This window comes from Salinivibrio sp. IB282 (assembly GCF_001995685.1).
Classification (GTDB): Bacteria; Pseudomonadota; Gammaproteobacteria; order Enterobacterales; family Vibrionaceae; genus Salinivibrio; species Salinivibrio kushneri.
Window position 1 is genome coordinate 1 of sequence record NZ_MUET01000005.1, and the last position, 57,671, is coordinate 57,671.

Sequence of the window (57,671 nt, forward strand, 5' to 3'; positions counted from 1 at the left end):
TGGTTAGGCAGCGGCTCAATCACAAAGTCGGTTTTATCGTGCATGGCCTGCATCATTGAGGATGATTGCACGGGCAAGTCGATATAGCTTAAGCCACCGAGCAGAATGTCAGCCAGGGTGTTGTGGTCAATGTCTGCCAAGTAGGCGCGTACATCACTGGCGAATTGATAACCGAGGCGGTAGTGGTTGAGCTGGGTGTCGAGCAGCCACTGTTTGGCTTCGGGCACGGCCAGGGTTTCGACCAGTAAATCGTGGAGCAGATACWCGTCGACGCCTTGGTCGGTGAGGGTGCGGGCAAACATGTCATGCTCTTCGCCCGCGCGCTCAACAGCCAGCACATCATCAAACAACAAATCGTGGCAGTTAGATGGCGTCAGGTGGTTCAACGCTCGTTCAGGGCGGTGAAGCAGTACACGCTTCAGTTGCCCAACTTCAGATCCAACGTAAAACTCACTCATGGTAGGTCCTCTTTTTCCTTAATACGGGCCAGGTAATGAGACAAACAGCGTGTTGCACACACGGGCGGTGYGCTCACCGGTTAGGTGGGAATGCAGGCCGTTTGCACAGGGTGGGCGTGTCTCATCTCCTCCTTGGATGCTCGAATAATGACAACCTTCTCGGGGGAGGTCAATGTTACAAATCACTAACAATCTCGCCGGACTAGCAAGGTCACAGAAAATTCATTAACTTGGCGGTTTTCTCATCAATGACACTGTGATGGAACGTGGCATTTTTTGCCAAACCATGCCATATTGCGCCCGTATTCATTTTCTGGAGTCGCGTCTATGTCACAGGCTGAACTTATCGAACAACAACACCAAGAAACGCGGATGATCATCGAGGAGCTTCTTGCCGATGGCAGTGATCCTGATGCGCTATATACCATTGAGCATCACCTGTGTGCTGATACCTTTGAAGCGCTGGAAGATGCGGCGGTAGAAGCTTTTAAAATGGGCTTTGATGTGGCCGAAGCTGAAGAGCTTGAGCTGGAAGAGGGCGGCACTATCGTCTGCTTTGACGCGGTGATGGAAACGGCTTTGAATGCTGAGCGCATTGATGAGCAAGTCGAAAAGCTGGTGGCATTAGCCGATAAGCACCACATTGATTACGACGGCTGGGGCACTTACTTCGAGTCAGGTGAAGAGGAAGGTCCTGAGGGCGAGTAACGCGCGACCCGATTAAACGACTGAGTATAAAGCCACGAACACGTGGCTTTTTTAATGATGATGCCCCAAGTGGGGCGGTGCGGGTTTTACCGCATGGCGACGCTGCCACACCTTTTCATGGAAGAAGTACGCCAAGGTGTTGATGCTTGGCTCAACCAGCGCCAGTGCGCCACCGACTAACCAATCGCCACTGATTAAATAGCCTACCAAAAACGCGACGTTAAAGTGCACGACCGCAAAGCTGGCGGTTTTCACCGCGGGACGTGCGCGGCGGCTAAGCTGCCAGAGTTTTTCATGAAGATAAAACGCCCCGGTATTGACGGTGGGTTCGGTCATCGCAATCAGGCTGCCAATGATGATATCGCCGGTCAGCACATAGGCGACGGTAAAGGCGATAGAAAAGTGGATAGCCGCAAAACTGAGTGTCTTCTTCATGGTGTAGCTCCTTATTGGCAACACGCGTTTAATCAACACTGACAGTATGCATAGAGACTGTCGATAAATAAAAACGGTTCTCACTATCCTTTACATAGAGGCGAACTATCAACGGCGATCAGTGCTAGGGATAACAAGCGTTTAAAAACTGACCAAGTCCATTTTGCGCAGAGGTGGGGCATAAAAAAAGCCACACCGAGGGGTGTGGCTTGATAGGCTGAGTGAGCTGAGGGCTATAGCGCCGCGATCGTTGCTTTTTGCTCACCAAGCTTGGTGAGGCTCTCACGGTAACCATCGAGCTTTTCACGCTCTTTCGCCACCACGGCTTCAGGTGCTTTGGCGACAAAGCTTTCGTTACCGAGCTTGCCTTCAACACGCTTGATTTCACCTTCGACGCGAGCGATTTCTTTATCCAGACGTGCCAACTCGGCGTCTTTATCAATCAGACCTGCCATCGGGATCAAGATCTCCGAGCTGCCGACCAACGCAGAGGCACACGCAGGCAAGGTTTCGCTACCGTCAAGCACGGTGAAACTGCCGAGTTTCGCCAGCGCATTTAAGGTGGTGCGGTTGCGGGTGGCACGTTCTGCATCACGGCTATCTGCGGCTTTTAACATCACTTCAAGCGGCTGGCTTGGGGCAATGTCGTATTCTGCGCGCAGGTTACGGATGCTGACGATAAACTGCTGCACCCACTCAATGTCTTCGGAGGCTTGCGCGTTAACACGGCTGGCATCAAATTGCGGCAACGGCTGGTTCATAATGGTGTCGCCGTCGACACCGTCAACCAATGGTTTGACGCTCTGCCAAATCGCTTCCGTGATGTAGGGGATCACAGGGTGCGCGAGACGCAAAGTTTTTTCCAAAACGGTGATCAGGGTGTAACGGGTCGCACGTTGCTGTGCGTCGTCACCTTTCCACAGTACAGGCTTGGTCAGCTCCAAGTACCAGTCACAGAACTGGTGCCAGATAAACTCATACAACACGCCTGCCGCCATATCGAGGCGATAGTTGTCGAGATGGGTATTGAAGTCTTTCGCTGCTTGCTGGAACTGAGACTCGATCCACTGATCGGCCAGTGAGAATTGCATCTCGCCGCCGCTCATGCCGCAATCTTGCGCTTCGGTGTTCATCAGCACATAACGGCTGGCGTTCCATAGCTTGTTACAGAAGTTGCGATACCCTTCAAGGCGCTTCATGTCCCAGTTGATGTCACGGCCGGTTGAGGCCAGTGCCGCGAGGGTAAAGCGCAGTGCGTCGGTGCCGTGAGCTTCGATGCCATTCTCGAAGGTTTTACGGGTCGCTTTTTCAATCTTTTCTGCTAGCTTTGGCTGCATCATGTTGCCAGTGCGCTTGGCTACCAAATCATCAACACTGATGCCGTCAATCATATCGAGCGGGTCGAGCACGTTACCCTTGGATTTTGACATCTTGGCGCCATTTTCATCGCGGATAAGACCAGTCATGTAAATGGTCTTAAACGGCACTTGTGGCTTGCCGTTTTCATCTTTGATGAAGTGCATGGTCATCATGATCATGCGTGCCACCCAGAAGAAGATGATGTCAAAACCTGACACCAACACATCGGTGGGGTGGAAGGTTTTCAGTGCATCGGTGTTTTCGGGCCAGCCTAGGGTGCCGAAGGTCCAAAGCGCGGAGGAGAACCAGGTATCCAACACGTCTTCGTCTTGGCGCAGCGCGACATCGTCGCCAATCTGGTTCTCGCGACGCACTTCGTCTTCGTCACGGCCCACATAGACATTGCCTTGATCGTCGTACCAGGCAGGAATGCGGTGGCCCCACCAAAGCTGGCGTGAAATACACCAATCTTGCACATCACGCATCCACGCGAAGTACATGTTCTCGTACTGCTTAGGCACAAATTGAATATCGCCGTCTTCGACAGCTTTTACCGCCGGCTCGGCCAGTGGCGCGGTGCGCACATACCACTGATCGGTCAGCATTGGCTCAATCACCACGCCGCCGCGATCGCCATATGGCACGGTCAGATCGTGATCTTTAATTTCAGCCAATAAACCCAGTGCATCAAATTCGGCGACGATCGCTTTACGCGCGGCAAAACGCTCTAGGCCTTGGTAGTTTTCTGGCAAGGCACGATCGAAGGCATCGCTTGGCTGACCTTTATGATCAAAGACTTCTGCCTGTTCGCGAATGTCGGCGTTCAAGGTCAGGATGTTGATCATCGGTAGCTGGTGGCGCTGGCCGACTTCGTAGTCGTTAAAGTCGTGCGCGGGGGTGATCTTCACACAGCCGGTGCCTTTTTCCATGTCGGCGTGCTCATCGCCCACAATTGGGATGCGACGATTGACCACAGGCAGCAATACGTGCTTGCCAATCAGGTCTTTATAGCGCGGGTCTTCTGGGTTGACCGCAACACCGGTGTCGCCCAGCATGGTTTCTGGACGGGTGGTGGCCACCACTATGTAATCTTTGCCTTCAGCGGTTTGGGCGCCATCAGCAAGTGGATAACGGAAATGCCACATGTGGCCTTTCTTATCCTTGTTTTCCACTTCCAAGTCGGAAATCGCCGTGTGCAGCTTAGGATCCCAGTTCACCAGGCGTTTACCGCGGTAAATCAAGTCTTCTTGGTGCAGGCGAACAAACACTTCTTTCACCGCATTAGAAAAGCCTTCATCCATGGTGAAGCGTTCGCGATCCCAGTCGACAGAGGCCCCTAGGCGGCGCAATTGTTGAGTAATGGTGCCACCAGATTCGCCTTTCCATTGCCAAATTTTGTCAACAAAGGCCTCGCGACCGTAATCGTGTTTGGTTTTGCCTTCTTCGGCGGCGATCTTGCGCTCCACGACCATCTGCGTCGCGATACCGGCGTGGTCCGTTCCCACTTGCCATAGGGTATTGTTGCCCTTCATTCGTGCGGCACGGGTCAGGGTATCCATAATGGTATCCTGGAACGCGTGGCCCATATGCAGGCTACCGGTCACGTTTGGAGGTGGGATCATGATGCTGAACGCATCTTTGCTGGTATCACCATGAGGTCGGAAATAGCCTTCCTCTTCCCAGCGCTGATACAGCGCTTTTTCGATTGATTGTGGATTATATGTCTTTTCCATAGCGCTCTTGAAGATCGTCAAGGTTTGGGCGATTGGTCGATGGCCAGGGTATGAAGTTGCAGGCCTGCCAGTCGGTATGCTTTATATCGGTGACGCGCGTGCTGTTTGAGCGTCTCATCGCAAGGGACGAAGTCTACCACTTGTGCAAACGAAGGCGCAAAATTTGATGGCTCTGTCGCCAAATTGATAAGCACACTGCGATGGCCCGTATGGCGTACGCCAGGCCAGCCGATTTCCACCGGTGCGCCGCCTCGCGGCCCTTCACCGACCAAGTTATGGGGCAAAAATACATCTGGGTCACGTTGCCACAGCAGATCATCGAGTTGATGCGCTTGGGCTTGGTCTTGCGCGGCCAGGTAAATGCGTTGCCCTTGTTGATAGTAGTAAAAAGCCAGTTCGATAGCAGTTGCTACTATGATTTGTGTGTCACGTTGTTGCGTGTCACTGTCTTTGTTTTCACGCGCTTGCTGCTCGGGTGTTAGCCCCGGGCATTCGGTATCGTCGGCTGCATCAGACGGCGATAACAAATAAAAGGTGGCGGTGGGCATATACGCTCCTAAATATGAGAAACGGCCTCCGTCCCAAAAGCAGGGTGTCCGGGTCGCGCGAGCCCAACAACATAGCCGATTGCGCGCGCAGACACCAGTATTGAATAAAGCCTGAACAAAAAAGGAGGCCGGTTGGCCTCCTTCTCCTTACTCTTCCACTTCCAGGCCAGAGCGATTCAGTAAGAATTGAACCAACAACGGCACCGGGCGACCGGTCGAGCCTTTTTCTTTTCCGCCACTTCTCCAAGCGGTACCGGCGATATCTAGGTGCGCCCAGTTGTATTTCTTGGCAAAGCGCGACAAGAAACACCCGGCGGTGATGGTGCCACCACCTTTACCGCCAATGTTGGCCATATCGGCAAACGGGCTGTCGAGCTGCTCTTGGAACTCGTCAGTCATTGGCAGACGCCACGCACGGTCACCGGCTTGCTCTGAAGCATTGATGATATCGTGCGCCAGTGGGTTTTGGTTGGCAATCAAGGCACTAATGTGATGGCTCAAGGCCATGATGCACGCCCCGGTTAAGGTGGCGACGTCAATCACACATTCTGGCTCATAACGCTCAACATAGGTGAGGGCGTCACACAGTACCAAGCGGCCTTCGGCGTCGGTGTTGAGTACTTCTACTGTCTGGCCTGACATGGTGGTGAGAATATCACCCGGACGATACGCTTGACCGTCTGGCATGTTTTCACAGCCAGCCAGCACCCCGATAACGTTAATTGGTAAGTTGAGCTCGGCCAGCGCGCGCATCACTCCAAAGACCGAGGCAGCGCCACCCATGTCGTATTTCATCTCGTCCATGTTGGCGCCAGGCTTGATAGAAATGCCGCCCGAGTCAAAGGTTAGGCCTTTACCCACCAATACAATCGGTTTGGCGTCTGGGTCTGGGTTGTTCTTGTACTCCATGATTGACATCATCGACTCATTTTTTGAGCCTCGGCCAACCGCCAAGTAAGAATGCATGCCCAGTTTTTCCATTTCTTGCTCGCCGATGATACGGGTTGTGACTGTTTCATAGTCGTCGGCAAGGCGACGCGCTTGCGAGGCAAGGTACGCCGGGTTGGCCACGTTCGGTGGCATGTTACCCAAGTCTTTACAGGCGTTAATACCTGAGGCAACCGCCAAGCCGTGCGCGATAGCGCGCTCACCCAAGTTCAGTTCACGACGCGTTGGCACGTTGAACACCATTTTGCGCAGTGGGCGGCGAATTTCTGGCTTAACGCTTTTGAATTGGTTAAAGGTGTACAGGCTATCTTTGGTGCTCTCAACCGCTTGGCGGACTTTCCAGTAGGTGTCGCGCCCTTTAACGTGCAGTTCGGTTAAGAAGCAGACCGCTTCCATCGACCCGGTTTCATTCAGGGTGTTGATGGTTTTTTTAATGATTTCTTTATACTGACGCTCGCCCAGCTCACGTTCTTTACCGCAGCCGACCAACAGTACGCGCTCTGATAGGACATTCGGGACATGGTGCAGCAGGAGCACCTGGCCGGGTTTACCTTCCAGATCACCGCGGCGCAACAGGGCGCTGATATAACCATCGCTGATTTTATCAAGCTGCTCGGCCACAGGGGAGAGGCGGCGAGGCTCAAACACACCGACGACAATACAGGCACTGCGTTGCTTTTCGGGGCTACCGCTCTTTACACTGAACTCCATTTGTACTCCTAGATCCTAAAGACAATTGAGACCAAATGTTGGATAATGCCGCCTCTATGTTGTGGAACGCATCTTCATGCGCCCGGATCAGCCGGCGGTCAACAAATGGCCGAAAGATTAGAAAACAACTAATTAAACCAGAAACTATAGTTATTTGAGTAAAAAAACAAGTTTTCCATAGGTGCCTTCGCTTTGATAATTGTTCGATATTTGATCCGGGAGACGGTTAAGACACAAGTTGCAGTCTTATTTGTGTTATTTCTGGTCTTTTTCAGCCAAAAGTTCATCCGTGTGCTGGCCAATGCCACGGAAGGATCGATCCCGAGTGATCAAATTATTACCTTAGTGGGTTTATACATGCCGTCGATGGCAATGCTGATGTTACCTTTGAGCTTGTATATCGGCATTTTGATTACATTCGGGCGGCTCTATGCCGAGAGTGAGATCACCGTGATGAACGCCACCGGGATCGGCAATGAATTTCTGATCCGCGCGGCGCTTTATTTGGCGATCATTACCGGCTCGGTGGCCGTTTTCAATGCACTCTGGCTAACACCGTGGGCCAATAACCAAGAGTTAGAAGTCATGGAGCAGCTGGAAGCCAAATCAGGGCTGGAGCTGCTGGTGCAAGGCCAATTTCAAAGCGCCCCTTCCGGTGAGGCGGTCATTTTTGTCGATAATATTGAAGATGATGGCCAAACCCTCAATCAGGTATTTGTTGCCCAGCCGGTGCCGCGTGACTCCTTGTTGCCCAATGTGGTGGTGGCGGATAAAGGCTATGTCTCAGAGTTAACCGATGGCCGCCAAGTACTAGACTTGGTCGATGGCACCCGCACAGAGGGGCTGCCGACCCGGCTTAATTATGGCGTGACCACCTACGAGAACTATCAGGTGTTGATTGGTCAACGCGAAGTGCGCGAGAAAAGCCGCGATTGGGATGCGGTGCCAACGCTGCAATTGTTTGGCGAGTCGAGCTTGAAAGCTCGCGCCGAACTGCAGTGGCGTATCTCCTTGGTATTGTGTATTCCGTTGATGACCATGATCGTGGTGCCATTGTCGGCGGTGAATCCACGCCAAGGGCGGTTTGCTAAGCTATTCCCCGCTATTTTGATTTATCTGGCGTACTTTTTGTCAATCAGTGCCGCCAAATCCGCGGTTGAAGATGGCGATCTCCCCGCTCAAATTGGGCTTTGGAGTGTCAATATCGCTGCCTTGTTATTGGCTGTGGTGCTTGCCGGTTGGGATTCGCTACCGGTGCGAAAACTCAAAGCTAGCTTAAAAGGATCTGCCTGATGTTTCGCATTCTTGATTGGTATATCGGTCGCACGCTGATTGGCACCTCGTCTTTGTGCTTAGCGACCTTGGTGGGGTTGTCAGCGATCATCAAATTTGTGGAGCAGCTGCGCTCGGTGGGTGATGGCACCTACACCATGGGTAAAGCCATTTTATACGTGGTATTGAGTGTCCCCCGTGACATTGAAATGTTTTTCCCAATGGCGGTATTGCTGGGTGCCTTGATTGGTTTAGGGATGCTGGCATCCAGCTCCGAGCTGGTGGTGATGCAGGCGGCGGGCATTTCTAAGCTGCAAATCGGTATGTCGGTGCTCAAAACCGCGATCCCCTTGATGCTCATCGTGATGGTGCTGGGTCAATGGGGCGCGCCCGATGCGCAAAAAGCGGCGCGTGAGTTGCGTGCTATCGCTAAATCAGGCGGCAATGTGATGTCGGTGAGGCGCGGCGTATGGGCTAAAGACGGCAATGACTTTATTTATATTGCTCGCGCCGATGAGCAAGACAACCTGACTGGGGTGAGTATCTGGAAGTTTGACGATCAGCAAACCATGACCAATGTGGTGTTTGCCGAAAGCGCTGACTACCTCAATCAAGACAGTTGGATGCTCAAAGACGTCACCATTACCCGGATGCAAAAGCGCGAAGCGATTTCGAATGTGACGCAAGATCAATTGGTATGGAAAACCACCCTCACGCCCGACAAACTTGCGGTCGTAACGGTGAAACCCGAGGAGTTATCTTTATCGGGCTTGTACAGTTACGTCACTTATCTGAAAGCCTCGCAGCAGGATGCCTCTCGCTATGAGCTTGCGTTATGGCGTAAAGCGGTCCAGCCTTTGTCGATTGCGGTCATGATGTTGCTGGCGCTCAGTTTTGTGTTTGGCCCACTGCGGAGCGTCACCATGGGAGCGCGCGTATTGTCGGGTGTGATCTTTGGCTTTGGCTTTTACATTGCCAATGAAGTCTTTGGGCCAATGAGCTTAGTATACAAATTACCACCAGCGGTTGGAGCCATTACCCCAAGTGTGATTTTCTTAGTGATCACCTTGCTGCTGCTCCGGCGTAAGTTGTAGTGCTGTACCTGATAGAAGGGCCAAGGAAAATCCTTGGCCTTTTTGGCTTGGGACTAACGAAAGCGTTACCTCGTGTTAGTCCTTGTACTGGAAGGCTTTGATTACGCGCTCGACGCCACGGACATTGCGGGCGATATCTACCGCTTTGTCTGCCTGCGCTTGGGTGACGGCACCCATTAAAAACACTTCTCTGGCTTCAGTGATCACCTTGATGTTGACCGAACGCAATTGATCGTCAGCTACAAAAGCGGCTTTGACGCGGGTCGTGAGCCAGCCATCGGTGCTGATATCGGCAAGGCCAATCATCGGCGCGTCGCGCACTTCGTTATAGACGACGTCGACATTGTCCAATGCGCGAATGCGCTCAACCAATTGCTCGGTCAGAGCCGGATCGGTGCTTTGCCCCACTAACAGTGCTTGCCCTTGAAAAGCGGCCGCTTTCGCACGAATTTTGTTTCTAAACGGCGGTTTATTAACAATCCCAGCGGTGTTTAGGCCAATTTGTGTGTCTTGCCACTCCTCGCCAGTGGTGCGTGGGTCGGAGGAGTACACGGTAGAGCATGCTTGCAAGGCAAGCGCAAACATCAAGGTGATTATCAGGCGCATGGTTTATTCTCCGTGAGAGGGGAAGAGCACCTGATCAATAAGGTCGCACAAGCAGTGTACGGTGAGTAAGTGCCCTTCTTGGATCCGTGCGGTACGTTGTGACGGAATGCGGATCTCGACATCGCGCTGCCCGAGCAACCCGGCCATTTCGCCACCGTCTTTGCCGGTCATCGCAATAATAGTCATATCACGGGTCACCGCCGCTTCCATGGCTTTGATGATGTCTTTGCTGTTACCACTGGTGGAAATCGCCAGCAAGATATCGCCAGCTTGCCCCAAGGCACGTACTTGCTTAGAAAACACTTCATCATGGCTATAGTCATTGGCCACCGCCGTTAAGGTGGTGGTGTCTGTGGTCAGCGCTAATGCTGGCAGGCTGGGGCGCTCGGTTTCAAAGCGATTAAGCAAGCAAGACGCGAAATGCTGGGCATTGGCGGCTGAGCCACCGTTACCGCAACACAGGATTTTATTGCCATTAAGCAGGCTTTGTACCATCACTTGAGCCGATTGTGACAGATACTCAGGGATCGCTTCGGCAGCAGCAATCTGGGTTTGAATACTTTCGGTAAAGCTCTCTTTGATGCTCTCTAGCATGACTTACCCTTGAACAATGTTTTTAATCCAGTTGACCGCCTCAACACTGCCATCAAAGGTGACGGCGTCAAAGCGAAATTCTGTTTGTGTACTTTTTACCCCGTGGCACTGCATCCAGCGCTCTGCCGCGAGAATTAAACGCTTTTGCTTAGCGGCGGTAATACTGGCTGCTGCGCCGCCAAAATCTTGTCCGCGGCGAAAACGGACTTCGACGAATACCAAGCAGGTGCCGTCTTGCATCACCAGATCGATTTCCCCGCGGCGACTGTGCGCGTTTTTATCTAAAACGCGGAGCCCGTGTCGCACGAGGTACTGGCAAGCGTGTGCCTCGTAAGCCTGTCCTTTCGCCCTAGGCTGAGGACGTATCACTGCGCATCCTGCGTGGTTTGAGTGGTAATCGGCTCGATGTCTGTTTTGCCAAATCGCGCCCAGTCCAGCTGCCGATGAATAACACAGTGTTCCGCCAGTGATAATTGGCCTGTTTGGCCACTCAATTGGTAGCCAGGTTGTGCCTGCATTTGCGGTAACCCTTTCAGCAGGCCGTATGCATCCATTCCAAGCGCGTGTAAACGCGTGGTGTTATTGCTCGGCGATGGATGGCGCTGCTGGTATTGTTGATACGCTGCACTTTGGGGGCTAATCAGCAGCGGAATATCACTAAACTCGATCCCTTGCAGTTCGGCTAATTGCCCCATGCCGTCTGCGCGATTGTTACTGCGTGAGCTGGCGTACAGCTTGGGTGGCTGCACATCCGGATTAATGGCCACTTCGATAAAGGGCTTGAGCAAGGTCAGCTCGGCCGCACCGGCGACCATATACACGGCATCAATGTCCCGACGACTGCGCGCTTGTGATTGCAACGGCAAGTCGGTGAGTTGCTTCATTTGAGCGATTCGGCGTTGGCTGGCGTCCAAACCGAAAATATCACGGATGCGCGCTTGCATTTTATCGCGATCACCCAGCGGTGCTTGTTCTACCTCGGTGTCGGTCAGTGATTGCCAGCGCGTGGAAAAGGCATCGCGCATTCGCTGTCCAAAGGCAGAGTCAGGATAGAGCACCAGCGGGAATTGGTACCCTTGTTGGTGCAAGCGATCGGCCGCTTGCGCTGCCTCTTGTTCGGGCGACAAGGTAAAGTAGCATACTCCTTGCTGGTAGTGATCATCCGTGGGTTCATTCAGTGCCAACAAAGGCACTTGCCCGGCAATGGCGTTGCTGACGGCGGCTACCTTGTGTTTTTGCAAAGGCCCGACGACAAAATCAACGCCGTCATCAGTGATGCGCTGAGTGAGCGTGTTAACGTCTAACGCGTTGGTGTCATAAAAACGGACCTCAGGGCGTTGTTCGCTATCAGCATCCAGCATGGCCTCGACAAAACCATCGCGAATCGCATCCCCTTGCTCGGAGAATTTGTCAGTCAATGGCAACATCACGCCAACACGAGTCGGTTGGGTGATAGTCAAGGCTTTAATGTCGGCTAAGTTATCTGGGAGATACTGGTTGGCGGGATGCGCAGGGTGCGACGTTAAATAGGCATCTAACTGGCTTTGCATCTCAGCAACATCGCCGGTGTAACGCCGGGCAATATCAAGTAACGCAATCCAGCCGGCGAGAATGTCATCATCGCTGTTTTGCAGCTGTTTGATTTCAGTTTGGCTCAGTAACTGTAAATCTTGCCACAAGGTATTCCATGCCTGCTGCGCGTCATCGGCGTTGGCATAATTTGCTAATTGGTATTGGTTTTTCACCGCACCGAGCGCATTGTCTTGCTGGCGGGCAATCTTGGCCTTTTGCTGGTAAAAACGCACATACTGGCTGTCTGTAAGCTGCCAGCCGGGAGAAAGCGCCAGTACCTGATCGGCTTGGGTGAGTTGGCCGGTTTGTGCGAAAAGCCGCGCACGAGCCAAGGTCCACTCAATACGTTGCTCGGTGTTGAGTTGGCGCTCTGACAAGCGCTGCAATAGCACGTCGGCTTGGTTTAGCTGTTGCTCGTTGATGAGTGCTTTGATCGCCAGTAGATACCAGTCGTTTTGCTTCTCACCTTGGCTGGTTTCTGCCTGCAACAGATAAAATGTCGAATTCTCCGTTGCCGGCTGACTGATGACATCACGCGCCGTTGGCGTAGACGTCGGTGCACTACATGCAGCCAGCGCTAACGCTAGGGCTACAGGGGTGATAAGTCGTGTTACACTTTGACGCTTCTGGGTAAGTTTAACCATGAACATGTTTCAACCGTGACAACGTTGCCCCTATCTTAATCGCCGAAGGGTTGTTAAACAAATGACTGATGCAAATCTATCCGACCATGCTCACCCCACGCTATATATTGTGCCAACACCGATAGGCAACTTGGCGGATATTACCCAGCGTGCACTCGATGTGTTAGCCAGCGTGGATCTGGTTGCTGCCGAAGACACGCGTCACACCGCACGATTGCTCTCGCATTTTTCTATCAATGCGAAGACCTTTGCCTTACATGAGCATAACGAGCAGCAAAAAGCGGCGGCATTATTAGCGCGCTTGCAACAAGGCCAGTCAGTTGCATTAGTCTCGGACGCGGGAACGCCGTTGATTAGCGACCCTGGCTACCATCTGGTCACGCAATGCCGTGAAGCGGGTGTGCGCGTGGTGCCTTTGCCAGGCGCTTGCGCGGTGGTGACCGCATTAAGTGCTTCTGGTTTGCCTTCAGACCGCTTTAGTTTTGAAGGGTTCCTACCGCCTAAGACAAAAGCACGTCAGGATACGTTCCGCACTTTGGCTGATGATCCTCGTACCTTGATTTTCTATGAATCGCCGCACCGGATTCGCGACAGTTTAGCGGATATGCGTGAAGTGTTGGGTGAGGATCGGCGCGTGGTATTGGCGCGTGAGCTGACCAAAACCTTTGAAACCATTCATGGGGCACCGTTAGGCGAACTGATTGCGTGGTTAAATGAGGATGCCAACCGGCTACGCGGTGAAATGGTGCTATTGGTAGCGGGTTATCGTGCCGATAAAAGCGCGTTGCCGTCGGCGGCGTGTCATGCCCTCGGTTTATTGGCCGCTGAGCTACCCCTGAAAAAGGCAGCGGCATTAGTCGCGGAATTGTATTCGGTTAAAAAGAACGCACTCTATAAGTGGGGCTTGGAGAATCTGTAGCTAAGCGTGATTTACACTGGCTTGCGTGGTGATTCTTCTATATACTCCCCCGCTCGAGTTGGCCGGGTAACCGCTGCTTTATTGATGTCCCACGGGAGACTGATGAAGGGGAGGAAAGTCCGGGCTCCTCAGGGCAGGGTGCCAGGTAACGCCTGGGAGGCGCGAGCCTACGACCAGTGCAGCAGAGAGTAGACCGCCGATGGCTCTTCGGAGCACAGGTAAGGGTGAAAGGGTGCGGTAAGAGCGCACCGCGCGGCTGGCAACAGTGCGTGGCACGGTAAACTCCACCCGGAGCAAGACCAAATAGGTCCCTATTGGCGCGGCCCGCGTTTGGGGACGGGTAGGTTGCTGGAGCCTGTGAGCGATTGCAGGCCTAGACGAATGGTTACCGCCGTTTTTACGGTACAGAACCCGGCTTACAGGCCAACTCACCTCATTATCGGGCGAGCCTTTTGGGCTCGCCCTCTCTTTTTCAGCGTTTGAATCAGACGATTTGGTTATAACCTGATGTGATCGGTTGGCTTAGCGACTGATTAACCCGCTGAAATATCTTGTTTAATCTCCCTAAGTGTGATCTTTGTCACTGTCATGGCTTGCTTGACTTTCTTTTTACCTGCTACGTACACTTCTGGGTGGGAAAATGTGGTGTAAAGTGGATAATCTTGGTGAAAAAGGGAAAATAGCGCCATGCTACGCGGCGTCAGTGCCATATCGGTCGACAAGAAAGGGCGACTCGCCCTACCCACTCGCTATCGCGATGGCTTAATTACCCATTGTGACGGCCAGTTTGTGTGCACGATCGATCACCAGCTCCCCTGTTTGGCCTTGTATCCCGTCCCGGAGTGGGAAGTGATAGAAGACAAGCTTGCACAGCTGTCGAGCTTTCAGCCGGCAGAACGACGCTTGCAGCGCTTGCTACTCGGCCATGCCTTTGATTGTGAGATGGATGGCCAAGGCCGGCTATTGCTGTCCGCGGCGCTGCGCCAGTATGCGGGGCTTGAGGGCAAAGCGATGCTGGTGGGCCAACTCAACAAGTTTGAGATTTGGGATGAGCAAACATGGCAGGCACAAATTCGCCAGGATATGGACACACAGGCGGAATCAACCCCGATGATCAGTGAGCGGTTAGCTGACCTCTCTCTGTAAATAATGAAGTGAACTTATGTCAGAACAGTATACCCATGTTTCCGTCCTATTGAACGAATCGGTAGACGGCCTCGCGATAAAGCCAGACGGCATTTATGTCGATGGTACCTTTGGTCGCGGCGGTCACTCTCGCCATATCTTATCGCAGCTGGGTGAAAACGGGCGTTTGTACGCCATTGATCGCGACCCTCGCGCGATTGAAGAAGCCAGCACCATTGACGATCCTCGCTTTCAAATCATTCATGGTCCTTTTTCTGACATCGAGGCCTATCTGCGCGACCGGGGCTTGAGTGAAAAAGTCGATGGCATCTTGCTCGATCTGGGCGTGTCGTCTCCACAGCTGGACGATCCTAGCCGTGGATTCAGCTTTATGCATGACGGCCCTTTAGATATGCGCATGGATCCCAGTAGCGGCCAGTCAGCGGCGCAGTGGTTAGAAACTGCCAGCCCAGACGACATTGCTTGGGTGTTAAAAGTGTTTGGTGAAGAGCGTTTTGCTCGCCGGATTGCCAACGCGATTGTGCGTCATCGTGAGGACGAAGAAGCGACACCGCTTACTACCACTAACCAGCTGGCGAAGCTGATTGATCATGCGGTGCCGTTTAGAGAAAAGAAAAAACACCCAGCGACGCGCAGTTTTCAAGCGATCCGCATTTATATCAACAGTGAATTGGATGAGATTGAGCAAGCACTGCAAGGGGCGTTGGCAAGCCTCGCCCCCGGTGGCCGTTTGTCTGTGATCAGCTTTCACTCGTTAGAAGATCGCATGGTGAAGCGCTTTATTCGCAAACAAAGCAAAGGCCCAGACGTGCCCAAAGGCGTGCCTTTGACTGAAGCGCAGATCGCGGAGCTTGGCTCGGCGGCGATGAAGCCCATTGGTAAGGCAATTAAACCGTCAGCTGATGAGGTGGCGCAAAACGCACGTGCGCGTAGTTCGGTATTACGCATCGCGGAGAAACTAGGGTAAATCATGGAGCCGCGCCCCAGCCTTGCCAAACAGATTCGTCAGGACGTGCTGGCCATCGGTAAGTTGCCGTTGGGGTTGTTGGTGGCGGTATTGCTATCAGCGATCGCTGTGGTGTCGATGACGCAATCGACCCGTAGTTTGATAGCCAAACAAGATGCGCTGCTTGAGCAGCGCGAAACCCTTGAAGTGGAGTGGCGAAATCAATTGCTGGAAGAAAACGCGTTATCAGAACACAGCCATGTGGAGGCCGTCGCGCGTGAGGATTTTGGCATGATTCGACCAACCAGTGATAACGAAGTGATCGTCAAACGATCTTTGAGTAATAGCCGGTGAAAAAACGTTCTAGCAAGCCTGCCAATCGCCGTACACCGAAAGCGCCACCTGTGCTGATCCAGTGGCGCTTTGGCCTTATTTGCGCGTTTATCGCCTTGGCCTTGGTCGCACTGGTGGCACGTGCGGCGTATATCCAAGTGATTGAGCCCGATAGGCTGCGTCATGAGGGGGACTTGCGCTCAGTACGGGTTGAACAAGTGCATTCCGCGCGTGGGATGATTGAAGACCGCCAAGGTGAGCCGTTGGCGGTCAGTGTCCCCGTGCAAGCGGTGTGGGCCGATCCGGTGACCGTATTTAAACACCAGGGGCTCAACAACGTTGAACGCTGGTACGYGCTGGCTGATGTACTGGGCCTAGACCGCCAGGCGCTGATTGACAAAATTCAAGCGAATCGCAAGCGGCGTTTTGTTTATCTGCAGCGCCAAGTACGCCCCGCAATGGCTGCGTATGTAAACAAGCTCGACTTGCCCGGTGTCGGTCTTAAAGCCGAGTCCCGCCGTTTTTATCCTARTGCTGAGGTAAGTGCCCACTTAGTGGGGATGACAGGCATTGACGGCCATGGCTTGGAAGGGATTGAACGCCGGTTTGATGACTGGCTTGCTGGAGAGCATGGCAAGCGCACTGTGCGCAAAGACAGATTTGGCCGTGTGGTCGAGCACATTGCCACCGAAGACAAAAAAGAAGGCCAGTCACTCACGCTCAGTATCGACCAGCGTTTGCAAGCCATCGCTTATCGTGCGATTAAGCAAGCGGTGGCTGATTATCGCGCCACGTCTGGCTCGTTGGTGATGGTGGATGTCAAAACCGGCGAAGTGATGGCCATGGTTAACGCTCCCTCTTATAACCCTAACAATCGCAGCTCGCTGAAAAGCTTTAATATGCGTAACCGCGCGATTACTGATGTGTTTGAACCGGGCTCAACCATGAAGCCTTTTGTGGTACTCACCGCCTTAGAAAACGGTGTTGCCGATATGGACACCGTAATAGATACCAGTAATGGCATCATGCAAATCGGGGGCAGTCGCGTGCGGGATGTCTCCAAAGTGGGTAAAGCCAATCTCGCACGGATCCTCAAAAAATCGAGCAACATCGGTGTCAGTAAGCTGTCGTTGGCGATGCCCGTGGAGACCCTGTTGGGCGAATACGGTAGCTTTGGCCTCGGGGCAAGTACTGGCGTCGAGTTGGTGGGTGAATCGGTTGGGCACTTCCCCTCACGCCGCCGCTGGTCAGACTTTGAACGAGCGACGCTGGCCTTTGGTTATGGCTTGTCAGTGACGCCGGCGCAACTGGCGCGTGCCTATGCCACGCTCGGCTCGCTGGGCATCAATCGACCGCTGAGTATTTTAAAGCGCGAGGGAGTGACTGAAGGGAAACAAGTCGCCTCGCGTGCAAATGTGTATAAAGTGCTGCRAATGCTAGAGGGCGTGACCCAAGAAGGCGGGAGCGCACGCCGTGCTGCGGTGGACGGTTACCGAGTCGGGGCGAAAACTGGTACCGCGAAAGTGGCAGTAGCGGGCGGTTATGGCGATGAGTATATCGGTTATACCGCGGGCCTGGCACCGATTAGTGATCCCAGACTGGCGATGGTGGTGGTGATCAACGAGCCACAAGGTGACAAGTATTATGGTGGCCAGGTGGCGGCGCCGGTGTTTTCTGATGTGATGAAAAGCGCGCTCCAGATCTTAAACATTGCACCGGATGCGGGCACAGGCCCTGAGTTGCAAGTGGCTAAGTATGCAAGTGAAGTGAACCAGAATGAATGATTTAAACCAATGGCTGAGTCCGTGGCTGGCCGATGCGCCGAGCGTCCCAGTCAAGCAGATGACACTCGACAGTCGCTGCGTCGGTGATGGAGATGTGTTTGTAGCGGTGCAAGGCCATCAGGTCGATGGTCGCCAGTTTATTCAGGCTGCGATTGAGGCAGGCGCGGTGGCCGTGGTGCAACAAGGTGAAAACGACCAGATAGCCTGGCGCGATCAGGTGCCAGTGATCAGCTTGCGCGCGTTACCTCATGCGCTCTCTGCGATGGCGGCGCGCTTTTATCAGGATCCTCAGCAACACCTCGGGTTGATTGGTGTCACCGGAACCAATGGCAAAACCACAGTGTCGCAACTGATTGCTCAGTGGCTTGATGCACTCGATCAACGCACGGCGGTGATGGGCACCACTGGCAATGGCTTTATTGGCCAATTAGAAGCGGCGGAAAACACTACGGGCGATGCCATTGGTATTCAAGCCCAGCTTGCGGCGTTTGCGCAGCAAGGTGCACGCCATGTCGCGATGGAAGTGTCATCGCACGGTTTGGTGCAAGGGCGCGTGGCCAGCCTTGCCTTTGATRCCGCGGTATTTACCAATTTAAGTCATGATCACCTTGACTACCACGGCACCCTCGACGCCTACGCCGAGGCGAAAAAGCAACTGTTTGCGTTAGGCTCGCCACTAAAAGTCATCAATGCGGATGATAGTGTTGGTCGCTCCTGGCTACAGCAATGGCCAGAGGCTATCGCGGTCGCCATGGACGCAGCTTCACTGCAAGCCCACACAGGCCGATTTGTGCGCGCGACCTCGGTCGCCTATGCCAGCGACGGTGTGCGGGTGCAGATCGACTCATCCTGGGGACAAGGCGAGATCCATGCCGCATTAGTGGGAGATTTTAATGTCAGCAATTTGCTAGTGAGCTTGGCGACCTTATTGGGGCTGGGCTACCCATTAGCGCCGTTATTAGCGGTGGCCCCGCAGTTGCAAGCTGTCACAGGGCGGATGGAGGTTTTTCTCGCTGCTGACAAACCGACCGTCGTGGTTGATTATGCTCACACGCCCGATGCGCTGGAGAAAGCGCTGCTTGCGTTGCGACGTCATTGTAAAGGCGCGCTGTGGTGCATCTTTGGCTGCGGCGGCGACCGGGATACACGCAAGCGGCCGTTAATGGCCCGTTTGGCGGAGCAGAACGCCGATCATGTGGTATTGACCAATGATAACCCTCGCAGCGAAGCGCCTGAAGCCATTACCCAAGACATGCTTACGGGGATGCTGGCGCCAGAGCGCGCGTGGGTGAAGCATGATCGTGCCGACGCGGTGACTCAGGTCATTCAACAAGCGAACGCTGATGACATTGTCCTGATTGCAGGCAAGGGTCATGAAGATTACCAAATTTTGGCGCACGGCAAGGTGCATTATTCCGACCGAGAGACGGTGGCGGCACAACTCAAGGAGTTATCATGATTCGGACCTCACTCGATACCCTCGCGCACGCGGTGAACGCGACGATATTGCACCGAGAGCTTGTGCCTGAAAATGACCAGATTGAGGCGATCACCACAGATACCCGCGAACTTGGCGAAGGGGCGATGTTTGTTGCCTTAAAAGGGGACCGCTTTGATGGCCATGACTTTGCAGAGCAAGCCAAAGCGGCCGGTGCGGCGGCGATAGTGGTCGATCGTCCGCTGGATGTTGCGATGCCCCAATTGCGGGTGGAGGACACGCGTATCGCGCTTGGCCAGCTGGGCGCGTGGGTAAAAAGCCAATGTCAGGTACCCACCATTGCCATCACCGGCAGCTGTGGCAAAACCACGGTAAAGCAAATGCTGGCAGCTATTCTGGCACAAAAAGGCCCGACCTTAGCCACTGCAGGTAATTTTAATAACGATATTGGTGTGCCGCTGACCCTGTTTCGGCTGACCTCTGAGCACCAGTATGCAGTGATCGAACTGGGGGCGAACCATATTGGCGAAATTGCCTACACCACGTCGTTGGTGAAACCGGATATCGCTATGGTAACCAACCTTGCCGCGGCGCACCTTGAGGGGTTTGGCTCAATGGAAGGGGTGGCGATTGCCAAAGGTGAGATCTACCAAGGTTTGCCAGAAGGTGGCATTGCATTGGTGAATCAACATAGCCACGGCGACGAAAAGTGGCAAGCGGTGCTGGCCGACAAGCAGGTGATCCCCGTCACTGACACCGAAGCGGCGCCACTGAAGTTGATAGATAGCACGCTCACCGATGCCGGCTGTTATCAAATCACCTTAAATGATGGCCAGATGCAAAAAACGGTCACCTTGCCATTACCCGGGGTGCACAATATCACTAATGCACTGATGGCCGGCTGCGCGGCGATGCAGCTGCCGAGCGTGGGGTTAGACGATGTGGTGAGCGGCTTAGCAGCGATGGAAAATGCCGCGGGGCGCACCCAGGTCACTGAGCCTCGACCAGGCTTGAGGTTGATTGATGACACCTATAACGCCAGTGTGCCGGCAATGAAATCCGCGATTGATGTGCTGGCCAGCTACCCAGGTGAGCGTTGGCTCATTGTGGGCGATATGGCTGAGCTAGGGCAATACAGTGAACAAATGCACCGTGAAGTGGGAGAGCATGCTGAAAAAGCACAGTTAGACCGCGTGTTCACGACCGGAAACGATAGCCGTGTGATCAGCGAATGCTGTGGCGGTGACCATTTTGATAGTAAAGAGGCGCTCATTGCGCACGTAGTAGCCATGATAAACACACAGACACCTGACACAATTTTAATTAAAGGCGCTCGCGGGATGGCGATGGAAGCCGTTGTTGCCGCCATCAAGGAGGCTTGCTAATGCTTTTATGGTTAGCGGAGGCGCTACAAAACCTTTTACCCTCGATGCGGTTGTTTGAATACCTGACGTTCCGAGCGATTGTGAGTGCATTAACCGCACTATTGTTCTCGCTATGGGCCGGGCCGCGTTTGATTAAACGCCTACAATCGATGCAAATTGGCCAAGTGGTGCGCGAAGAAGGCCCTGAATCTCACTTTAGCAAGCGTGGTACGCCGACCATGGGCGGGGTGCTGATTGTTGCTGCCATCAGTTTAACCGTCTTTTTATGGGCGGACTTGGCTAACCCTTATGTGTGGGCGGTGATGGTTGTCCTGCTCGGCTATGGCGCGGTGGGCTTTGTCGATGATTATCGCAAAGTGGTGCGCAAAAATACCGATGGCTTGGTCGCGCGCTGGAAGTATTTCTGGCAATCCGCCATTGCGTTAGGGGTGGCGTTTGCCCTGTATGCGCACGGCAAGGACACCGCAGCCACTCAGTTGGTGGTGCCGTTTTTCAAAGACGTGATGCCGCAGCTTGGCCTGTTTTATGTGGTCTTTACCTACTTTGTGATTGTCGGCACCAGCAATGCGGTGAACCTGACGGATGGCCTCGATGGGTTAGCGATTTTGCCCACCGTGATGGTCGCCGGTGGGTTTGCCTTTATTGCGTGGGCAACCGGGAACGTCAACTTTGCCAGCTACCTGCATATTCCGTATATCCAATACAGCAGTGAGCTGGTAGTGGTATGTGCTGCGATTGTCGGGGCTGGGCTGGGCTTTTTGTGGTTTAACACCTACCCGGCGCAAGTATTTATGGGGGATGTGGGCTCGCTGGCATTAGGCGGCGCGCTCGGCACCATCGCGGTATTGGTGCGTCAAGAGCTGCTACTGATCATCATGGGCGGGGTGTTCGTGATGGAAACAGTGTCGGTGATCTTACAGGTCGGTTCTTATAAATTGCGTGGTCAGCGCATTTTCCGCATGGCACCGATTCATCACCACTATGAGCTAAAAGGCTGGCCGGAGCCGCGAGTGATCGTGCGCTTTTGGATCATTTCGTTGATGCTGGTGCTGATTGCGCTGGCCACACTCAAGGTACGCTAATCATGCCAGCCGCGAGCCAGTATTCATTAACCGAGTTTCGCCATATCGTCGTGATGGGCTTGGGCGTGACTGGCCTATCGGTGGTGCGTTTTATTGCGCGCCATCACCCTAAGGCATGTATCCGCGTGATGGACTCGCGCACGCAGCCGCCGGGGCAAGACCAACTGCCAGATAACGTCGAGTTGCACACTGGCAGTTGGCAGGCGCAGTGGTTAGCCGATGCCGATTTGGTCGTTACTAACCCAGGGATATCGCTGCATACGCCAGCGTTGGCGCCAGTCCATGCAGCAGGAACGCCTATTGTGGGAGACATTGAGCTATTTGCCTGGTACTGCGATAAGCCGGTAGTGGCGATCACTGGCTCCAACGGCAAAAGCACCGTCACAGCGCTGGTAGGCGAAATGGCGAAAGCGAGCGGGATTGACGTCGGAGTGGGTGGCAATATCGGTGTCGCGGCGTTGGATTTGCTCGACCGCGGTCACGAGCTGTATGTGTTAGAGCTGTCTAGCTTTCAACTCGAAACTACCGACTCGCTGGTTCTAGATGGCGCGGCCTTTTTGAACTTCTCTGAAGATCATATGGATAGATACGACAGCTTGGCCGATTATCGTGCCGCCAAGTGCCGTATTTTCACCCATGCGACTACCCTGATCGCCAATGCCGATGATCCGCAAACGCACGATGATCTGCAAACGAACACCGCCTCCTCCATGCGTCTATTTGGTTTTCATCAAGGTGACTATTGCCTTATCACCGACCAAGGTGAGGCATGGTTAGCGGCACACGGCCAGCCACTGCTTCCCGTCTCTTCACTGGGACTGGTGGGCCGTCACAACGTGGCGAATGGGCTGGCGGCCATGGCGCTGGCTGACAGTGTCGGCATTAGTCAGCAAGGGCAAAAAGCAGCACTCAGTACGTACGCTGGCCTCCCGCACCGTTGTCAAAAAGTCGCCAAGCATCAGGGCGTGCTGTGGGTCAATGATTCAAAGGCTACCAATGTGGCCAGCACCCTAGCGGCACTCGATGGCCTAGATATTGAAGGGCGGTTACACCTGTTGGTCGGGGGCGATGGTAAAGGCGCCGACTTTAGTCTGTTGCAACCTGTTTTGGCGACGCTGGACGTGTCGCTTTACTGCTTTGGCAAAGATAAAACGCAGCTGGCGGCGCTCGATAACACGGCGCAGTGTGTGGAAACGCTGCACCAAGCGGTCGATGCAGCGGCTTACCAAGCCTGTGCCGGCGACATGGTGCTGTTATCACCCGCTTGTTCAAGCTTGGATCAGTTCACTAATTTTGCTGCCCGTGGGGATGCTTTTATCGCCGAGGTAGAATCGATGATCGCGAGGCAGACATGACTGTAAGCCGACTTCCTCAATTCTGCTGGCAGTGGCTTCGGACGCCGTCTCCGGGCGTGTTGTATGACCGCCAATTGGTCTGGACATCGCTGCTGTTAATGGTTATTGGGTTAGTCATGGTGACCTCGGCCTCCTTGCCTGTGGGGCTTAGGCTGGCGGATGCGCCTTTTTTGTTTGCCAAACGTCATGCCTTTTATCTGGGGGTCGCCATCGCCGCCGCCGTGCTAGTGATGTACATCCCCGTGCATTGGTGGCAGCGCTATAGCGGCTATATGTTATTGCTCTCGTCGCTATTGTTACTGGCGGTGCTTGCCGTGGGTCGGTCTGTCAATGGTGCCGCACGCTGGATCTCTGTGGCTGGGATCAATATTCAGCCAGCGGAGAKCGCCAAGTTATCCCTATTTGTCTTTTTAGCCGGGTATCTGGTGCGCCGCCATGGTGAGGTGCGTGAACATTTTCGTGGCTTTGCTAAGCCCTTGGCGGTGCTGTTGTTCTTCGCAAGCTTATTGTTGGCGCAACCTGATTTAGGCTCGGTGGTGGTGATGTTTGTCACCACCGTGGGGATGTTATTTATCGCAGGGGCCAAGCTGTGGCAGTTTATTGCACTGCTGATCACCGGGTTGACCTTGGTCGGAGGCTTGATTGTCGCTGAGCCTTACCGGGTACGCCGCGTCACCGCCTTTTTAGACCCCTGGCAAGACCCGTTTGGCAGTGGCTATCAGCTGACTCAATCCTTAATGGCATTTGGGCGCGGGGATTGGTTTGGACAAGGGCTCGGTAATTCCATTCAAAAACTGGAATATTTGCCAGAAGCGCATACCGATTTCGTGTTTGCGGTGATTGCTGAAGAGCTTGGCTTGGTGGGTGTCAGCGTCATTTTGTGTTTGATTTTCTACTTGGTGTTTAAAGCCTTATTTATTGGTAAGCGTTGCCTTGAGCAAAACCAACTCTTTGGCGGTTTTCTTGCCTTCGGGATTGGGATCTGGTTTGCGTTCCAAACCATGGTCAACGTAGGCGCTGCCGCTGGCATGCTCCCGACCAAAGGCTTGACTTTGCCATTGATCAGTTATGGGGGCTCCAGTCTGGTCATCATGGCGGTGGCAGTGGCACTGCTATTGCGCATTGATCACGAGTACCGCTTAGCCACGTCGCAAGCGCACCAAAGAAACCCTTATCAAGGTAAAGAACAGAATAATGAGTAAAAAACGATTATTAGTGATGGCAGGGGGCACTGGTGGCCATGTTTTTCCAGGGCTCGCGGTCGCTAAGTATTTAGAAAATCAAGGCTGGGAGATCTGCTGGTTAGGGACGGCGGATCGCATGGAGGCCGATTTGGTGCCTAAATATGGTATCGAGATCGCATTTATTCGCGTTAAAGGCTTGATTGGATCGGGGCTGATGCGCAAGCTACGAGCCCCTTGGATGATTGTCAGTGCGATTTGGCAAGCGCGGCAAGTGATCAAGCGCTTTAAACCCGACGCTGTATTAGGCATGGGGGGCTATGTCAGTGGCCCAGGTGGGATTGCCGCGTGGTTAAGTGGCGTGCCCGTGATCTTGCATGAACAAAATGCGGTGGCAGGCCTAACCAATCGCTGGCTGGCGAAAGTCGCCAAACAAGTGTTACAAGCGTTTCCAGGCGCATTCGATGGCAAGACAGTGGTCGGTAACCCAGTACGTCGAGATGTGTGTGATATCGCTGCCCCCGAGCAACGGTTTAGTGAGCGAGAAGGCGCCTTGCGCGTTTTAGTCATGGGAGGCAGTCAGGGCGCGAGGATCCTTAATCAAACGGTTCCAGAGGCGATTGCGCTCACCGAGCAAGCGGTCACGGTTCGCCACCAAGCAGGCAAGCACAACGCTGAGCCGACACGCGATGCGTACCAACAAGCCGGTGTCAGTGACGTCGAAGTCAGTGAGTTTATTGATGATGTCGCCGAGGCTTATGCTTGGGCGGATGTGGTGATTTGCCGCAGCGGAGCATTGACGGTGTCTGAGCTGGCGGCGGCTGGCGTTGGGGCGATTTTCGTCCCCTTTATGCATGCCGATAGGCAACAAGCACTCAACGGTGATTACTTAGTCGCCCGTGGTGCGGCTTTAATGATTGAACAGCCATCACTGACAGCGAGCACATTGGCTGAGACAATCAACCAGCTTGACCGCCCACGCTTGTTAGCGATGGCAAGGGCGGCTAGAGAGGCGGCCATCATTGATGCAGATGCCCGTGTCGCGGACGTTATCGTCACGCACGCCAACAAATAGAGAATAGAGAATGGGTAAATTGGATAATCAGCAGCTGGAAAAAATTCGCACCATGATCCCGGAAATGCGCCGGGTTAAGCGGATCCACTTTGTGGGGATCGGCGGTGCAGGCATGTGTGGTATTGCTGAAGTGCTGATTAATGAAGGTTACCAAATAACCGGCTCGGATCTTGCACAGAATATCGTCACAGAGCGATTGGCATCCATGGGGGCGCAGATTTTTATCGGGCATCAAGCGAGCCATGTCGAACAAGCCAGTGTTGTGGTGGTGTCGACAGCCATTAAACAGGATAACCCGGAAGTGGAAGCGGCAAAAGCGGCGCGCATTCCTGTGGTGCGTCGGGCAGAAATGCTTGCCGAATTAATGCGCTATCGGCACGGCATTGCCGTTGCCGGTACCCACGGCAAAACCACGACGACCGCGATGGTCACACAAATTTTCTCTGAGGCAGGGTTAGATCCCACCTTCGTCAATGGGGGATTGGTAAAAAGTGCAGGCACCAATGCGCGGTTAGGCAGCAGTCGTTATTTGATTGCCGAAGCGGATGAAAGTGATGCCTCTTTTTTACACCTGCAGCCAATGGTGGCGATTGTCACCAACATAGAAGCAGACCATATGGATACCTATGGTGGTAGCTTCGCAAAGTTGCAACAGACGTTTATCGACTTTCTCCATAATCTGCCGTTCTACGGGGTGGCGGTGGTGTGTATCGATGACCCGATCGTTCGTGAGCTGATCCCGTCGATTGGACGCCAAGTGATCACCTACGGGTTCTCGCACGATGCCGATATATGTTTACATGATTACCAACAGCATGGGCAGTGTGGTGTATTTAAAGTGACACGTCCTCATCGGGAAACGCTAACCATTCGTTTGAATACACCCGGCCAACATAATGCGCTCAACGCGGCAGCGGCGATTGCGGTTGCCACGGAAGATGGTGTCGATGATGACGCAATCTTACGTGCTTTGGCCAATTTTGCTGGCACAGGGCGGCGTTTTGATCAACTCGGTGAGTTTGCCGTGGATGAGGGGACCGCCCTGCTGGTGGACGATTATGGACATCACCCCAGTGAAGTGGACGTCACCATTAAAGCGGCACGCGCAGGCTGGCAAGAGCACCGTTTAGTGATGATTTTTCAGCCACACCGTTACAGCCGCACGCGCGATCTTTATGATGACTTTGCCAATGTGTTGGAAAAAGTGGATGTGTTGCTGATGTTGGATGTGTACTCAGCGGGAGAAACGCCGATTGCAGGGGCTGATGGTAGAAGTTTGTGTCGGAGCATTCGCGCGCGCGGTAAGCTAGATCCTATTTTTGTGCCTAATGCAGAGGCCTTACCCTCGGCACTGGCTAACGTGCTGCAACCTAATGACTTGGTTTTAACACAAGGCGCGGGTGATATTGGTAAAATAGCAAAAAATTTAGCGGCAAAGCAGCTAGACAAGGCTAAAATGGCGCAATAAAACGTCGCTGACGAGATAAAAAGAGCGGTCAATATCGGTGGTTACCAGAATAAACATCGGTTTTTATCGTCTTTGTGGGAAAATGGCGCGCAATCGATCTCAACTTAGTGATGAAAGTGCACGTCTAGGTTGGAGAGCATCACGCGGGATCGCTATAATCAGTCGGTTTTTTCGCAGTGAGTGTCAAGTCATATCGACACAAGGCGATAAGATAGGTATGAGCATGGTCAATGCCCTGACACGCGTACAAACAGTGATAAAACTGGATCGGCAAACAGGCGCATCACTCGCATTCCTGGTTGGGGTTATCACTCTGATGTTGCTGGGGGTGATACGTGTGATTGATTGGATGAGTGATGAGCAGCAGCTCCCCTTATCGCAGCTGGTGATGGAAGGTGACCAGACACATGTGACCGCGGCACAAGTGCGCAAAGCGGTGTTATCAGGCGGCGAGCTAAAAAGCTTTATGCTGCAGGATGTGAATCGCATCCAAGCGAACATTGAGGCGCTCCCGTGGGTGAAACAGGTCGCGGTAAGAAAACAGTGGCCCGATACCTTAAAGGTACATATCACCGAATACCGGGCGAGTGCGATTTGGAATGGGCAAAAATTGCTAACGCCAGACGGGGCGGTGTTCAATGGTGCCCCGCAAGATGTCGCTGATAAAAAGCTGGTGTCGCTACACGGTAATACCGGCACCTCGGAAGAAGTATTGCACACGAGTCGAGAGCTCGAACGTCAATTACAGCGAATTGGCTTATCGATTCAGGCGTTATCACTCAACAAGCGGCGCTCATGGCGTATTGTGACACGAGATGGCGTACGGATTGAGTTAGGGCGAAAGGCGCGACAAGAAAGGCTCGCGCGACTGGTCCATTTATATCCGCGGATAAAGGCACAAAATAAAGCCATTGCGTATGTCGATTTACGTTATGACACCGGGGCAGCGGTAGGCTGGAAAACAGAGGCAGACGACGCGAATCGCCGAAATTAAGAGATGGTTGAATGAATAAAACGACAGACAAGTCACTGATAGTTGGGCTCGATATAGGGACGTCCAAAGTGTCTACCCTGGTCAGTGAAGTGCTGCCAGATGGCACCATCAATGTGCTGGGGGTGGGCAGTAGTCCCTCTCGCGGAATGGATAAAGGTGGCGTTAACGACTTAGAGTCTGTGGTTAAATCTGTTCAGCGTGCGGTGAATGAAGCCGAGATGATGGCAGATTGCCAAATCAGCTCTGTCTATCTTTCTTTGTCAGGGAAGCATATTCACTGCCAAACTGAGAGAGGGATGGGGACAATATCGGATGAAGATGTTACCCAAGACGACATAGACAATGTGATTCACACTGCGAAGTCGGTCAAAATCAGTGATGAGCAGCGCGTGCTGCATGTGATCCCACAAGAATACAAAATTGATTATCAAGAAGGGATCAAAAACCCGCTCGGTTTATCCGGGGTGAGGATGGAAGCAAGTGTGCACCTCATCACATGTCACAATGACACCGCAAAAAATATTGAGAAAGCAGTCGAACGTTGTGGTCTTAGCGTTGATCAACTGATTTTCTCCGGGCTTTCAGCAAGCCATGCCGTGATCACACCGGATGAGCGAGAGTTGGGTGTCTGTGTCGTCGATATCGGCGGCGGCACTATGGATCTGGCTGTGTGGACAGGCGGTGCCCTTCGCCATGCCGAGGTGATCCCGTATGCGGGCAATGTGATTACCAGTGATATTGCCTATGCCTTTGGCACACCACTGGCTGATGCAGAAGACATTAAAGTGAAATATGGCTGTGCATTGAGTGAGCGGGTGAACAAGGACGCCAAAGTGAATGTCCCAAGTGTGGGAGGACGCCCATCAAGGACATTGCAGCGACAAACCTTGTCAGAGGTGATTGAGCCGCGTTGCTCAGAGCTTTTAGGACTGGTGAACCAAAAACTGGTCGCTATCCAAGAAAAGCTGCGTAGCGATGGTGTTAAACATCAAATGGCAGCGGGAATTGTGCTCACCGGGGGCGCATCACAAATGCACGGCTTGGTAGAATGCGCAGAGCGCGTCTTCCAAAACCAAGTGAGAGTGGGACAACCGGTGAATGTCACCGGATTGACCGACTATGTGCAAGCACCTTGTTATGCAACCGCGGTTGGGCTTTTACACTACGGTAAAGAAAGCTTGCTGACAGAAACGAGTGAACCAGAACAAAAGCGGGCTGTGGCTAGCTGGATAAACAAGCTGAGTAGCTGGTTTAAGAAAGAATTTTAACCCTGATGCGAACAGGAAGGACGGAGAGAACTCATGTTTGAACCGATGATGGAAATGTCTGACGATGCGGTGATTAAGGTCGTCGGCATTGGCGGTGGCGGTGGTAACGCCGTTGAACATATGGTGCGTGAGTCAATCGAAGGGGTTGACTTCATTAGCATTAATACGGATGCCCAAGCACTGCGTAAAAGCAGCGTAGGCACGGTTATTCAAATTGGTGGTGATATCACTAAAGGCCTAGGTGCGGGGGCAAACCCACAAGTAGGTCGAGATTCTGCCCTTGAAGATCGCGATGCGATTAAAGCTGAGCTCGAAGGTGCCGATATGGTATTTATCGCAGCCGGAATGGGCGGTGGTACAGGAACCGGCGGAGCCCCCATTATCGCGGAAATCGCGAAAGAAATGGGAATCCTGACCGTTGCTGTGGTCACTAAACCATTCAGCTTTGAGGGTAAAAAGCGACTCGCGTTTGCAGAGCAAGGTATCGAAGAGCTGTCAAAACATGTCGACTCGCTGATTACGATCCCGAACGAAAAACTGCTTAAAGTGCTAGGTCGTGGGATTACATTGCTCGATGCCTTTGCCAAAGCAAACGACGTGCTACGCAACGCCGTGCAAGGGATCGCCGAGTTAATCACGCGCCCAGGTCACATCAACGTCGACTTTGCGGATGTCCGCACTGTGATGTCAGAGATGGGACACGCGATGATGGGCAGCGGCGTGGCAACCGGCGAAGATCGCGCGGAAGAGGCAGCAGAAATGGCCATTTCTAGCCCGCTTCTTGAGGACATCGACTTAGCTGGTGCGCGTGGTGTGCTGGTGAATATTACCGCAGGCTTTGATATGCGTCTTGATGAATTCGAGACTGTGGGTAACACCGTCAAAGCGTTTGCATCAGACAATGCGACTGTGGTGATCGGTACATCGATGGACCCAGAGATGAGCGACGAGCTGCGTGTGACTGTGGTGGCCACCGGAATTGGTAATGAGCGTAAGCCAGATATCACCTTGGTGACCAACTCACAGTCTGGGCAAGCACAGGCAGAGCCGAAAAAGGCACAGCCTTTGCAAGAGAAACCTCAGGCGGCAAGTGCAAACCCTGCGGCGAAAGAGCAGCCTGCTGCATCGTCTTCGAATGCAGCACCAAAATCGCAGACCGAGCATGATTATCTCGATATTCCTGCGTTTTTGCGTAAACAAGCTGACTAATCGCAATTGCTTGGTTTGTAGCCAGTGATGTGCTACCATCACGCTCCCCTTGTCTAAGGTGACAGGGTAATGAGTGACGCAGAGCACACTTTTTTGAGAAAAAGTTGAGATAAGCCGATGATTAGACAGCGAACATTGAAAAGTATGGTCCAAACGACTGGTGTGGGTCTCCACTCCGGGCGTAAGGTTACGCTTACTCTGCGTCCGGCTCCTGCCAATACCGGTGTGATTTACCGCCGCACAGACATGGAGCCACCGGTAGATTTTCCGGCTAACCCTGAGGATGTGCGCGACACCATGTTGTGCACCGCCTTAGTCAATGACGCGGGTGTTCGCATCTCAACCGTTGAGCATCTCAGTGCAGCGATTGCAGGCATGGGGATCGATAACATTATTATCGAAGTGGACGCGCCAGAAATTCCAATTATGGATGGCAGTTCAAGCCCGTTCATCTTTTTGCTGCAGTCTGCGGGTATCGACGTCCAAAACACGCCAAAACGGTTCATTCGCATTAAAAAGCCTGTTCGCATTGAAGACGATGACAAATGGGCGGAGTTGCTGCCATACAACGGCTTCCGCCTTGATTTTGCTATCGAATTCGACCACCCTGCGATTGAATCTGAGCAACAAAACCTGGTGCTAGATTTTTCAAGCCAGTCTTTTATTAAAGACTTGAGCCGTGCTCGTACCTTCGGTTTTATGCGTGACATCGAGTACCTGCAGTCACAAAATTTGTGTCTGGGCGGTAGCTTTGACTGTGCCATCGTGCTGGACGATTATCGTATCTTGAATGAAGAAGGCCTGCGCTTTGACAACGAACTGGTCAAGCATAAGGTGTTGGACGCTATCGGTGACCTTTACATGTGTGGCCACAGTATCCTCGGTGAGATGCGCGCGTACAAATCGGGCCATGCACTGAACAACAAACTGTTGCGCGCGGTCTTGGCCGATCAAGAAGCGTGGGAGTGGGTCACGTTTGAAGAAACAGAGACTTCTCCAGTGGCATTTGCCGAACCGGGGATGGTCTTGGCCTAAGCCCTGTCTGATACGGTAGGCGTTTGCACGGTAACAGCGCAATGCACCATACTGAGGCAGAATAAACCGCTAATACCCAGAGATTGATAGATAGAAAGCCAGAGCTCACTCTGGCTTTTTTTGATCCTCGGCGAGTTTAGCCAACGCCTCGAACCGTGCTTTTAGCTTGGGCGAAGCGCCTTCACCCAGCGCACGCAGTAATTCACCCGAGGCTTGGCTAAGGTGGCGGGGCGGCGCTGCCTCTTTGTCTTCTCGGTCGGCAGCGGCGAGGGCTGGGTTAATCTTCACTTCAATGGTGGTAAGGCTTGCCAAGCCTTTGTTACGCAATACCGACAATAAATGCTGTCGCTCGTAGTTCAGTCGCATCGCCCAGGCGGCACTGCCTGCTTCTACCACCAATACGCCATCACGATAATTGGCGACGCGACAGGCTTTTGATGTCTCACCGGGTAACAAGGCTAAGATCAGCTTGTTTAGCTTGGCAAGCTCAACCGCTCGCTGAGCAATATTATTGGGGTCGCTCTCCAAAAGATGGAGGGTAGAGCGGGGACGGTGGTCTCTCATCGCGCAATAACTGCCTTTTTTGTCATCAATTCGGCGCCTGAACGGGCGCACAGCGTCTAATTTTCGCTAATTGATCCCTTGAGTATTGGATTTGTCATAGGATGTGAAAGTAATTTACCTTATCATAGATGCTCCACCTCGGCATGTAGCCTACCGCGTTGATATACCGGTATGTCCTGAGGTGATCACCAGAGAGTGAAAAAACTATTCACAGGTAAGTGTCGCATGGGTAAGGCGATGGTGGCGTATTTTTTCCGTGCCATCTACCACATTTACATTCAGTCACGTGGAAATCGTTGTGAAGTGGCGTCATCGCCCTTGAATTCTGTCCGATTTGGCTCCACTTAAGGTAGATGCGTTTTGGCATCTTGTGTTGAATCGATGAGCTTAAGCCAACCCGCGTTTGAACTGAAACACGCCAGCATAGAGGCAGTGTAGCGGCCGCCCATGTGGGAAAACCATTAAAAAGAGTACCGGCAACGCCATGTTATCGAAAGTCCTGACTAAAGTTATCGGAAGCCGTAATGACCGCACCTTGCGTCGGCTGAGAAAAGTTGTTGATGAAATCAACAAACTCGAACCCCATTTTGAAGCATTGAATGATGATGTGCTGAGAGCGAAAACCGTTGAATTCCGCAAGCGCCTTGATCAAGGTGCCGAGCTTGATGATCTCCTTCCTGAAGCCTTTGCCACTGTACGAGAAGCCTCTAAGCGTGTATTTGGCCTGCGCCACTTTGACGTGCAAATGGTTGGCGGTATCGTGCTCCACAATGGTCAGATTGCGGAAATGCGCACCGGTGAAGGTAAAACCCTGACCGCGACGCTACCTTCTTATTTGAACGCCTTGACCGGAAAGGCGGTTCACATCGTGACGGTGAATGATTATTTGGCGGAACGTGATGCCGAAACCAACCGTCCGTTGTTTGAGTTTTTAGGAATGACGGTGGGCGTCAATGTCCCCAACATGCCGCCGGAGGCGAAAAAAGCCGCTTACGCGTGTGATGTACTTTACGGTACCAACAATGAGTTCGGCTTTGACTATTTGCGTGACAACATGGCGTTTCGCGCAGAAGATCGTGTGCAACGCGATCGCTATTTTTCGATTGTCGATGAGGTTGACTCGATCCTCATTGATGAGGCACGTACGCCACTGATTATTTCTGGGCCAGCGGAAGACAGCTCTGAGATGTATCAGCGTATCAATGCCTTGATCCCAAGCTTGAAACAGCAAGAGCAAGAAGATACCGAAGACTATCAAGGTGATGGCCACTTCACGGTTGATGAAAAAGCCAAGCAAGTGTACATGACCGAAAATGGTCAAGAATTCGTTGAAGACTTGCTCAAGAAAAACGGCTTGATGGAAGACGGCGATACCTTGTACTCACCGGCGAATATCAGCCTGATCCATCATATTAATGCCGCATTACGCGCCCACGTCTTGTTTGAGCGCGACGTTGACTACATTGTCAAAGACGATGAAGTGATCATCGTGGACGAGCACACCGGACGCACCATGCCGGGACGTCGTTGGTCGGAAGGTTTACACCAGGCGGTGGAAGCCAAAGAAGGGGTGAAAATTCAAAACGAGAACCAAACACTGGCCTCGATCACCTTCCAAAACTTCTTCCGTTTGTATGACAAGCTCTCAGGCATGACCGGAACCGCGGACACCGAGGCGTTTGAGTTTCAGTCTATCTATGGCCTAGACACCGTGGTTATCCCGACTAACCGGCCAATGGTGCGTAAAGATCACGCCGATCAGGTCTACATGACCGAAAAAGAAAAGTTTGCCGCGATTGCTGAAGACATCAAAACGCGCGCCGAAGCCGGCCAACCGGTATTGGTCGGAACGGTATCGATTGAAAAATCTGAATTACTGTCCAGTGCACTGCAAAAAGACGGCATCAAGCACCAGGTGCTTAACGCTAAATTCCATGCCCATGAAGCGGATATTGTTGAGCAAGCCGGTTACCCAGGCACGGTGACAATCGCCACCAATATGGCCGGTCGCGGTACTGACATTGTGCTGGGTGGCAGCTGGAAACAAGTGCTGGGTGATGTCGAAGACCCGACGGAAGCGCAAGTAGAAGCGGCAAAAGAGAAATGGCAGCAGCTTCATGACCAGGTCGTTGAAGCGGGTGGTCTGCATATCATTGGTACTGAGCGTCATGAATCCCGTCGTATTGATAACCAGCTACGGGGTCGTGCCGGTCGTCAAGGTGATCCAGGTTCAACCCGCTTTTATTTGTCGATGGAAGATTCTTTGATGCGGATCTTCGCCTCAGAAAAAGTCTCTAACATGATGAAACGATTAGGGATGGCGGAAGGCGAAGCCATTGAGCACCCCTGGGTCAACAAAGCCATTGAAAACGCGCAGCGCAAAGTGGAAGGGCGTAACTTTGACATTCGTAAGCAACTGCTTGAATTTGATGATGTTGCCAACGATCAGCGTAAAGTGGTGTACGAGCTACGTGATGCGCTCCTAGTTTCTGAAGATATCAGCGAAATGATCGAGCACAACCGCGAGGATGTGGTTAATAACATTGTTAACCAATACATTCCGCCTCAGTCGCTGGAAGAAATGTGGGATGTGCCAGGGCTGGAAAAACGGCTTAAAGCGGACTTTGATCTCGAATTACCGATTCAGCAATGGCTGGATGAGGACGACAAGCTGTATGAAGAGTTACTGCGCGAGCGCATTCTGACGGCCTTGATCGAGGTTTATAAAGGCAAAGAAGAGGCGGTAGGGGCAGAAACCCTGCGTAACTTTGAAAAAGCGGTGATGCTGCAAACCTTGGATACGCTTTGGAAAGAGCACCTCGCGGCGATGGATCATCTCCGTCAAGGTATTCACTTACGTGGCTACGCACAAAAGAACCCAAAACAAGAGTACAAGCGCGAATCGTTTGAGCTGTTTGAGGGCATGCTGGAAGCGCTAAAAACCGATGTGGTGACAACGCTCAGCCGTGTCCGCGTACAACAGCCGGACGACGTTGAGCGTATGGAAGCTGAGCGCAAAGCCCGTGCTGAGCAGGCCGCGCAAAAGCAGCAAGTTAACCATGCGCAAGCTGATAATCAGTTTGACGATAGCGACAGCGCCGAACAGAGTGGTAGCGGTAACGAGACCGTGGTGCGCGATGGACGTAAAGTCGGCCGTAATGAGCCTTGTCCTTGTGGATCAGGGAAGAAATTTAAGCAATGTCACGGTAGAATCTAAGCCCTGACCATGCGTTATCAAAAAGGCCGTTTATCGGCCTTTTTTTATTATCAGGAGAGACTATGAAACGGGTAAGTATTGCCGCTGGCATTATTGTTAATCCGACACAAGACAAAGTCTTTATCACTCGCCGTCATGCTCACGCCCATCAAGGGGGAAAGTGGGAATTTCCGGGCGGAAAAATTGAAGGGAGTGAAACCCCGCAACGCGCATTGCTGCGAGAGTTAAACGAAGAAGTTGGGATTACGGCAAAAGCGGTCAGCCCCTTTATATCGTTAGACTTTGACTTTCCCGACAAAGCATTAAGTTTGGATTTTTTCTTGGTCTCTGACTTTGAGGGCGAGCCCCAAGGCTGTGAAGGACAAGAGGGCGTTTGGGCACCGATTGCCGAATTGGATCATTATCCGTTTCCCGACGCCAACGATGCGGTATTAGAAAAAATTCGCGCTCGATTCTGAGCGCGAGAAAAACATCGTAGAACAGGGAATAGGGCAGGACGTTTACTCGTGCTGCCCTTCTGACCAGAGGTCATCATCCGAAAGGTCAGGGGCCCCGGGGATGGCTTTTTCTTCACTGGCCCATTCGCCCAAATCAATCAACTGACAGCGTTTGCTGCAAAATGGACGATGCGGGCTAACTTCTCCCCAAACCACAGGCTGTTGGCATGTTGGACATTTGACAACGGTAGGGGCATCACTCACGTGGATCTCCTTAACAAACACTGATATGAACAGACATATTGTCGGCGACCTCGTGATCGTCGTCAAATGGCATAAAGCGGATCGCGAAGCGGTTTTTATGCCCAGATACTAACGGATAAACCCCGAGATCAGGGGATATCTTAAGCCGAATTAAGCAGGCGCCATCCGCTTCTTGTTGGTAGAAACCTTGTTGAATCGTCGCGGTACCGCCATGTGCGCTTTCACGTGTGAGTTGCAGCCAGAACGCCAAAGCGTGACGTAATGGTGCCAGGGTTTCCATCCAGGTCTGAATCGCACTTTGCCGTGCGGCCAGTGGTTGATGGAGCCAGTAGTGGAAATTGGGGAGATCAAAGCTACAGCTCCCCCCTGGAATCGAAAAGCGCTGCTTAATACTGGTTAAAAAACGGTCTTCTTTTAACGCTTGGCCGAAGCGTTTGGCCTGTAATACCGCGCGCTGGTGCGCGGCGAGTTGATCGAGCAACTGGTTGAGCTGTGCCTGATCAACCTGGGGCACATCAGTCCAGGCTTTGAGTTTTTTCTTGAGTTTGTCCAAATCCTTGGCGAGATCCGCTTTTACTTGCACTTGATCTAAAATCTCCAGTAGATCAAACAGGCTGCGGAAAAATTGAATATGATGACAGGGTGCGGAAAGCCCGCTCACTTCGTCCAGTTGAGAGAGCAGGTACTCCAGGCGCAAGTAAATTCGCACCTGTTCATTGAGTGGGTGTTCATACAAAGTGAGGCTGGTCATAAGCGTTTAGCTGTCCTGTCCGACTATGGGTCGGCGTTTGCCTGGGTTGCCAAGGTTAAATACGTGTGATGTAAGGCATCAACTTGTCGATCAAGTTCCGCTTCGGTTTGCGTATTATCGATCACATCATCGGCGACGGCGAGGCGTTGTGAGCGACTGGCTTGTGCGGTCAAAATCGCGTGAACTTGTTGTTCACTCACGTGGTCACGGGCGAGCGTGCGCGCGATTTGTGTTTGCTCGTCCACATCGACGACCAACACTCGTTGCGCCAATGACGTTAGGTTATTCTCTACTAACAAGGGCACCACAAGCAAACAATACGCTGAACTGGCCTGCGCACAGGCTTGGATCATGCGTTGGCGGATCATGGGGTGAAGCAGGTTATCGAGCCATTGCTTGTCGTCTGGATGACTAAACACCCGCTCACGAAGCCAGGCACGATCTAGGCTGCCATCTGGATTTAATGCTGGTGTGCCAAAACGCGCGACAATCGCGGCCAGACCGTCACTACCGGGCGCAACCGCCTCACGAGCGATCACATCAGCATCAATGATATCAATGCCCTTGGCGGCAAAACGATTGGCAACCGTGGTTTTACCACTGCCAATCCCTCCGGTTAACCCGACCACAACGGTCATTAGCGCACTCCTAGAATGTGTGAAAGATACCAGTGTAACAGGCTATCGCCCCAAAGCAGACTTAGCCAACCTGCGACGGCAATAAAGGGGCCAAAGGCAAACGCGTGCTGCAGGCTCTTTTGTTGTTGGCGAAGCAATAATCCCCCAACGATAGCGCCACTGAGTGAGGCGAATAAAATCAGTAGCGGCAAAGCTTGCCAACTGACCCAAGCGCCCAGTGCCGCAAACAGTTTAAAATCACCATAGCCCATGCCTTCTTTGCCAGTGGTAAGTTTAAAGGCCCAAAAGAGGCTCCAAAGGCTGACATAACCGACCATAGCACCAATGACACTTTCACTGAGGGTGATAGGACTGATGCCGCAGAGAGCGAGGCCGATTCCGGCCCACATTAAGGGTAAGGTGAGTTGGTCGGGCAGCAACAGGGTTTCCCAATCAATGAGGGTCAGCGCCAGCAAGGTGAGACTGGCCGCCATCACCGCGATGGCCCATGCCGGTGAGGAAATAAGCCATGCCGGTAACACACAGACAATAGCACTGGTGACCTCGACCAGTGGGTAGCGTGGACTGATCGCCGTGCCACACTGACGGCAGCGGCCTTTTAACATCAGCCAACTGAGCAAAGGAATATTATCGTACCACGCAATCGGCTGCTGGCACTTTGGGCAGTGTGAGGCGGGAAAACACAAATCAAAGCGCCGCGCATCAGGCGCGTCAATGTCAGCATCGGGAAACGTCGCCAAGCATTCTTGACGCCAACGGCGTTCCATCATAATGGGCACGCGTGCGATGACCACATTTAAAAAGCTACCGATAATCAGGCCAAATAAGCCAGCAAAAAAAATGAATAACGGTGATGAGAATATCAACATGGGACCTTCTGGGCATTAACCTTGTGCGCATCATAGCGCCTTGCGGTGTCAGACTCTATCTTGGCTAGCCAAGAACAGACATCAGATTGAAAATGGGTAAGTACATGGCCACCACTAAGCCGCCAATCAATAGCCCGAGTACTAAAATTAACAGGGGCTCGATGATTTTACCGAGGTTGTCTACGGTGTTGTCGACTTCGGCTTCATAGATTTGTGCGATGCGGTTGAGCATATTATCGAGCGACCCCGACTCTTCGCCAATCATCACCATTTGCGTCACCATCACGGGGAAGCTGTTACTGTCACGCAAGGCTTGATAAAGCGGAATACCAGTGGCCGTGTGCTGATACACCGCCTTGAGTGCGTGGACATAATACGCGTTGGTCATGGATTTCGCCGCGGCTTGTAAGCCAGAGAGTAACGGAATACCGGCACTAAACGTGGTGGCTAGGGTGCGAGAAAACTTGGCGATGCAGGCTTTGCTCACCACTTCACCAATGACGGGCAGCCGGAGTAGCCAGCGATGATAGTGATATTGGTAGGTCGCGTTTTTACGCTGTAGCAACTGGTGCGCGGCGGCAAGACCCGCCACGACCAGCGTGATGGTCAATGCGTGCTGGCTCACGATGTCGGATAAGGCGAGCACTTGTTGGGTCAGCCAAGGCAAATCGGCCCCGAAGGAATCAAAAATACGTTTAAACTTCGGGATCACGAACACCAGCAGATAGGCACTGACGCCCAAGGCCACGCTGACCACGATGCTGGGATAAATCATGGCTTTGATGACTTTACTGCGAAGTAACGCCTGCTTTTCACGGTATAGGGTTAAGCGAGCAWAAATCTCCGGCAGTTGCCCGGTTTGCTCACCCGTTGCGACCAAATCGCAATAAAAGCGATCAAACAAGGGGCTCGCGTGCGCTAGCGCCTCACTCAAATTGGTTCCCGCCTCCAGTTGTTGGCGAATATGACGCACCAGCAAGCGCATTTCGGCTTTGACTTGATTGAGCGCCATGAGGTTCAGGGCTTGTACGATAGGGATCCCAGACTCAAGCAAGGTGGTGAGATCACGTGAAAACTGGGTGATATCCGCTGCCTTGGCTTTATGACGACGCTGCTGAAAGCTCGATAGCCGGCGGCGTATGAGGCGGCTGGGGACGATAGATTGGTTCGCTAGCTCTTGGCGTGCGTCTCGCTCTGTGTAGGCGAACACCTGCCCTTTTTTTTCACCACGGGCAGCGGCTTGACGCCAATGAAAGATAAACAGGGTGGATTTGGCCATGCAGACTCCTTASGCAAGCTGAATAACGCGGGTAAGCTCTTGGATGCTGGTGATCCCTTGGTTGAGTTTGGCAACCCCAGACTCGGCCAATCGCCACATACCTTCTTCGGTGGCCAGTTGAGTGAGTTCCACCGCGCTGGCATTTCGGTAAATGGCGCTGGTTATCTTTTCTGTCACGGGGAGCACTTCGTACACCCCAGTCCGTCCTTGATAACCCTGATAGCACTGGTAACAGCCGTGAGGATTGGCTTGGTAGAGCGTGCTTGGGGTTAAGCTTGGATAGAGGTTGGCTAAGTACTGAAGGCGTGGGTCATCAGACGGGTGCGGCTGTTTACAAACAGGGCATAAACGGCGTACCAAACGCTGAGCCACCACCAAAGTTAGAGAGCTGGCAAGGTTGTAGGGGGCAATGCCCATATGGGACAAACGGGTGATGCTTTCGGCCGCCGAATTGGTATGCAGCGTTGATAACACCAGGTGACCGGTTTGCGCGGCCTTGATCCCGATCTCAGCGGTGTCGAGATCGCGTATTTCTCCCACCATCACCACATCGGGATCTTGGCGCAAAAAGGCACGGAGTGCGGTGGCGAAATCTAAACCGATGCTAGGATTAACATTGACTTGATTGATGCCTTCTAGCTGGATCTCAACCGGATCTTCGACGGTGGCAATATTACGCTGCGGCTGATTAAGATACCTGAGCCCACTATACAAAGAGACGGTTTTGCCGCTTCCCGTTGGGCCGGTAAACAAAACCATCCCTTGCGGCCTATCCAATGCGTCTTGATAGTGCTGGCGCTGCCACTCGGTTAAGCCTAAATCATGTAGCGTCAGTTGCTGCTGGCCATTATTCAACAAGCGAACCACCACCTTCTCGCCCCAAACGGTCGGTAAGGTGGATACGCGCATATCGACGGTGTGATCGGCAGTGAGGGTCAGCTTAATGCGCCCGTCTTGTGGTAAACGTCGTTCGGCAATATTGAGTTGGGCCAGGATTTTGAGTCGAGTCGACAGCCGCCGCGAGACCCCCGCAGGAGGGTGGGCATAGGTGTGCAATAAACCGTCTTGGCGAAAGCGAATTTGGTAGTGATGTTCAAAGGGCTCGAAGTGCACGTCGGAGGCGTTTTTACGCACCGCATCCACCAATATCTGTTGAATGTAACGACTGATCGGCGCCTGATCGCTTTGTAGCTCAGCGCTGTCTTCTTGTGGGCTATCGGTGACGGTCAGGGCGGCTAAGTCTTGATCACTGATGGTGATGCCATCGCCGGTGCCATCGATATCTGCGCCGTATAAGTGGCGCAGCGCGGCATCCAAGTCCGGCTGACTGAGTACCACTAAACGGACATTGAGCCCAGTAGAAAAGCGAAAGTCGGCGACCGCCTCCGTGTTATCTGGGTCACTGACGCCGAGCAGTAGCTCTTGGCCTTGCTGGGCCAGCGGCAACACCTGATGACGCTGAATCAAATCGCGCCTATCTAGGGCATAACAGGTGTCTTTAAACGGGTACTGATGGCTTTCCGAAAAAGGCAGGTGATGCTGACTCGCGAGGGTGTGGGCGAGCGCGGTGGGGTCAACCCCGGCATCGAGTAAACGGGAGACGCTAAGCGGTGTGCCATCGCCAATGCCCAACGCATGGTGCTGGGCATCGGTCAATAAACCGGCTTGATACAACTGAGCGGTTGGGATCATCGGCTGTCCTTACTTCGTCTCAATCATCGTGCTTTCGCATTAAGAGCCGTTTTGGCAGCCTTTGATTTCGCTTGGTTCTAACGTTATACCCTTACCGAGACTGTAGCTGCATTGCCAAGCATATTTGCGTTTCTCAAAGGTTATTTTGGTGCCTGTAACGGCGCTATCAGCCGAAAACGTCACTTCAAGCCCTATCTTCGAGTCATCGTTGCCGCTCCCTGCTAGCTCAGTGACAGTAGCGAGTTCCCCAAGCTTTGCCTTTTTGCTCTTTTTGCCACCACCTGCTAATTCGTTAACAAAGTCTTCTACCGATCCACCTTCTTCATCAAGATATAGGTCAAGCCGAGTGAGAAGAGCACGGCCTGATGCTAACCCTGAGTTAAATTCAGCGATTTTTTGTTTATTAACATAAGCGGGGACGGCGATGGCAGACAGTGCTGCGATAATGCCGACGACGATCAGTAACTCAATCAAGCTAAACCCTTGTTGCTTTTGCATCCTATTTATCTCCTTTCCATCATGGTGGGCCGCCTACTCGGTGGCCGCGAGTGCAGCGACTTTACGCTTGTGAGCGTGGCGCAAAAAAGAGGGGAGAGATGAGTTTGAGACTGAAGGATAAAAGCTGGATGTAACAGTATTTTTTTCTAAGGTAGTGTTCGACTCACCACAAAATTTTTGTCACGAAAGAGTGATAAAAAGGCCGCCCATCGTGGGCGGCCTGGTCGACGCTGAGTGAGCGTACGTGTTAGTGAAAACGCATGGATAAATCGAGCGCAGTCACGTGCTTGGTAAGCGCGCCCACCGAAATATAATCCACGCCCGTGGATGCGTATTCCGCCAGAGTATCCAAGGTGACGTTTCCCGAGACTTCTAGCGCCACTTTATTTTGGTTTAACGCCACCGCTTCACGCATCATCGGCACGCTAAAGTTATCCAGCATCACAATGTCGGCGCCGGCCTCAATGGCTTGTTTTAGCTCATCCAGATTTTCTGTCTCTACTTCCACCGGTTTATCTGGATTCAGACGACGAGCCTCTTGCACCGCATTGGCAATCCCGCCACAGGCGAGAATATGATTCTCTTTGATCAAATACGCATCAAACACACCAATACGATGATTGTGTCCGCCGCCACAAGCGACAGCATATTTGAGTGCACTGCGCAGTCCCGGGATGGTCTTACGCGTGTCGAGCAATTTGGTGTGGGTGCCGTTGAGCGCTGCCACATAGGTTGCCGTTTTACTGGCGCAGCCTGACAAGGTCTGGATAAAGTTCATCGCATTGCGTTCACCGGTCAACAAAACACGCGAGGGACCTTGTAAGGTACACAGCGATTGATTAGCGGTGATGGCGTCGCCATCGGCAACATGCCACGTCAAGGTGACGTCGCCACCGAGTTGATGAAAAACTTCATCCGCATAGGCACGGCCACAGAAAACGCCATCTTCTCGGGTGATCAGTGTCGCGGTGGATACCGAATCGGCCGGGATCAGGCTAGCGGTGATGTCTTTGCTGGGGTCGATGTCGCCACCCAGATCTTCTCGCAGTGCGTCGGTCACCGCGCGGGTCACGTCGGCGCGGAGGTGAGAGGTGAGATAGGCCAGGCGGCGCTCGCTGTCATGGACAGCATGAAAAGGGGTCGATGTCATCATGGCTTACCGCGGTCATCAAAAAAGTGGTCGAATGATAACGCTGGTGATAACGAAATGCAGCTTTTCTCTCTCGTTTCCCTGCGTTCGTCTACCTTTTTGATCATAGTCTGTCTTTTAAATTGTCTACACTTTGGGCAGGAACAGTCAAAGAGGGGATGCGATGAAGCGAGGGTTAGCCCTGGTGGCCATGATAGCGATTGCGTTTATTGGGTTCCGTACGTGGCAGCAACTCAGGCAGCCTGTGTCCGAACCATTATCATCACTGGCTATTGCGGTTTCGCTCACCCCCCTGTCTGCCCCGATTATTGTGGCTAAAGAGCAGGGACTATTTAAAAAGCATGGTATTGCGATGACGCTTAAGCCTGTCCATGGCGGGGTAAAGAGTTTTCAAACCTTAATGTCAGGAGAGGTGGACTTAGCGACTACCTCAGAGACGGTGGTGATGTTTAACAGTTTTGAGCGCGATGATTTTAATGTGCTAACCAGCTTTGTCGAGTCAGATAACGATGTCAAACTCTGGTCTATTGACCGTGAGATTAGCGGCTCGTTGGCGCACGCGCTCGACAATGCACGCGTGGGCATTGTTGCGTCGAGTGCCAGTGAGTATTTCTTTGACTCCTTGCTGCAATTGCACGACATTCCGAGAGAGCGGGTGGAAAAAGTTGGCTATCCTCCCGAAGCACTGCCCAAAGCGCTTCTCGACGAGAAGGTGGATGTGATAGCCATATGGGAGCCCTACGGCTATCAGCTCCTCAAGCAGTCCAACCAGCCGGTGCATTCGCTTGATAGTAAAGGTCTGCACAGCCTCTCTTTTCTGTTAGTCAGTGATCGCTTGTTAGTCAACAAGCAGCACCAGGACATGCAACAGGTTGTCAGTGCGCTAGATGACGCGGTGAACTTTATTCATCAACATCCAGAGCGGGCTAAAGTACAGGTCTCCGCGTATCTTGACATGTCAGACGATAAACTCAGCTGGCTATGGCAAGATTACTTATTCCGCCTTTCATTGAATGATTCGTTACTACTGCGGTTAAAAAACCAAGCGCGATGGGCGCAAGAAGCGGGTTTAGTGGAAGGGAGCACGCCGTCATTCCGCCATATACTCAACCCGGGCCCCTTGGTTGAGGCCACRCAAAAAGTGAGTTTATTAGAATGAAGATCGGTCAGCAGCTCAGTATAGTTGTGTATGCCTGTACGGCGCTCACCTTTATTACGCTGTTAATTACGGTTGAACTTTTTTATAAACAAAATCAAATTCAGTCACGGTTAGACAGCATCATGGCGGTACACTCTCAGATTGATAGCCTGCGTGGCCGTCTATGGTTGTATCGTCAATATCCCAGTGCGCAAACGCGCCAAGATGTGAATCAGTCGACCCATGCATTGCGTGCGCAGTTAGACAGCGATGAACTTGCGTTACCGCCGCAGTCCGCGCAGTCAATCCGGCTCGCGGCAAATAGTATTGACCGCCTATTGTCAGTAACAGCGGGGCAGTTAAGCGTTGCCCCTTCCGTGGATGAAGGGCGTTTGATGCTGTTCTCACGTTTTAATGTGTTGCTACAGGCGATGAGTGAAACGGCCTTTTCGGTACGGCAGCAGGTGATGTATCAATCGGGGCAGCAACAGAAAACCCTGCTGGTGGTACATGGCGGCGTACTGGTGGTGTTAGCCTTGTTGGTAACTATGTTTGTGACCAGCTTGCGGCGGCGGTTAACGCACCGTCTAAAAGCATTGCATTCGACGATTACACAAATAAAGCAAGGTGATTTAACCACTGAGTTAACCTTGACTGATAAAGATGAGCTGACTGAATTGGCTGATCATGTCAACGAGATGAAACGTGCGCTAAGCCACACCATGGTGGACAAAAAGCAGTTGAGCGAAGAAGTCGCACGGCAAACGCAACAGCTTCGTGAGCAGCAGCATCAACTCAAATTCCTGGCTGAGCGCGATGAGTTGACGGGCCTCTTTAACCGACGTGCGTTTCAATCACATGTGGAGGTGGCGGTGATGCGGGCCAATCGCGCCCAAACCAATGCGGCGTTATTATTCATTGATTTAAATGATTTTAAGCAAGTCAATGACACCTACGGACATGGGGTCGGTGATGAGCTTCTCAAAGTGGTCGGTCATCGCTTGAAACAATGCGTGCGTCGCTCTGATTTGGTTGGCCGCTTGGGGGGAGATGAGTTCATTGTCTGGCTGGACTTATTAGCGAATAAATCGGCGTTGAATGAAGTGATCACCCGTATCCAAGAAGAAATACACGCGCCAATACAGGTTGCCGATACCTCCTTGTCACTGACCATTAGCATCGGCGTAAGTTGCTTCCCCACGGATGGGCTCGAGCTACAGCAAATGATGAATCAAGCCGATGCCGCCATGTATTACGCCAAAAATCACCCTGAAGCGCGTTGTTGCTTGTATTCCAATCTTCCGACTGACCAGATAAAGTAGCGATTTTGCTCACGTGGATCGGATATGTCTTTTTCACAGATTGACAATCATTGGTTAGTAGGCGCGCGCGCTTGTCTGTCTCCTCATCATAACCAACGCCCAGATAGCAAGGATATCTCCTTGCTGGTGATCCACAACATCAGTCTGCCGCCCGGTCAGTTCGACGGTCCCTATATTGAGCAGTTTTTTCAGGGGCATCTCGACCCCTCGGCACATCCTTACTTTGCCGAGATCGCATCGCTTCGCGTCTCCGCCCACCTACTGATCCGACGAGATGGAAGTGTGATCCAGTTTGTACCATTCAGTGCGCGTGCATGGCATGCTGGCGCTTCGTGTTTTGACGGTCGGCAGCAATGTAACGATTTTTCTATCGGTATTGAGCTAGAGGGCACAGACACACATCCATACACCGATCAGCAGTACCAATCGTTAGCGGCGATCACGCAGACGCTGATGCAGTCCTACCCAGCCATTACTCGTGATCGAATCACAGGACACCAACATATTGCCCCAGGCCGTAAAACGGATCCTGGGGTAGCGTTTGACTGGAAAAAGTTACACGCACTGATTTAGATGCCTATTGCATTGACTGAATTAAATGGTCTGACCAATTTAAAGAGGGCGGGGTATTCATGGCTGTCAGGCTAAAAATACACAGGTTTCCATGATGTCAATCAAAGTTCAGGTGGACAGAATACCCGCTGTCTGGTAACTTTAGGGATCAATAAAGTAATTGGTCTTACCAATTTACAATCAGTCAGTTTCTGCAGCTAAGCGCCAAGCTTGGGAGGGCAGATGGTCAATAAATACAATGGCATATCAGCGAATTCGTCAACCTAAACTCTCGGATGTAATTGAAAAAGAGCTCGAGGGCTTAATTCTGGAAGGGACCTTGTCTCCAGGCCAGAAGTTACCGCCTGAACGAGAGTTAGCGACGCAATTTGATGTGTCTCGCCCGTCAGTGCGCGAAGCGATTCAACGGCTTGAAGTCAAAAAGCTACTGACGCGCAAGCAAGGTGGCGGCACCTTTGTCAGTGAACGCCTTTGGCAACGCTTCTCTGAGCCATTGCTAGAGTTATTGGCGGACCATCCAGAAACCCAGCTTGATTTATTGGAGTCACGGCATGCTTTAGAGGGGATTTCTTCTTATTTTGCCGCATTACGGGGAACAGAAGAGGATTTTTCCCGCATTGAAGACTGTCATGACGCCATTCGTCAAGCACAACAAAATGGGGACTTAGAGGCAGAAGCCTCGGCTGTGATGCAGTATCTCGTTGCCGTAACGGAAGCGGCGCATAATGTGGTGTTACTTCACATCATGCGCAGTCTCGCGCCGTTACTGGAACAGAATATTTTGCAAAATTTTGAGCTACTTTATCGCCGTCAAGAGACGGTGGAAAACGTCAGCCGACACCGAGCTGAGATAGTGGATGCGATTACCGCTGGTGAACCAGAAAAAGCCAGACAAGCGTCGCATGCACACTTGGCTTACATTGAGGAAACTCTGTTGGATCTTGGTCGAGAAGAAAGCCGTCGCGAACGGTCTCTACGTCGAATTCAACAACGCAAGGACGAGTTGGAGTCGCCTTATTCGCACCGATAGAAACGCGAAGGGCACTGCAGCTGCGACAACGTTTGTTTTGTACGAGTCAATCAACGAAAGGATAGATCGCCATGTCTGAAGTCATGAAACATGACGTGGACGCACTTGAAACACAAGAGTGGTTGCAAGCTCTTGAGTCAGTCGTTCGTGAAGAAGGTGTAGAACGTGCCCAGTTCCTTCTGGAGCAAGTATTAGGGCAAGCACGTTTGGACGGTGTTGACATGCCAACGGGCGTGACCACCAACTATGTAAATACCATTCCTGCTGATCAAGAACCTGCTTACCCAGGTGATGTGAATCTGGAACGCCGTATCCGTTCTATCATTCGTTGGAACGCAATCATGATCGTGTTGCGTGCGTCCAAGAAAGATTTAGAGCTGGGTGGCCACATGGCATCATTCCAGTCTTCGGCGGCATTTTATGAAACCTGCTTTAACCACTTCTTCCGTGCGCCTAACGAGAAAGATGGTGGCGACCTGGTGTATTATCAAGGTCATATTTCTCCAGGTATCTATTCACGTGCCTTTGTTGAAGGCCGCTTGAGCGAAGAGCAGCTCGACAACTTCCGTCAGGAAGTCGATGGCAAAGGGGTGTCTTCATATCCGCACCCGAAACTGATGCCTGAGTTCTGGCAGTTCCCTACCGTATCTATGGGTCTGGCTCCGCTTGCGTCTATCTATCAAGCGCGTTTCCTCAAATACCTCAACGGTCGTGGTCTAAAAGACACCTCTGAGCAGCGTGTTTATGCGTTCCTCGGTGACGGTGAGATGGATGAGCCAGAGTCACGCGGTGCGCTGTCATTCGCAGCCCGTGAAAAACTGGATAACCTCTGCTTCTTGATTAACTGTAACCTGCAGCGCCTTGATGGTCCTGTAATGGGTAACGGTAAAATCGTTCAAGAGCTGGAAGGCCTCTTTAAAGGCGCCGGCTGGAACGTGATCAAAGTGGTTTGGGGCTCTGGCTGGGACAAATTGTTGGCCAAAGACACCTCAGGTAAATTGCTGCAGTTGATGAATGAAACCATTGACGGTGATTACCAGACGTTCAAATCGAAAGATGGCGCTTACGTACGCGAACACTTCTTCGGCAAGTATCCAGAAACAGCCGCCTTGGTTGCAGACATGACTGACGAAGAGATCTTTGCACTTAAGCGTGGTGGCCACGAGCCATCTAAATTATTTGCTGCCTTCAAAGCAGCACAAGAGTGCAATGACCGTCCAACCGTGATCTTGGCGAAAACCGTTAAAGGTTATGGCATGGGTGAAGCGGCTGAAGGGAAAAACATCGCGCACCAAGTGAAGAAAATGGACATGACCCATGTTCACGCGATGCGTGATCGTCTTGGCCTACAAGACTTGTTGTCTGACGACGATGTACAAAACCTGAAGTACCTGAAGTTGGAAGAAGGCTCTGCCGAGTACGAATACCTGCACGCACGTCGTAAGGCACTGCACGGTTATACCCCACAGCGTCTGCCGAAATTTACGCAAGAACTGACATTGCCAAAACTGGAGGATTTCTCGGCGTTACTGTCTGAGCAGAAACGTGATATCTCCACCACCATGGCATTTGTACGTTCTTTGAATGTATTGCTGAAAGACAAGAGCATTGGCAAGAACATTGTGCCAATCATTGCCGACGAAGCGCGTACATTCGGTATGGAAGGCTTGTTCCGTCAAGTAGGTATCTACAACCCGCAGGGTCAGACTTATACCCCAGAAGATCGCGGTGTGGTGTCTTACTACAAAGAAGAAGAAGGCGGCCAAGTACTGCAAGAAGGGATCAACGAGCTAGGCGCGATGTCATCGTGGGTAGCGGCGGCGACCTCTTACAGCACTAATGATCTGCCCATGATCCCATTCTACATCTACTACTCCATGTTCGGCTTCCAACGTGTTGGCGACATGGCGTGGATGGCGGGTGACCAGCAAGCGCGTGGTTTCCTATTGGGTGCGACTGCCGGTCGTACTACCTTGAACGGTGAAGGTCTACAACACGAAGACGGTCACAGCCATATTTTGGCAAGCACGGTACCTAACTGTGTTTCTTACGACCCAACCTTCGCGTACGAAGTGGCGGTGATCATGCAAGACGGTATCCGTCGCATGTACGGTCCTGACCAAGAAAACATCTATTACTATCTGACGCTGATGAACGAAAACTATCATCAGCCAGCCATGCCTGAGGGCGCGGAAGAAGGTATCCGTAAAGGTATCTACAAGTTGGAAACCTACACGGGCGATAAAGCGAAAGTCCAGCTAATGGGCTCTGGCACCATCATGACCGAAGTGCGTAAAGCGGCGAAACTGCTTAGCGATGAGTTCGGTGTGGCGTCTGACGTTTACAGCGTGACCTCGTTCAACGAGCTGGCACGTGACGGTCAAGATGTCGATCGTTTCAACATGCTGAACCCAGATGCAGAAAGCAAAGTGCCTTATATCCAAACCGTGATGGGCACAGAGCCAGCGATTGCTGCGACTGACTACATGAAGAACTATGCTGACCAAGTTCGTGCGTTTGTCCCAGCTGAATCTTACAAAGTACTGGGCACTGACGGCTTTGGCCGTTCAGACAGCCGTGAAAACCTTCGTCGTCACTTTGAAGTGAACGCAGGCTATGTGGTTGTAGCGGCACTTAATGAGCTGGCTAAGCGTGGCGATGTTGACAAGAAAGTGGTCGCAGAAGCGATCAAGAAATTCGACATCGATACCAACAAAGTAAACCCGCTGTTCGCGTAAGAGGCTGAAATAATGTCAATCGAGATTAATGTACCTGACATCGGTGCGGATGAAGTAGAAGTGACTGAGATCCTTGTCAGCGTGGGTGACAAGGTTGAAGAAGAGCAGTCGTTAATCACCGTTGAGGGTGATAAAGCATCCATGGAAGTCCCTGCATCACAAGCGGGTGTGGTCAAGGAAATTAAAATTGCCGAGGGTGACAAAGTCACCACCGGCTCTTTGATGATGATCTTTGAAGCGGAAGGTGCCGCATCAAGCGCTCCTGCGGAAGAGGCGGCTCCCGCCGCCCCTGCTGCAGCACCAGCGGCTGCATTAGAAATCAAAGAAGTGCACGTGCCTGATATCGGCGGTGACGAAGTTGAAGTGACCGACATCATGGTGGCGGTAGGCGACAGCGTCGACGAAGAGCAATCATTGATCACCGTTGAAGGCGACAAAGCGTCAATGGAAGTGCCGGCACCGTTTGCGGGCACTGTTAAAGAGATCAAAATTGCTTCAGGTGACAAGGTCTCAACTGGCTCTTTGATCATGATGTTTGAAGTCGGCAGCAGTGCCCCTGCCGAGGCACCTGCCCAAGCTGCACCTGCGGCCCCTGCTGCGTCAGAATCAAAAGACGTCAACGTTCCTGACATTGGCGGTGATGAAGTCGAAGTGACTGACATCATGGTCGCTGTAGGCGATACGGTTGAAGAAGAGCAATCTTTGATCACCGTTGAAGGCGACAAAGCGTCAATGGAAGTGCCGGCACCGTTTGCGGGTACAGTGAAAGAAATCAAAATCGCCGCGGGCGATAAAGTGTCTACCGGCTCGCACATCATGGTGTTCGAGGTGGCGGGTAGTGCACCTGCGGCACCAGCAGCGGCACCTGCACCTGCTGCAGAGGCAAAATCTGCACCCGCACCAAAAGCGGAAGCACCTGCAGCAGCTAAAGCCGACGCCGGTAAAGACGAGTTTGTTGAAAACAAAGAATACGCCCATGCGTCACCTGTTGTTCGTCGTCTCGCGCGTGAATTCGGTGTTAACTTGGCGAAAGTCAAAGGCACCGGTCGTAAAGGACGTGTACTGAAAGAAGACGTTCAGAGCTTTGTCAAAGAGGCGCTTAAGCGTCTTGAATCTGGCGCAGCGTCTGGCTCTGGCGACGGCAGTGCACTTGGCCTGCTCCCTTGGCCGAAAGTGGACTTCAGCAAATTCGGTGAAACAGAAGAAAAACCACTGTCTCGCATCAAGAAGATCTCGGGGGCGAACCTGGCACGTAACTGGGTGATGATCCCGCACGTGACGCAGTGGGATAACGCCGATATCACTGAAGTGGARGCGTTCCGTAAAGAGCAAAACGCGATCGAGAAGAAGAAAGAGTCAGGCATGAAGATCACCCCATTGGTGTTCATCATGAAAGCGGCTGCTAAAGCGCTGGAAGCTTTCCCTTCATTCAACGCGTCACTGTCTGAAGACGGTGAAAGCCTGATCATGAAGAAGTATGTCAACATCGGTATCGCGGTTGACACGCCAAATGGTCTGGTCGTGCCTGTCTTTAAAGACGTGAACAAGAAAGGCATTCACGAGCTATCTGAAGAGCTGATGGTGGTATCGAAGAAAGCCCGTGGCGGTAAGCTAACGGCCTCTGATATGCAAGGTGGTTGCTTTACCATCTCTAGCCTAGGTGGCCTTGGCGGTACAGCGTTTACGCCAATCGTTAATGCGCCAGAAGTGTCTATCTTGGGTGTGTCTAAGTCAGAAATGAAGCCAGTATGGAACGGTAAGGACTTTGAACCTCGCCTGATGCTGCCGCTGTCACTGTCTTACGACCACCGTGTGATTGACGGTGCCGAGGGTGCGCGCTTTATTAGCTACCTCAACGGCCTACTGTCTGATATTCGCCGTTTGGTACTCTAATCGCAATACCAACAACCCGACTGGCCGGTCAAAGGTCGGTCGGGAATTGTTGTGCAGCTCACAGGCTATGGGTTTTTATTTTTCAGCCCATTAACATGGCTGTAAACTGTGGCTCCCAGATACCCACAACAATAAAAAAATTACCGCTCTTAGCCTGTCAGGGAATAAGACTATAACGAGGTCAGAATGAGTAAAGAAATCAAAGCGCAAGTCGTCGTCCTTGGCGCTGGTCCTGCTGGATACTCCGCCGCTTTCCGCTGTGCCGACCTAGGTTTGGAAACCGTATTGGTTGAACGTTACAACAACCTTGGCGGTGTGTGTCTAAACGTCGGCTGTATCCCATCTAAAGCCCTACTTCACGTTGCCAAAGTGATTGAAGAAGCCAAAGCCATGGCCGAGCACGGCGTGGTATTTGGTGAGCCACAAACCGATATCGACAAGATCCGATCTTGGAAAGATAAGGTCATTGGCCAACTGACGGGTGGCTTAGGCGGTATGGCCAAGCAGCGTAAAGTGACAGTCGTCAATGGCACAGGCCGTTTCACTGGCGCCAACACCCTGTTAGTCGAAGGGGAAGAAAGCACTACCATCAACTTTGATAATGCCATCATCGCGGCCGGCTCTCGTCCTATCGAGCTGCCATTTATCCCGCATGATGACCCACGCATTTGGGACTCCACCGACGCCCTTGAGCTCAAAGAAGTGCCTGAAAAAATGCTGCTAATGGGTGGCGGTATCATCGGCCTAGAGATGGGCACCGTCTACCATGCACTCGGCTCACAGGTTGATGTGGTCGAAATGTGCGATCAGGTGATCCCTGCGGCAGATAAAGACGTGATCAAAGTCTTTACTAAGCGCATCAGCAAGAAGATGAACCTCATGCTGGAAACCAAGGTGACCGCGGTAGAAGCCAAAGAAGACGGCATCTACGTCACCATGGAAGGCAAAAAAGCCCCAGCAGAGCCTGTTCGCTATGACGCTGTTTTGGTTGCCATCGGCCGTAGCCCGAATGGCAAACTGCTTGATGCGGGCCAAGCTGGCGTTGAAGTTGACGATCGCGGCTTTATCAATGTTGATAAGCAGATGCGCACCAACGTGCCGCACATCTATGCGATCGGTGACATCGTGGGTCAGCCTATGTTGGCGCACAAAGGTGTACACGAAGGCCATGTCGCGGCAGAGGTTATCTCAGGTAAGAAGCATTACTTCGATCCAAAAGTGATCCCATCGATTGCGTACACTGAGCCAGAAGTGGCGTGGGTCGGTAAAACTGAGAAAGAGTGTAAAGAAGAAGGCATTAACTACGAAGTAGCAACCTTCCCATGGGCGGCTTCAGGTCGTGCGATTGCGTCTGATTGTTCGGACGGTTTGACCAAGATGATCTTCGATAAAGATACGCACCGTGTGATCGGTGGTGCTGTCGTGGGTACCAACGGCGGTGAGCTGCTGGGTGAAATTGGTCTTGCTATCGAGATGGGTTGTGATGCCGAAGATGTCGCGCTGACGGTTCATGCTCACCCAACCTTGCACGAATCGGTTGGTTTGGCTGCAGAAGTGTTTGAAGGCTCAATCACAGATATGCCTAACCCGAAAGCGAAGAAAAAGAAATAAACCACGCGTTTATATTTTTCTGACTCAGCCCCGCTATGCGGGGCTTTTTTTATATCTGTGAACCCGTGTGGATCGTGAACAAAAAAAGCGGGCCAAGGCCCGCTTCGTGCGTCAGTCGGTAGAACCGCAATGGTTTAGAGCTTAAAGCTTCCTACCAAGGTATCAAGACGTTGGGAAAGATCGCGCAGTGACTCACTCGCTTCTGCCATGGTGYTGGCAGTATCAGCGGTTTGCTGTGAGCTGTGGTTAATCTCTTCGATATTTTGGTTAATATCGTTGACCACGGTGGACTGCTCTTCAGTCGCGGTGGCCACCTGAGTGTTCATGTCCGAGATTTGTACAATCTGCTCGTTGATTGCATTGAGCGATTGTGACGCCTCATCGGAAGCATTGACCCCTTCGGCGGTCATGGTGCGGCTTTGTTCCATGGCATCTACCGCGTTGCGCGCTTCTTGCTGCAGGCGGTCAATCATAGTCTGGATTTCGTCGGTGGAGTCAGAGGTGCGACTGGCCAAGCTGCGTACTTCATCGGCGACAACTGCAAAGCCACGTCCTTGCTCGCCAGCTCGCGCTGCTTCAATCGCCGCATTCAGCGCCAGCAAGTTGGTTTGCTCAGAGATACCGCGGATCACATCCAAAATACCGCCAATCGAATCGGTGTTTTCAGCCAAGGCGCTGATCACTTTCGACATATTCTCCATGTCATCAGCCAGGCGAGCGATGGTATCTCGTGCTTGGGTCACCACACCTTGACCACTCGCTGCATCATCAGAGGCTTGGTTGGCGGCACTGGCAGCACTGGCGGCATTGCCTGCAATCTCATTAACGGTCGCCCCCATTTCATTGATGGCGGTCACCACTTGCACGGTGCGATCTCGCTGATACTCGCTTTGTGATTGGGTGGCGCCAGCTTGTGATGACACTTGCTCGGCCGCACTACGCAACTCACCACCGGTGCGGGCAACGTCTGAGACTAAACGATGGATTTTCTCCACAAAGCTATTAAAGCCAGAGGCAAGTTGACCAATCTCATCTTGGCTGTTGATATCCACGCGTTGGCGCAGATCCCCTTCACCTTCACCAATTTCACGGAACACATTGGCCACGTATTGGATCGGCTTGGTAATGGTTGCGGCAAGCCAGACGGCAACGACGATAAAAATGAGACCGACGACGACCGATACCATCAGGATCTGATTGCGCGTTTCATTGAGAGGCGCGTAAACCTCTTCGGCAGGGACATCGGCGATAACAAACCAATCCATGGAGGGCACATAACTGGATGCGAGCAGGACTTCTTCACCATTAATACGGGTGTCGAAGAGGTTAAAATCGCCTTTTTGCAGCAAGCTGCGCGCTTGCCCACCATAAATATCGCTTAAGGTTTGCTCACCCATTAGATTGGTGTCGCGGTGCAGTTGCACTAGGCCGTCAGCGTTGACCAAGAAGACAAAACCCGATTGTTCAATTTTAAATTGATTCAAAAAGCGGGTCATGTCCTCCAACGAGCGTGAAAAACCGGCTAATCCTTTACCGTTAAGCTGTTGAAAGTTGACGAACAGTTTGAGCTCGCCATTATCCTCTTGGAATACCTGGGCCATGGTGGCATTGCCACTGTCGAGGAAGTTGTAAAACCAACTGTCTTTTTCACGCGTTAACACCCGTAAAAATCCGTTCTGATTCCAATACTGCCCGGTGTTGCGGTTGGCAATGGAGGCATCATTCAAATCGTATTGCTCACGTAATACGTTGAGCTGTTTGATCACGCGGGTTTCTTCTGCAGACGTAATATCTTGGTTGATGATATCTAGCATCACCGGGTTAGAAGCCAGCTGACGTGCGGCCGATTGTAGCTGGTTTACCTCACTATCAATGGTATCTCTAAACTGGGTGAGGGTGGTGGGAAGCTCGTTTTCTAACAGGCGCTTTTCCATGATGTCGCGTGCTTGGCTTAAGCTCATATAACTGATGATGGCGGTGGARGCGATCACCGCGGAGACAAATGCCAACACGAGTTTTTGTTTGATCGTGAGTTGCTTTAGCTTCATGCCCTTCTCTCTATTGGGTCTATTAACAGACGATAGGTTAGCGTGACAAAAATGTGATGATGTTTATGGCACTAACATCTAAGTTAGCAGATATGTGTGAATGATTGGTTATATATCGACCATGAAACAATAAAATTGAAGCTTTTGCTTAGGGTTATTGATAAAAATGACACTTTACTCGCGCTTTCAACATAAAGCGGTAAAAGTGTGTCGTCGTTTGCGGGAGATAGGGCGCAAAGCAATGGTAGTCGGATCACTGCGCGATGGCGAAAAGCGGTGTAGAATCAGTGACAACCGCGATAGGCTCTGGGTAACTTATACCTAGAGGTGTGGATTAGCGTACCGCGTCACTACGACCTAAGTATTATGTTTCACAAAACGAGTAGATTTTAATTTTAGGTTAAAAATGCTATCCTCACGCAGCGGTTACGTGCTCGAACCCTCGTCTTGCTGGAAAATTTTAATAAACTTCGCCGGATAAGCGTGATACGAGTACTAACACTTTCCAAGGATGTTGGATCACACGATCTGACCGAGAAAAGAGGAAATAGTCGTGCTTGAAGCCTACCGTAAACACGTCGAAGAACGTGCCGCTCAGGGTATTGTGCCTAAACCGCTTAACGCTGAGCAAACCGCCAGTTTGATAGAACTGCTGAAAAACCCGCCCGCTGGCGAAGAAGAAACCCTCGTTTATTTACTGGAAAACCGAATCCCACCCGGTGTGGATGAAGCCGCTTATGTGAAAGCTGGCTTTCTTGCCGCCCTAGCTAAAGGCGAGGCGCAATCACCCTTGATTAGCCCCGAGCGTGCCACTGAATTACTTGGCACCATGCAAGGGGGGTATAACATCGAACCACTGATCACCTTACTTGATGATGACAAGCTTGCGCCCATTGCGGCGAAAGTGCTGTCTCATACCTTATTGATGTTCGATGCGTTTTACGACGTTGAAGACAAAATGAAAGCAGGCAATGCCTACGCTAAGCAGGTGATGGCGTCGTGGGCGAACGCTGAGTGGTACCTGGAAAAACCACAAATTCCTGAAAAAGTGACACTGACTGTGTTCAAAGTCTCGGGTGAAACCAACACCGATGACTTGTCACCCGCGCCAGATGCTTGGTCACGTCCAGATATTCCCTTACATGCTCTTGCGATGCTGAAAAACGAGCGCGAGGGTATTCAGCCGGATAAACCGGGAGAGATTGGCCCGATCGAGCAAATGAAAAAGCTGGAAGAAAAAGGTCATCCACTGGTTTATGTCGGTGATGTGGTCGGTACTGGCTCGTCTCGTAAGTCGGCAACTAACTCGGTGTTGTGGTTTATGGGGCACGATATTCCTAACGTCCCTAACAAGCGCTCAGGTGGTTTTTGTTTAGGTGGCAAAATCGCGCCTATTTTCTTTAATACCATGGAAGATGCGGGCGCTCTGCCGATTGAACTTGATGTGAGCAAGCTCAACATGGGCGATGTGATTGACCTGTATCCGGCCGACGGCAAAGTGTGCAAGCACGGCACCGATGATGTCCTATCTACCTTCCAACTAAAAACGGACATTCTGTACGATGAAGTGCGTGCGGGCGGACGTATCCCCTTGATCATTGGCCGAGGGCTGACCGATAAAGCCCGCGAAAGCTTAGGGCTTGAGCCCTCTGAGGTGTTCCGTCGCCCACGTCCGGTGGCTGATTCCACCAAAGGCTTTACCTTGGCACAAAAAATGGTGGGCAAAGCGTGTGGCGTTGAGGGCGTGCGCCCGAACACCTATTGTGAGCCAAAAATGACCACCGTGGGCTCGAAAGATACCACCGGGCCAATGACTCGCGACGAGCTGAAAGATTTGGCCTGCCTTGGCTTTACCGCTGATTTGACCATGCAGTCGTTCTGCCATACCTCGGCTTATCCAAAGCCGGTGGATGTGGAAACCCACCATACGTTGCCAGACTTTATTATGAACCGTGGTGGTGTGGCGCTGCGTCCCGGTGACGGTGTGATCCACTCATGGCTCAACCGTATGCTGCTGCCTGATACCGTAGGTACTGGTGGCGATTCACATACTCGCTTCCCCCTCGGGATCTCTTTCCCGGCAGGCTCTGGCTTGGTCGCGTTTGCCGCGGCAACTGGGGTCATGCCTTTGGATATGCCAGAGTCCGTATTGGTACGCTTTAAAGGCGAAATGCAACCCGGGGTGACGTTGCGTGACCTGGTTCATGCTATCCCTTACTTTGGCATTCAAAAAGGGCTGCTGACGGTGGAGAAATCGGGCAAGATTAACGAGTTCTCTGGCCGTATTTTGGAGATCGAAGGGGTTGAGCACCTGACGGTTGAGCAGGCGTTTGAGCTGTCAGATGCATCAGCGGAGCGTTCAGCGGCTGGTTGTACCGTTAAGTTGTCGCAAGACTCTGTGGCTGAGTATTTAGAGTCGAACATTGTGATGCTTAAGTGGATGATCTCTGAGGGCTATGGCGATCGCCGTACCATCGAGCGCCGCATTCAAGCTATGCAACAGTGGCTGGAAAACCCAAGCTTGATGGAAGCAGATAAAGATGCCGAGTATGCGCATGTGCTTGAAATCGATCTGGCTGACATCAAAGAGCCAATTCTATGCGCGCCGAATGATCCCGATGATGCGCGTAGTTTGTCAGATGTGGCAGGCGACAGTGTT

General features: G+C 52.3%; 48 protein-coding genes and 1 other RNA gene (1 of these 49 running past the window's edge). 30 read left to right on the forward strand and 19 right to left on the reverse strand.

Annotated features, from left to right (window positions below):
* Window positions 1–458, reverse strand: a 458-nt coding sequence (locus BZG14_RS02050) for an arginine deiminase family protein (RefSeq protein ID WP_241824606.1), incomplete at its 3' end; no start/stop codon positions are given.
* Between the two features lie 327 nt (window positions 459–785).
* Here BZG14_RS02050 and rraB point away from each other — a divergent pair.
* Window positions 786–1,166, forward strand: a complete 381-nt coding sequence (gene rraB / locus BZG14_RS02055; protein ID WP_077484202.1) for a ribonuclease E inhibitor RraB — start codon at window positions 786–788, stop codon at window positions 1,164–1,166.
* 51 nt (window positions 1,167–1,217) lie between these two features.
* Here rraB and BZG14_RS02060 read toward each other — a convergent pair whose 3' ends face one another.
* From BZG14_RS02060 to pepA, 4 genes are all read right to left on the reverse strand, one after another.
* On the reverse strand, window positions 1,218–1,601 hold the full coding sequence (locus tag BZG14_RS02060) for a DUF2061 domain-containing protein (RefSeq protein WP_077456443.1): 384 nt from the start codon (window positions 1,599–1,601) through the stop codon (window positions 1,218–1,220).
* 233 nt (window positions 1,602–1,834) lie between these two features.
* Window positions 1,835–4,693: a valine--tRNA ligase gene (locus tag BZG14_RS02065; RefSeq protein ID WP_077607849.1), complete on the reverse strand. Its 2,859-nt coding sequence runs from the start codon at window positions 4,691–4,693 to the stop codon at window positions 1,835–1,837.
* A gap of 17 nt (window positions 4,694–4,710) precedes the next feature.
* Complete coding sequence (locus tag BZG14_RS02070) at window positions 4,711–5,241, reverse strand: DNA polymerase III subunit chi (protein ID WP_077599666.1); 531 nt, start codon at window positions 5,239–5,241, stop codon at window positions 4,711–4,713.
* A gap of 147 nt (window positions 5,242–5,388) precedes the next feature.
* On the reverse strand, window positions 5,389–6,900 hold the full coding sequence (gene pepA / locus BZG14_RS02075) for a leucyl aminopeptidase (protein WP_077484210.1): 1,512 nt from the start codon (window positions 6,898–6,900) through the stop codon (window positions 5,389–5,391).
* 192 nt (window positions 6,901–7,092) lie between these two features.
* Here pepA and lptF point away from each other — a divergent pair, with 192 nt between their 5' ends.
* Together lptF and lptG are read left to right on the forward strand one after the other, a co-directional pair.
* A complete protein-coding gene (gene lptF, locus BZG14_RS02080; RefSeq protein ID WP_077607850.1) occupies window positions 7,093–8,193 on the forward strand; it encodes an LPS export ABC transporter permease LptF in 1,101 nt (366 codons plus the stop codon).
* Window positions 8,193–9,266 (forward strand): LPS export ABC transporter permease LptG, encoded by a 1,074-nt coding sequence (lptG, locus tag BZG14_RS02085; protein ID WP_077607851.1) that lies wholly within the window; start codon window positions 8,193–8,195, stop codon window positions 9,264–9,266. Before lptF ends, lptG begins: the two co-directional genes overlap by 1 nt.
* A gap of 75 nt (window positions 9,267–9,341) precedes the next feature.
* On the opposite strand, the gene BZG14_RS02090 is transcribed toward lptG, so the two are convergent.
* From BZG14_RS02090 to BZG14_RS02105, 4 genes are read right to left on the reverse strand one after another with little or no spacing between them, the layout of a single operon-like run.
* Window positions 9,342–9,872, reverse strand: coding sequence for a BON domain-containing protein (locus BZG14_RS02090; protein ID WP_077456451.1), 531 nt, complete (start codon window positions 9,870–9,872; stop codon window positions 9,342–9,344).
* Window positions 9,873–9,875: 3 nt separating this feature from the next.
* Window positions 9,876–10,466, reverse strand: coding sequence for a phosphoheptose isomerase (locus tag BZG14_RS02095; RefSeq protein WP_046073955.1), 591 nt, complete (start codon window positions 10,464–10,466; stop codon window positions 9,876–9,878).
* A gap of 3 nt (window positions 10,467–10,469) precedes the next feature.
* Complete coding sequence (locus BZG14_RS02100; RefSeq protein WP_069363343.1) at window positions 10,470–10,835, reverse strand: YraN family protein; 366 nt, start codon at window positions 10,833–10,835, stop codon at window positions 10,470–10,472.
* The gene (locus BZG14_RS02105) at window positions 10,832–12,682 is read right to left on the reverse strand and encodes a penicillin-binding protein activator (protein WP_158011719.1); all 1,851 of its coding nucleotides are present in this window, start codon (window positions 12,680–12,682) and stop codon (window positions 10,832–10,834) included. The genes BZG14_RS02100 and BZG14_RS02105 overlap by 4 nt, the downstream gene beginning before the upstream one ends.
* 61 nt (window positions 12,683–12,743) lie before the next feature.
* Here BZG14_RS02105 and rsmI point away from each other — a divergent pair, with 61 nt between their 5' ends.
* From rsmI to lpxC, 17 genes are all read left to right on the forward strand, one after another.
* On the forward strand, window positions 12,744–13,601 hold the full coding sequence (gene rsmI / locus BZG14_RS02110) for a 16S rRNA (cytidine(1402)-2'-O)-methyltransferase (protein ID WP_077484222.1): 858 nt from the start codon (window positions 12,744–12,746) through the stop codon (window positions 13,599–13,601).
* 54 nt (window positions 13,602–13,655) lie between these two features.
* An RNA gene (gene rnpB, locus BZG14_RS02115) (RNase P RNA component class A) lies at window positions 13,656–14,036 on the forward strand.
* 252 nt (window positions 14,037–14,288) lie between these two features.
* Window positions 14,289–14,747 (forward strand): division/cell wall cluster transcriptional repressor MraZ, encoded by a 459-nt coding sequence (gene mraZ / locus BZG14_RS02120; RefSeq protein WP_069363346.1) that lies wholly within the window; start codon window positions 14,289–14,291, stop codon window positions 14,745–14,747.
* 16 nt (window positions 14,748–14,763) lie between these two features.
* On the forward strand, window positions 14,764–15,714 hold the full coding sequence (gene rsmH / locus BZG14_RS02125; RefSeq protein ID WP_077607853.1) for a 16S rRNA (cytosine(1402)-N(4))-methyltransferase RsmH: 951 nt from the start codon (window positions 14,764–14,766) through the stop codon (window positions 15,712–15,714).
* 3 nt (window positions 15,715–15,717) lie between these two features.
* Window positions 15,718–16,047 (forward strand): cell division protein FtsL, encoded by a 330-nt coding sequence (gene ftsL / locus BZG14_RS02130; RefSeq protein ID WP_069363348.1) that lies wholly within the window; start codon window positions 15,718–15,720, stop codon window positions 16,045–16,047.
* The gene (locus tag BZG14_RS02135) at window positions 16,044–17,810 is read left to right on the forward strand and encodes a penicillin-binding transpeptidase domain-containing protein (RefSeq protein ID WP_077607854.1); all 1,767 of its coding nucleotides are present in this window, start codon (window positions 16,044–16,046) and stop codon (window positions 17,808–17,810) included. Before ftsL ends, BZG14_RS02135 begins: the two co-directional genes overlap by 4 nt.
* The gene (gene murE, locus BZG14_RS02140; protein ID WP_077607855.1) at window positions 17,803–19,269 is read left to right on the forward strand and encodes a UDP-N-acetylmuramoyl-L-alanyl-D-glutamate--2,6-diaminopimelate ligase; all 1,467 of its coding nucleotides are present in this window, start codon (window positions 17,803–17,805) and stop codon (window positions 19,267–19,269) included. Before BZG14_RS02135 ends, murE begins: the two co-directional genes overlap by 8 nt.
* A complete protein-coding gene (locus tag BZG14_RS02145) occupies window positions 19,266–20,633 on the forward strand; it encodes a UDP-N-acetylmuramoyl-tripeptide--D-alanyl-D-alanine ligase (protein ID WP_077607856.1) in 1,368 nt (455 codons plus the stop codon). Before murE ends, BZG14_RS02145 begins: the two co-directional genes overlap by 4 nt.
* Complete coding sequence (gene mraY / locus BZG14_RS02150; protein WP_046073965.1) at window positions 20,633–21,715, forward strand: phospho-N-acetylmuramoyl-pentapeptide-transferase; 1,083 nt, start codon at window positions 20,633–20,635, stop codon at window positions 21,713–21,715. The genes BZG14_RS02145 and mraY overlap by 1 nt, the downstream gene beginning before the upstream one ends.
* Before the next feature lie 2 nt (window positions 21,716–21,717).
* Window positions 21,718–23,070 carry a UDP-N-acetylmuramoyl-L-alanine--D-glutamate ligase gene (gene murD, locus BZG14_RS02155; RefSeq protein ID WP_077607857.1) on the forward strand — a complete coding sequence of 451 codons (1,353 nt, stop codon included), beginning with the start codon at window positions 21,718–21,720 and terminating at the stop codon, window positions 23,068–23,070.
* Window positions 23,067–24,272, forward strand: a complete 1,206-nt coding sequence (ftsW, locus tag BZG14_RS02160; RefSeq protein ID WP_077607858.1) for a cell division protein FtsW — start codon at window positions 23,067–23,069, stop codon at window positions 24,270–24,272. The genes murD and ftsW overlap by 4 nt, the downstream gene beginning before the upstream one ends.
* The gene (gene murG / locus BZG14_RS02165; protein ID WP_407719280.1) at window positions 24,262–25,326 is read left to right on the forward strand and encodes an undecaprenyldiphospho-muramoylpentapeptide beta-N-acetylglucosaminyltransferase; all 1,065 of its coding nucleotides are present in this window, start codon (window positions 24,262–24,264) and stop codon (window positions 25,324–25,326) included. The genes ftsW and murG overlap by 11 nt, the downstream gene beginning before the upstream one ends.
* A 10-nt stretch (window positions 25,327–25,336) precedes the next feature.
* Window positions 25,337–26,794, forward strand: a complete 1,458-nt coding sequence (gene murC, locus BZG14_RS02170; RefSeq protein WP_077607859.1) for a UDP-N-acetylmuramate--L-alanine ligase — start codon at window positions 25,337–25,339, stop codon at window positions 26,792–26,794.
* 217 nt (window positions 26,795–27,011) lie between these two features.
* Window positions 27,012–27,788, forward strand: coding sequence for a cell division protein FtsQ/DivIB (locus BZG14_RS02175; RefSeq protein WP_077484242.1), 777 nt, complete (start codon window positions 27,012–27,014; stop codon window positions 27,786–27,788).
* Between the two features lie 11 nt (window positions 27,789–27,799).
* A complete protein-coding gene (gene ftsA, locus BZG14_RS02180) occupies window positions 27,800–29,056 on the forward strand; it encodes a cell division protein FtsA (protein WP_077607860.1) in 1,257 nt (418 codons plus the stop codon).
* A 33-nt stretch (window positions 29,057–29,089) separates the two neighbouring features.
* On the forward strand, window positions 29,090–30,265 hold the full coding sequence (gene ftsZ / locus BZG14_RS02185) for a cell division protein FtsZ (RefSeq protein ID WP_046073972.1): 1,176 nt from the start codon (window positions 29,090–29,092) through the stop codon (window positions 30,263–30,265).
* Between the two features lie 117 nt (window positions 30,266–30,382).
* On the forward strand, window positions 30,383–31,300 hold the full coding sequence (lpxC, locus tag BZG14_RS02190) for a UDP-3-O-acyl-N-acetylglucosamine deacetylase (protein ID WP_069363357.1): 918 nt from the start codon (window positions 30,383–30,385) through the stop codon (window positions 31,298–31,300).
* A 105-nt stretch (window positions 31,301–31,405) separates the two neighbouring features.
* Here lpxC and BZG14_RS02195 read toward each other — a convergent pair whose 3' ends face one another.
* The gene (locus tag BZG14_RS02195) at window positions 31,406–31,864 is read right to left on the reverse strand and encodes a DUF721 domain-containing protein (protein WP_069363358.1); all 459 of its coding nucleotides are present in this window, start codon (window positions 31,862–31,864) and stop codon (window positions 31,406–31,408) included.
* Window positions 31,865–32,348: 484 nt separating this feature from the next.
* On the opposite strand from BZG14_RS02195, the gene secA reads away from it, so the two are divergent.
* Together secA and mutT are read left to right on the forward strand one after the other, a co-directional pair.
* Window positions 32,349–35,081 (forward strand): preprotein translocase subunit SecA, encoded by a 2,733-nt coding sequence (gene secA / locus BZG14_RS02200; RefSeq protein ID WP_077607861.1) that lies wholly within the window; start codon window positions 32,349–32,351, stop codon window positions 35,079–35,081.
* Between the two features lie 62 nt (window positions 35,082–35,143).
* On the forward strand, window positions 35,144–35,539 hold the full coding sequence (mutT, locus tag BZG14_RS02205; RefSeq protein ID WP_069363360.1) for an 8-oxo-dGTP diphosphatase MutT: 396 nt from the start codon (window positions 35,144–35,146) through the stop codon (window positions 35,537–35,539).
* Window positions 35,540–35,581: 42 nt separating this feature from the next.
* On the opposite strand, the gene yacG is transcribed toward mutT, so the two are convergent.
* The 8 genes from yacG to nadC all read right to left on the reverse strand — a co-directional run bounded on the left by yacG (window position 35,582) and on the right by nadC (window position 42,659).
* Window positions 35,582–35,782 carry a DNA gyrase inhibitor YacG gene (yacG, locus tag BZG14_RS02210; protein WP_069363361.1) on the reverse strand — a complete coding sequence of 67 codons (201 nt, stop codon included), beginning with the start codon at window positions 35,780–35,782 and terminating at the stop codon, window positions 35,582–35,584.
* A 10-nt stretch (window positions 35,783–35,792) separates the two neighbouring features.
* Window positions 35,793–36,533: a cell division protein ZapD gene (gene zapD, locus BZG14_RS02215; protein ID WP_077456479.1), complete on the reverse strand. Its 741-nt coding sequence runs from the start codon at window positions 36,531–36,533 to the stop codon at window positions 35,793–35,795.
* A gap of 23 nt (window positions 36,534–36,556) precedes the next feature.
* Window positions 36,557–37,171, reverse strand: a complete 615-nt coding sequence (gene coaE / locus BZG14_RS02220) for a dephospho-CoA kinase (protein WP_077607862.1) — start codon at window positions 37,169–37,171, stop codon at window positions 36,557–36,559.
* Window positions 37,171–38,040 (reverse strand): prepilin peptidase, encoded by an 870-nt coding sequence (locus tag BZG14_RS02225; RefSeq protein ID WP_077607863.1) that lies wholly within the window; start codon window positions 38,038–38,040, stop codon window positions 37,171–37,173. Before BZG14_RS02225 ends, coaE begins: the two co-directional genes overlap by 1 nt.
* Before the next feature lie 64 nt (window positions 38,041–38,104).
* Complete coding sequence (locus tag BZG14_RS02230) at window positions 38,105–39,319, reverse strand: type II secretion system F family protein (protein ID WP_077607864.1); 1,215 nt, start codon at window positions 39,317–39,319, stop codon at window positions 38,105–38,107.
* Between the two features lie 9 nt (window positions 39,320–39,328).
* Entirely contained in the window at window positions 39,329–41,011 is a 1,683-nt protein-coding gene (gene pilB / locus BZG14_RS02235; protein WP_077607865.1) for a type IV-A pilus assembly ATPase PilB, read from the reverse strand.
* A gap of 39 nt (window positions 41,012–41,050) precedes the next feature.
* Entirely contained in the window at window positions 41,051–41,509 is a 459-nt protein-coding gene (locus tag BZG14_RS15975) for a pilin (RefSeq protein WP_077607866.1), read from the reverse strand.
* A 247-nt stretch (window positions 41,510–41,756) separates the two neighbouring features.
* Window positions 41,757–42,659, reverse strand: a complete 903-nt coding sequence (gene nadC, locus BZG14_RS02245; protein WP_077607879.1) for a carboxylating nicotinate-nucleotide diphosphorylase — start codon at window positions 42,657–42,659, stop codon at window positions 41,757–41,759.
* A 163-nt stretch (window positions 42,660–42,822) separates the two neighbouring features.
* Between nadC and BZG14_RS02250 the strand changes: the two genes are divergently transcribed.
* The 7 genes from BZG14_RS02250 (at window position 42,823) to lpdA (ending at window position 52,964) form a co-directional block, all read left to right on the forward strand.
* Window positions 42,823–43,818: an ABC transporter substrate-binding protein gene (locus tag BZG14_RS02250; protein WP_077607867.1), complete on the forward strand. Its 996-nt coding sequence runs from the start codon at window positions 42,823–42,825 to the stop codon at window positions 43,816–43,818.
* Window positions 43,815–45,119 carry a diguanylate cyclase domain-containing protein gene (locus BZG14_RS02255; protein ID WP_077607868.1) on the forward strand — a complete coding sequence of 435 codons (1,305 nt, stop codon included), beginning with the start codon at window positions 43,815–43,817 and terminating at the stop codon, window positions 45,117–45,119. The genes BZG14_RS02250 and BZG14_RS02255 overlap by 4 nt, the downstream gene beginning before the upstream one ends.
* A gap of 24 nt (window positions 45,120–45,143) precedes the next feature.
* Entirely contained in the window at window positions 45,144–45,692 is a 549-nt protein-coding gene (ampD, locus tag BZG14_RS02260; RefSeq protein ID WP_069363368.1) for a 1,6-anhydro-N-acetylmuramyl-L-alanine amidase AmpD, read from the forward strand.
* A gap of 238 nt (window positions 45,693–45,930) precedes the next feature.
* Complete coding sequence (gene pdhR, locus BZG14_RS02265; RefSeq protein WP_077607869.1) at window positions 45,931–46,722, forward strand: pyruvate dehydrogenase complex transcriptional repressor PdhR; 792 nt, start codon at window positions 45,931–45,933, stop codon at window positions 46,720–46,722.
* A gap of 71 nt (window positions 46,723–46,793) precedes the next feature.
* Window positions 46,794–49,460, forward strand: coding sequence for a pyruvate dehydrogenase (acetyl-transferring), homodimeric type (gene aceE, locus BZG14_RS02270; protein WP_077607870.1), 2,667 nt, complete (start codon window positions 46,794–46,796; stop codon window positions 49,458–49,460).
* 12 nt (window positions 49,461–49,472) lie between these two features.
* Entirely contained in the window at window positions 49,473–51,353 is a 1,881-nt protein-coding gene (aceF, locus tag BZG14_RS02275; RefSeq protein ID WP_077607871.1) for a pyruvate dehydrogenase complex dihydrolipoyllysine-residue acetyltransferase, read from the forward strand.
* 186 nt (window positions 51,354–51,539) lie between these two features.
* The gene (gene lpdA / locus BZG14_RS02280) at window positions 51,540–52,964 is read left to right on the forward strand and encodes a dihydrolipoyl dehydrogenase (RefSeq protein WP_077456501.1); all 1,425 of its coding nucleotides are present in this window, start codon (window positions 51,540–51,542) and stop codon (window positions 52,962–52,964) included.
* A 134-nt stretch (window positions 52,965–53,098) separates the two neighbouring features.
* Here lpdA and BZG14_RS02285 read toward each other — a convergent pair whose 3' ends face one another.
* Entirely contained in the window at window positions 53,099–55,012 is a 1,914-nt protein-coding gene (locus BZG14_RS02285) for a methyl-accepting chemotaxis protein (protein ID WP_077607872.1), read from the reverse strand.
* A gap of 553 nt (window positions 55,013–55,565) precedes the next feature.
* Between BZG14_RS02285 and acnB the strand changes: the two genes are divergently transcribed.
* Window positions 55,566–57,671: the 5' portion of a bifunctional aconitate hydratase 2/2-methylisocitrate dehydratase gene (gene acnB, locus BZG14_RS02290; RefSeq protein WP_077607873.1), read on the forward strand. It continues 492 nt past the right edge of the window; only the first 2,106 of its 2,598 coding nucleotides appear in the window; it begins with the start codon at window positions 55,566–55,568; its stop codon lies beyond the right edge, outside the window.

Excerpts from the sequence above, each read along its gene's own strand:
- rraB (WP_077484202.1), top strand. The coding sequence starts at position 786 with ATGTCACAGGCTGAACTTATCGAACAACAACACCAAGAAACGCGGATG.
- BZG14_RS02060 (WP_077456443.1), bottom strand. The coding sequence starts at position 1,601 with ATGAAGAAGACACTCAGTTTTGCGGCTATCCACTTTTCTATCGCCTTT.
- BZG14_RS02065 (WP_077607849.1), bottom strand. The coding sequence starts at position 4,693 with ATGGAAAAGACATATAATCCACAATCAATCGAAAAAGCGCTGTATCAG.
- BZG14_RS02070 (WP_077599666.1), bottom strand. The coding sequence starts at position 5,241 with ATGCCCACCGCCACCTTTTATTTGTTATCGCCGTCTGATGCAGCCGAC.
- pepA (WP_077484210.1), bottom strand. The coding sequence starts at position 6,900 with ATGGAGTTCAGTGTAAAGAGCGGTAGCCCCGAAAAGCAACGCAGTGCC.
- lptG (WP_077607851.1), top strand. The coding sequence starts at position 8,193 with ATGTTTCGCATTCTTGATTGGTATATCGGTCGCACGCTGATTGGCACC.
- BZG14_RS02090 (WP_077456451.1), bottom strand. The coding sequence starts at position 9,872 with ATGCGCCTGATAATCACCTTGATGTTTGCGCTTGCCTTGCAAGCATGC.
- BZG14_RS02095 (WP_046073955.1), bottom strand. The coding sequence starts at position 10,466 with ATGCTAGAGAGCATCAAAGAGAGCTTTACCGAAAGTATTCAAACCCAG.
- BZG14_RS02105 (WP_158011719.1), bottom strand. The coding sequence starts at position 12,682 with ATGGTTAAACTTACCCAGAAGCGTCAAAGTGTAACACGACTTATCACC.
- rsmI (WP_077484222.1), top strand. The coding sequence starts at position 12,744 with ATGACTGATGCAAATCTATCCGACCATGCTCACCCCACGCTATATATT.
- mraZ (WP_069363346.1), top strand. The coding sequence starts at position 14,289 with ATGCTACGCGGCGTCAGTGCCATATCGGTCGACAAGAAAGGGCGACTC.
- rsmH (WP_077607853.1), top strand. The coding sequence starts at position 14,764 with ATGTCAGAACAGTATACCCATGTTTCCGTCCTATTGAACGAATCGGTA.
- ftsL (WP_069363348.1), top strand. The coding sequence starts at position 15,718 with ATGGAGCCGCGCCCCAGCCTTGCCAAACAGATTCGTCAGGACGTGCTG.
- BZG14_RS02145 (WP_077607856.1), top strand. The coding sequence starts at position 19,266 with ATGATTCGGACCTCACTCGATACCCTCGCGCACGCGGTGAACGCGACG.
- mraY (WP_046073965.1), top strand. The coding sequence starts at position 20,633 with ATGCTTTTATGGTTAGCGGAGGCGCTACAAAACCTTTTACCCTCGATG.
- murD (WP_077607857.1), top strand. The coding sequence starts at position 21,718 with ATGCCAGCCGCGAGCCAGTATTCATTAACCGAGTTTCGCCATATCGTC.
- murC (WP_077607859.1), top strand. The coding sequence starts at position 25,337 with ATGGGTAAATTGGATAATCAGCAGCTGGAAAAAATTCGCACCATGATC.
- BZG14_RS02175 (WP_077484242.1), top strand. The coding sequence starts at position 27,012 with ATGAGCATGGTCAATGCCCTGACACGCGTACAAACAGTGATAAAACTG.
- ftsA (WP_077607860.1), top strand. The coding sequence starts at position 27,800 with ATGAATAAAACGACAGACAAGTCACTGATAGTTGGGCTCGATATAGGG.
- ftsZ (WP_046073972.1), top strand. The coding sequence starts at position 29,090 with ATGTTTGAACCGATGATGGAAATGTCTGACGATGCGGTGATTAAGGTC.
- lpxC (WP_069363357.1), top strand. The coding sequence starts at position 30,383 with ATGATTAGACAGCGAACATTGAAAAGTATGGTCCAAACGACTGGTGTG.
- BZG14_RS02195 (WP_069363358.1), bottom strand. The coding sequence starts at position 31,864 with ATGAGAGACCACCGTCCCCGCTCTACCCTCCATCTTTTGGAGAGCGAC.
- secA (WP_077607861.1), top strand. The coding sequence starts at position 32,349 with ATGTTATCGAAAGTCCTGACTAAAGTTATCGGAAGCCGTAATGACCGC.
- mutT (WP_069363360.1), top strand. The coding sequence starts at position 35,144 with ATGAAACGGGTAAGTATTGCCGCTGGCATTATTGTTAATCCGACACAA.
- zapD (WP_077456479.1), bottom strand. The coding sequence starts at position 36,533 with ATGACCAGCCTCACTTTGTATGAACACCCACTCAATGAACAGGTGCGA.
- coaE (WP_077607862.1), bottom strand. The coding sequence starts at position 37,171 with ATGACCGTTGTGGTCGGGTTAACCGGAGGGATTGGCAGTGGTAAAACC.
- BZG14_RS02225 (WP_077607863.1), bottom strand. The coding sequence starts at position 38,040 with ATGTTGATATTCTCATCACCGTTATTCATTTTTTTTGCTGGCTTATTT.
- BZG14_RS15975 (WP_077607866.1), bottom strand. The coding sequence starts at position 41,509 with ATGCAAAAGCAACAAGGGTTTAGCTTGATTGAGTTACTGATCGTCGTC.
- nadC (WP_077607879.1), bottom strand. The coding sequence starts at position 42,659 with ATGACATCGACCCCTTTTCATGCTGTCCATGACAGCGAGCGCCGCCTG.
- BZG14_RS02255 (WP_077607868.1), top strand. The coding sequence starts at position 43,815 with ATGAAGATCGGTCAGCAGCTCAGTATAGTTGTGTATGCCTGTACGGCG.
- ampD (WP_069363368.1), top strand. The coding sequence starts at position 45,144 with ATGTCTTTTTCACAGATTGACAATCATTGGTTAGTAGGCGCGCGCGCT.
- pdhR (WP_077607869.1), top strand. The coding sequence starts at position 45,931 with ATGGCATATCAGCGAATTCGTCAACCTAAACTCTCGGATGTAATTGAA.
- aceE (WP_077607870.1), top strand. The coding sequence starts at position 46,794 with ATGTCTGAAGTCATGAAACATGACGTGGACGCACTTGAAACACAAGAG.
- lpdA (WP_077456501.1), top strand. The coding sequence starts at position 51,540 with ATGAGTAAAGAAATCAAAGCGCAAGTCGTCGTCCTTGGCGCTGGTCCT.